46 protein-coding genes and 1 riboswitch are annotated in these 43,932 nt (G+C 72.2%); of the genes, 21 read left to right on the forward strand and 25 right to left on the reverse strand.

The window, feature by feature from the left end:
- On the forward strand, positions 1-126 hold a 126-nt coding region (locus ACFP2E_RS08085), incomplete at its 5' end, for an integrase core domain-containing protein (protein ID WP_378522057.1).
- Here ACFP2E_RS08085 and ACFP2E_RS08090 read toward each other — a convergent pair.
- From ACFP2E_RS08090 to ACFP2E_RS08105, 4 genes are all read right to left on the reverse strand, one after another.
- A complete protein-coding gene (locus tag ACFP2E_RS08090; protein WP_378522055.1) occupies positions 123-755 on the reverse strand; it encodes a hypothetical protein in 633 nt (210 codons plus the stop codon). The genes ACFP2E_RS08085 and ACFP2E_RS08090 overlap by 4 nt on opposite strands.
- Positions 752-2,191, reverse strand: coding sequence for a DUF2142 domain-containing protein (locus ACFP2E_RS08095; RefSeq protein WP_378522054.1), 1,440 nt, complete (start codon positions 2,189-2,191; stop codon positions 752-754). Before ACFP2E_RS08095 ends, ACFP2E_RS08090 begins: the two co-directional genes overlap by 4 nt.
- A 68-nt stretch (positions 2,192-2,259) precedes the next feature.
- On the reverse strand, positions 2,260-2,619 hold the full coding sequence (locus tag ACFP2E_RS08100; protein ID WP_378522053.1) for a DUF2304 domain-containing protein: 360 nt from the start codon (positions 2,617-2,619) through the stop codon (positions 2,260-2,262).
- Complete coding sequence (locus tag ACFP2E_RS08105) at positions 2,616-3,308, reverse strand: glycosyltransferase family 2 protein (protein WP_378522052.1); 693 nt, start codon at positions 3,306-3,308, stop codon at positions 2,616-2,618. Before ACFP2E_RS08105 ends, ACFP2E_RS08100 begins: the two co-directional genes overlap by 4 nt.
- Before the next feature lie 216 nt (positions 3,309-3,524).
- On the opposite strand from ACFP2E_RS08105, the gene ACFP2E_RS08110 reads away from it, so the two are divergent.
- On the forward strand, positions 3,525-4,370 hold the full coding sequence (locus ACFP2E_RS08110; protein WP_378522051.1) for a glycosyltransferase: 846 nt from the start codon (positions 3,525-3,527) through the stop codon (positions 4,368-4,370).
- Complete coding sequence (locus tag ACFP2E_RS08115; RefSeq protein ID WP_378522050.1) at positions 4,367-5,245, forward strand: FkbM family methyltransferase; 879 nt, start codon at positions 4,367-4,369, stop codon at positions 5,243-5,245. Before ACFP2E_RS08110 ends, ACFP2E_RS08115 begins: the two co-directional genes overlap by 4 nt.
- Here ACFP2E_RS08115 and ACFP2E_RS08120 read toward each other — a convergent pair.
- Together ACFP2E_RS08120 and ACFP2E_RS08125 are read right to left on the reverse strand one after the other, a co-directional pair.
- Positions 5,228-5,506: an Lrp/AsnC family transcriptional regulator gene (locus ACFP2E_RS08120; RefSeq protein WP_378522049.1), complete on the reverse strand. Its 279-nt coding sequence runs from the start codon at positions 5,504-5,506 to the stop codon at positions 5,228-5,230. The genes ACFP2E_RS08115 and ACFP2E_RS08120 overlap by 18 nt on opposite strands.
- Positions 5,507-5,527: 21 nt before the next feature.
- Complete coding sequence (locus tag ACFP2E_RS08125) at positions 5,528-7,321, reverse strand: DEDD exonuclease domain-containing protein (RefSeq protein ID WP_378522048.1); 1,794 nt, start codon at positions 7,319-7,321, stop codon at positions 5,528-5,530.
- 118 nt (positions 7,322-7,439) lie between these two features.
- Between ACFP2E_RS08125 and ACFP2E_RS08130 the strand changes: the two genes are divergently transcribed.
- From ACFP2E_RS08130 to ACFP2E_RS08155, 6 genes are all read left to right on the forward strand, one after another.
- Positions 7,440-7,745 (forward strand): hypothetical protein, encoded by a 306-nt coding sequence (locus tag ACFP2E_RS08130; protein ID WP_378522047.1) that lies wholly within the window; start codon positions 7,440-7,442, stop codon positions 7,743-7,745.
- An 11-nt stretch (positions 7,746-7,756) separates the two neighbouring features.
- On the forward strand, positions 7,757-9,061 hold the full coding sequence (locus ACFP2E_RS08135) for an NYN domain-containing protein (protein WP_378522046.1): 1,305 nt from the start codon (positions 7,757-7,759) through the stop codon (positions 9,059-9,061).
- A gap of 84 nt (positions 9,062-9,145) precedes the next feature.
- The gene (locus ACFP2E_RS08140; protein WP_378522045.1) at positions 9,146-9,352 is read left to right on the forward strand and encodes a hypothetical protein; all 207 of its coding nucleotides are present in this window, start codon (positions 9,146-9,148) and stop codon (positions 9,350-9,352) included.
- Between the two features lie 158 nt (positions 9,353-9,510).
- A riboswitch (cyclic di-AMP (ydaO/yuaA leader) is annotated at positions 9,511-9,664 on the forward strand.
- Positions 9,665-9,689: 25 nt separating this feature from the next.
- Entirely contained in the window at positions 9,690-10,673 is a 984-nt protein-coding gene (locus ACFP2E_RS08145) for an NlpC/P60 family protein (RefSeq protein WP_378522044.1), read from the forward strand.
- A gap of 37 nt (positions 10,674-10,710) precedes the next feature.
- Positions 10,711-11,955: a hypothetical protein gene (locus ACFP2E_RS08150; RefSeq protein ID WP_378522043.1), complete on the forward strand. Its 1,245-nt coding sequence runs from the start codon at positions 10,711-10,713 to the stop codon at positions 11,953-11,955.
- Positions 11,955-13,205, forward strand: a complete 1,251-nt coding sequence (locus ACFP2E_RS08155) for a M48 family metallopeptidase (protein WP_378522042.1) — start codon at positions 11,955-11,957, stop codon at positions 13,203-13,205. Before ACFP2E_RS08150 ends, ACFP2E_RS08155 begins: the two co-directional genes overlap by 1 nt.
- Here ACFP2E_RS08155 and ACFP2E_RS08160 read toward each other — a convergent pair.
- From ACFP2E_RS08160 to ACFP2E_RS08210, 11 genes are all read right to left on the reverse strand, one after another.
- Positions 13,202-13,414, reverse strand: a complete 213-nt coding sequence (locus ACFP2E_RS08160; protein WP_378522041.1) for a Flp family type IVb pilin — start codon at positions 13,412-13,414, stop codon at positions 13,202-13,204. The two genes, ACFP2E_RS08155 and ACFP2E_RS08160, sit on opposite strands and share 4 nt — an antisense overlap.
- Before the next feature lie 230 nt (positions 13,415-13,644).
- Positions 13,645-13,836, reverse strand: coding sequence for a Flp family type IVb pilin (locus ACFP2E_RS08165; RefSeq protein ID WP_378522040.1), 192 nt, complete (start codon positions 13,834-13,836; stop codon positions 13,645-13,647).
- A gap of 214 nt (positions 13,837-14,050) precedes the next feature.
- The gene (locus ACFP2E_RS08170) at positions 14,051-14,248 is read right to left on the reverse strand and encodes a Flp family type IVb pilin (protein ID WP_378522039.1); all 198 of its coding nucleotides are present in this window, start codon (positions 14,246-14,248) and stop codon (positions 14,051-14,053) included.
- A gap of 410 nt (positions 14,249-14,658) precedes the next feature.
- Positions 14,659-15,309, reverse strand: coding sequence for a response regulator (locus tag ACFP2E_RS08175; protein WP_378522038.1), 651 nt, complete (start codon positions 15,307-15,309; stop codon positions 14,659-14,661).
- On the reverse strand, positions 15,306-16,886 hold the full coding sequence (locus ACFP2E_RS08180) for a sensor histidine kinase (protein WP_378522037.1): 1,581 nt from the start codon (positions 16,884-16,886) through the stop codon (positions 15,306-15,308). The genes ACFP2E_RS08175 and ACFP2E_RS08180 overlap by 4 nt, the downstream gene beginning before the upstream one ends.
- Positions 16,887-16,893: 7 nt before the next feature.
- Positions 16,894-17,817: a type II secretion system F family protein gene (locus ACFP2E_RS08185; protein ID WP_378522036.1), complete on the reverse strand. Its 924-nt coding sequence runs from the start codon at positions 17,815-17,817 to the stop codon at positions 16,894-16,896.
- A 1-nt stretch (position 17,818) separates the two neighbouring features.
- Positions 17,819-19,762: a type II secretion system F family protein gene (locus ACFP2E_RS08190; protein ID WP_378522035.1), complete on the reverse strand. Its 1,944-nt coding sequence runs from the start codon at positions 19,760-19,762 to the stop codon at positions 17,819-17,821.
- On the reverse strand, positions 19,762-21,387 hold the full coding sequence (locus ACFP2E_RS08195) for a CpaF family protein (RefSeq protein ID WP_378522034.1): 1,626 nt from the start codon (positions 21,385-21,387) through the stop codon (positions 19,762-19,764). The genes ACFP2E_RS08190 and ACFP2E_RS08195 overlap by 1 nt, the downstream gene beginning before the upstream one ends.
- A 4-nt stretch (positions 21,388-21,391) precedes the next feature.
- Entirely contained in the window at positions 21,392-22,594 is a 1,203-nt protein-coding gene (locus tag ACFP2E_RS08200; RefSeq protein ID WP_378522033.1) for a CpaE family protein, read from the reverse strand.
- An 11-nt stretch (positions 22,595-22,605) separates the two neighbouring features.
- Entirely contained in the window at positions 22,606-23,337 is a 732-nt protein-coding gene (cpaB, locus tag ACFP2E_RS08205; RefSeq protein WP_378522032.1) for a Flp pilus assembly protein CpaB, read from the reverse strand.
- Between the two features lie 263 nt (positions 23,338-23,600).
- Complete coding sequence (locus ACFP2E_RS08210; RefSeq protein WP_378522031.1) at positions 23,601-25,391, reverse strand: AMP-dependent synthetase/ligase; 1,791 nt, start codon at positions 25,389-25,391, stop codon at positions 23,601-23,603.
- Positions 25,392-25,549: 158 nt separating this feature from the next.
- On the opposite strand from ACFP2E_RS08210, the gene ACFP2E_RS08215 reads away from it, so the two are divergent.
- The 5 genes from ACFP2E_RS08215 to ACFP2E_RS08235 are packed head-to-tail and all read left to right on the forward strand — an operon-like array spanning position 25,550 to position 29,599.
- Positions 25,550-25,990 (forward strand): SRPBCC family protein, encoded by a 441-nt coding sequence (locus tag ACFP2E_RS08215; protein WP_378522030.1) that lies wholly within the window; start codon positions 25,550-25,552, stop codon positions 25,988-25,990.
- A 14-nt stretch (positions 25,991-26,004) separates the two neighbouring features.
- Positions 26,005-27,174, forward strand: coding sequence for an ArsA family ATPase (locus ACFP2E_RS08220; protein WP_378522029.1), 1,170 nt, complete (start codon positions 26,005-26,007; stop codon positions 27,172-27,174).
- Positions 27,171-27,617, forward strand: a complete 447-nt coding sequence (locus ACFP2E_RS08225; RefSeq protein ID WP_378522028.1) for a hypothetical protein — start codon at positions 27,171-27,173, stop codon at positions 27,615-27,617. The genes ACFP2E_RS08220 and ACFP2E_RS08225 overlap by 4 nt, the downstream gene beginning before the upstream one ends.
- Positions 27,614-28,555, forward strand: a complete 942-nt coding sequence (locus ACFP2E_RS08230) for an ROK family glucokinase (protein WP_378522027.1) — start codon at positions 27,614-27,616, stop codon at positions 28,553-28,555. Before ACFP2E_RS08225 ends, ACFP2E_RS08230 begins: the two co-directional genes overlap by 4 nt.
- A 12-nt stretch (positions 28,556-28,567) precedes the next feature.
- On the forward strand, positions 28,568-29,599 hold the full coding sequence (locus ACFP2E_RS08235) for an ROK family protein (RefSeq protein WP_378522026.1): 1,032 nt from the start codon (positions 28,568-28,570) through the stop codon (positions 29,597-29,599).
- Here ACFP2E_RS08235 and ACFP2E_RS08240 read toward each other — a convergent pair.
- From ACFP2E_RS08240 to ACFP2E_RS08250, 3 genes are all read right to left on the reverse strand, one after another.
- Positions 29,532-30,776 (reverse strand): TIGR00300 family protein, encoded by a 1,245-nt coding sequence (locus tag ACFP2E_RS08240; RefSeq protein ID WP_378522025.1) that lies wholly within the window; start codon positions 30,774-30,776, stop codon positions 29,532-29,534. The genes ACFP2E_RS08235 and ACFP2E_RS08240 overlap by 68 nt on opposite strands.
- 20 nt (positions 30,777-30,796) lie before the next feature.
- Positions 30,797-31,186, reverse strand: coding sequence for a hypothetical protein (locus tag ACFP2E_RS08245; protein WP_378522024.1), 390 nt, complete (start codon positions 31,184-31,186; stop codon positions 30,797-30,799).
- 72 nt (positions 31,187-31,258) lie between these two features.
- Positions 31,259-32,026, reverse strand: coding sequence for an alpha/beta hydrolase (locus ACFP2E_RS08250; RefSeq protein WP_378522023.1), 768 nt, complete (start codon positions 32,024-32,026; stop codon positions 31,259-31,261).
- A gap of 109 nt (positions 32,027-32,135) precedes the next feature.
- Here ACFP2E_RS08250 and ACFP2E_RS08255 point away from each other — a divergent pair, with 109 nt between their 5' ends.
- Genes ACFP2E_RS08255 through ACFP2E_RS08275 form a run of 5 tightly spaced genes read left to right on the forward strand, consistent with a single transcriptional unit; the run spans position 32,136 to position 36,125 of the window.
- Positions 32,136-32,867, forward strand: coding sequence for a lysophospholipid acyltransferase family protein (locus ACFP2E_RS08255; protein ID WP_378522022.1), 732 nt, complete (start codon positions 32,136-32,138; stop codon positions 32,865-32,867).
- Entirely contained in the window at positions 32,864-34,024 is a 1,161-nt protein-coding gene (gene macS, locus ACFP2E_RS08260) for a MacS family sensor histidine kinase (protein WP_378522056.1), read from the forward strand. The genes ACFP2E_RS08255 and macS overlap by 4 nt, the downstream gene beginning before the upstream one ends.
- A 9-nt stretch (positions 34,025-34,033) precedes the next feature.
- A complete protein-coding gene (locus ACFP2E_RS08265) occupies positions 34,034-34,558 on the forward strand; it encodes a flavin reductase family protein (RefSeq protein ID WP_378522021.1) in 525 nt (174 codons plus the stop codon).
- Between the two features lie 9 nt (positions 34,559-34,567).
- A complete protein-coding gene (locus ACFP2E_RS08270; RefSeq protein WP_378522020.1) occupies positions 34,568-35,227 on the forward strand; it encodes a response regulator in 660 nt (219 codons plus the stop codon).
- Positions 35,217-36,125, forward strand: coding sequence for a hypothetical protein (locus ACFP2E_RS08275; RefSeq protein ID WP_378522019.1), 909 nt, complete (start codon positions 35,217-35,219; stop codon positions 36,123-36,125). The genes ACFP2E_RS08270 and ACFP2E_RS08275 overlap by 11 nt, the downstream gene beginning before the upstream one ends.
- 7 nt (positions 36,126-36,132) lie before the next feature.
- Here the strand turns inward: ACFP2E_RS08275 and glpK are convergent, their stop codons facing one another.
- The gene (gene glpK, locus ACFP2E_RS08280; protein WP_378522018.1) at positions 36,133-37,611 is read right to left on the reverse strand and encodes a glycerol kinase GlpK; all 1,479 of its coding nucleotides are present in this window, start codon (positions 37,609-37,611) and stop codon (positions 36,133-36,135) included.
- Entirely contained in the window at positions 37,608-38,504 is an 897-nt protein-coding gene (locus tag ACFP2E_RS08285; protein WP_378522017.1) for a DUF1028 domain-containing protein, read from the reverse strand. The genes glpK and ACFP2E_RS08285 overlap by 4 nt, the downstream gene beginning before the upstream one ends.
- Positions 38,505-38,571: 67 nt before the next feature.
- Between ACFP2E_RS08285 and ACFP2E_RS08290 the strand changes: the two genes are divergently transcribed.
- Positions 38,572-39,819 (forward strand): MFS transporter, encoded by a 1,248-nt coding sequence (locus ACFP2E_RS08290; RefSeq protein ID WP_378522016.1) that lies wholly within the window; start codon positions 38,572-38,574, stop codon positions 39,817-39,819.
- A gap of 4 nt (positions 39,820-39,823) precedes the next feature.
- Positions 39,824-41,197: a pyridoxal phosphate-dependent decarboxylase family protein gene (locus tag ACFP2E_RS08295; protein ID WP_378522015.1), complete on the forward strand. Its 1,374-nt coding sequence runs from the start codon at positions 39,824-39,826 to the stop codon at positions 41,195-41,197.
- Here the strand turns inward: ACFP2E_RS08295 and ACFP2E_RS08300 are convergent.
- The 3 genes from ACFP2E_RS08300 to ACFP2E_RS08310 are packed head-to-tail and all read right to left on the reverse strand — an operon-like array spanning position 41,159 to position 43,725.
- Positions 41,159-41,995: a class I SAM-dependent methyltransferase gene (locus ACFP2E_RS08300; RefSeq protein WP_378522014.1), complete on the reverse strand. Its 837-nt coding sequence runs from the start codon at positions 41,993-41,995 to the stop codon at positions 41,159-41,161. The two genes, ACFP2E_RS08295 and ACFP2E_RS08300, sit on opposite strands and share 39 nt — an antisense overlap.
- Positions 41,992-42,414, reverse strand: coding sequence for a hypothetical protein (locus tag ACFP2E_RS08305; protein ID WP_378522013.1), 423 nt, complete (start codon positions 42,412-42,414; stop codon positions 41,992-41,994). The genes ACFP2E_RS08300 and ACFP2E_RS08305 overlap by 4 nt, the downstream gene beginning before the upstream one ends.
- Before the next feature lie 27 nt (positions 42,415-42,441).
- Positions 42,442-43,725 (reverse strand): HNH endonuclease, encoded by a 1,284-nt coding sequence (locus ACFP2E_RS08310; RefSeq protein ID WP_378522012.1) that lies wholly within the window; start codon positions 43,723-43,725, stop codon positions 42,442-42,444.
- Between the last annotated feature and the right edge of the window lie 207 nt (positions 43,726-43,932).

The raw sequence follows: 43,932 nt of genomic DNA on the forward strand, positions 1-43,932 counted from the left end.
GAGGCAGCCAGGCTCGCGGCCCTGCCAGCATGGATCCACGAGTACAACCACCACCGGCCCCACTCGGCCATCGGGAAGCGCTCACCCATCGCCAGGTTGGACAACCTGGCTGGGCATCACAGCTAGATGTCGAGCACGTACGACGGGCCCTCGCGGCGGAAGCCGTGGGGGAGCCGGTCGTAGTAGGGGTTGAGCATGTCCGGCGGGGTGACCACCTTGCGGAAGCCCCGGGCGCGCAGGCGGGGGACCCGGTTCCACACGAACTCGCCGGGGGAGAAGTCCCGGAACCGCGGCGTCACGTAGTCGAGCAGCACCCGTGCCACGTCCCCGTCGCGGCGGATCAGGACCACGCCGACGGTCTCGGCGCCCTTCTCCACCTGGAACGCGAGGTCCTCCTCGGTGAGCGCGGCGGCGTCGAAGCCGGGCTGGTGCCGGGCGATGTCGTCGCCGTAGCTGGAGAGGAAGTGCTGCAGGTAGGCGTCGCGCGGACCGACGCGCAGCACCTCGAAGACCGCGTCGTCGTGCCGCTCGCGCAGGAGCTTCCAGATGAAGTAGAGGTTGATCGTCGCGGTAGCGGTGTTCATGCCGACCATCGGCCACACGCTGACGAGCGCGTTGAAGATGATCAGGCTCACCGACGCGGCGAGGTTGAGGAAGCGGAACCGCAGGATGCGGGTCTGCAGCAGCGAGAAGATGAGGAGCGCGCTGCCGAACCATCCGAAGATGTCCAGCCAGTTGTCAGCCAGCCAGGTCACGGGCGCAGGCTATCGGCCGCCGCTGGACGTCTGGGGAGCAGGGCGACGGCGAGCAGCCCGAACCCCACGACGTTCAGCGCCACGACGAGGACGACCGGTGGAGCCCACCAGGCGTCGGTGCCGGCAAGGGGACTGCTGGCGAGCTGGTTCCTCAGAACCGCCAGCTGCCCGATCGTGTTCGCCGCAGCCACCACTGCTGCGGCAGCCCAGATCGGCCACACGCTCGTGACGAACCGACCCCGCGCGGCCCTGTCGACCACCAGGCCGCAGATCAGCACGAAGCCGATGGTGAACGGGTACGCGTAGCGCCCCTGCCACACGGTGCCGATGCGCTCGTAGGTGGCGACTGTCGCAGCGACGGGGACTGCCGTGCCGAGCAGGGCCACGGCGACGAGCGCCCAACGCTCCCGCCTTGCGCCCAGGCGCCAGGCGTAGGCGACGAGGCACCACAGGGCGGTCAGCACGAGCGCGTAGAGCGGAAGCGGTGCGAGTTCGTCCCGCGCGGGGAAGGCCGCGATGCTCTGGAAGACCCAGAGAACCGACAGCTCGGGCACTACTGCCCACGGGGAGTCGGTGTACTCGGCAGGGCCGGCCGAGGAAACCGCCTTCGCGGTGAGCGTCCAGGACACGCCCACCGCGACGGCGAGCGCGGCGACCGATGCACTGAGTCTCGCCGTGCGGTCGCGGGCCAGGCGGCGCAGGTCCTCACCCCTGGCCAGCAACGCTGAGACGAGCAGGATCAACGCCAGCCAGAGGGGGCCCAAGCCGCGCACGACGGCGAGAGGTATCGCGGCGGCGGCGGCGATCAGGAGCAGTGAGCGGTGCACCCGCAACGACCCGGTGCGCCACAGAGACAGCAGTGCGCACCACGCGAGAGCCCCCGCGGCCACCTCGACTCCGTTCGGTGCCGCGATCGACGTGGTGTAGAGCATCATGGGAGTCAGCGAGAGCAGCAGCGCGACGGCACGCCAGGCCGTGCGGGAGTGCCGGACCGTGGTCCACGCCGCGGCGGCCAGCAGCGCCGCACAGAGCAGTGACGCGGCGAGCCTCATGGCGAGGACAGCCGTCGTACCTTCGACGGGTCGTGCCGCGTGTCCGATCGCCGCGTAGAAGAACGGGTTGTACCTCGCCGCGGAACTGGCCACTCGAACCAGCCCGTTGCCCTCGTCCGACACAGGTGTGCAGTTGTGCGGTGTCGTGTAGGGCAGCGACTCGCAGACGGGGGTGGCCGCCACCACCAGCGAGCGCGGGACGACCACGAACTCACCCCAACCCTGCGGGCTGGTCTCGTGCTGGGACCCCCAGTCGCCCAGAGCCACCGCGGCAGCCTTGTAGGCATGGTCGTGCTCGTCCATCCCGCGGAAGGGCGGGGTGACCATCGTCCAGGCCGCCTGGACGAGCAGCAGGCCCGCCACCGCGAGGCCCAGCACCCTCATCGGGGCCCACCGGGTGCGCACCTCGGGTCGGGACGCCCGCGCCGACAGGTCGGGCGACTGTGGCTTCGTCACCGCTCCGACTCGTGCTCGGGCTGGGCGTTGCGGACCTCGTGGGCCAGCAGGGCGTGGGAGCGCGTCAGTTCGGCAATGGAGTCGTTGAGACGGCGTACGTGCTGGTGGAGCGCGGCGCTGGTGAACATGAAAGCGACGACGAGAACGTAGAGGAGGAGGTCCGCACCTCGTCCGACGCCGACCACGTTGGCCATGCGGGTCACGCTGTCGGGAGCTATCACGGCGATGACCCAGCCCGCGGCGAACGTCAGCCCCGCGAGCCTGCTGATCGCGAGTCGCCCGCCTCTGCGGCTCCCACGCAGCAGCCACACTGCCGTGACGGCAACGCTGGCGATGAGGAGGATCTTGACGATCATGCCGGGGTGTTCAGTCTCGCTGCGACGAGGTCGTAGACGATGTTGACGGCGTTCAGGCTGCTCTGTCCCTTGGAGCGGGAGTAGTCCGTGTAGGCGATCGACACGGGGTGCTCGCCCCAGGTGAGCTGATGGCGGGAGATGAGCATCTCGATCTCGCTCGCATGGGCCATGCCGCGCTGGCGAGGCGCGAGAAGCGTCAAGACGTCCCTACGAATCACGCGCAGGCCGTTGTGGGTGTCCGTCAGCTCGAGACCGCTGGTCCGACGGGAGTACCAGAGGCCGGCTCGCAACGTCAGCCGACTGAGGAGGGGCTGGTCCGTGGTGCCGCCCTTCGCACGCGTGCCGAGGACGACCTGGACGCCGGTCTCTCGTGCATGAGCGACCATGGCCTTCGCATCCTCGACGCGATGCTGCCCGTCGGCGTCGAAAGTGACGACGTGCTCGAGGTCGCGGCGAGTGGCGAGCAGGTCGAATCCCGTGCGTAGCGCCGCGCCCTGCCCGAGGTTAACGGAGTGCCGCACCACGGTCGCGCCAGCAGACTCGGCGGCACGAGCGGAGTCGTCGGAGCTGCCGTCGTCGACGCACACCACCAAGTCGAAGCCACAGCGCACCTTGGCAACGACCTCATGGATCATCGCGGCCTCGTTGAACACAGGAATCAGGACCGCAGCACTTGAGATCCCCACCACTTCGCCTCCTCCGTTCTCCCCGAGGCTAGGTGCGGAGCGGCGGTCGCAGGACCAGATTGCGCGACTCTGCCCTTCTGTCCCGTCGACCCTGGTCATTTTGGACCAACATCAATGGTCCGATCGGAGGATGCACCAAAGGCTCGGGGCTGAACTGCCGCGTGAAGCGATGTCGATGTCTAGTGTGGCGGTGCGAATCGGTGCGACCAGGAGATGTCGATGGACACCAGCAACAGCGATGTCGCCGCCATCATGGCGGTGTACGACCAGGTTGACCCAGACCATCTCGATCAAGCCCTGGGAGGCCTCTGCGATCAGACCCTCCGCCCGAAGGAGGTGATCGTGGCGGAGGACGGGGCGCTCACCCGCCAGCTCTACGACGTCCTTGAGAAGTATGCGTCTCCCATGCTGCCGCTGCGTCGAATCGCACTGCCGGCCAAATCGGGATCCGGCCCCGCCCGCCAGGCGGCACTCATGTCGACGGACTGCGCGCTCGTAGCGATCGCGGACGCGGACGACATCTCGCTGTCGCGTCGTTTTGCCCGTCAGCGCGAGGCCTTGGAGGCGGGGTCATTCGATGTGGTGGGAGCGGCCATGCTCGAGTTCTCGGATTGCTGGCCGGGGGAGAGCATCAGGTTGTTGCCGGAGACGCACGACCAGATACTTCGTCGTGCGGCTTTCAACAACCCCGTGAACCACCCCACCATGTTCATTCGGCGGCAAGCTGCGGTGGCGGTGGGCGGGTACCGCGACCTGCCCTTCCTGGAGGACTACGACCTGGTGGCCCGCATGCTGGCGGCCGGCGCTCGAGCGCACAACCTCGCTGAGCCCCTCGTCAGGTTCCGGGTCGGCGACCTGACCCTGGATCGGCGTAGCTCCCGGGCGGCTCGCCGGGCGGAACTAGCTCTGCAGCGCAACCTGCACAGCTACGGGCTTGTCACCCGCCGCCGGATGGTGGCCAATCTGGCGGTGAGGAACGGCTACCGGAAGCTACCCCGGCCGATGCAGCGCTGGGCGCATCAAAGGCTGCTTTCCAGTCCGTTACCCGAAGGAGCGACCAAGTGACCGACCGCCTGATCGTCGATGTCGGGATGCATCGCGGCGATGACACCGATTTCTACCTCCGCAAAGGGTTCCGAGTCGTGGCCATCGAGGCGGACCCGCGGCTGACCGCGGAGGCCGAGCTACGGTTCTCGGCGGCCATCGCCGAGGGGAGACTCGTCGTGCTCAACGTTGCCGTTGCCGAGGAACCCGGTGAGGTCGACTTCTACGCCAGCTCCATCGAGGGCTGGGGCTCCATCCGGGCCGAGCGTGCCGGATCTGCCCTGGGCGCGGACGTCGAGCGGTTGCGGGTCCCGAGCGACACCTTCGCAGGTTTGCTCTCGCCCTTTCCTGTGCCCTACTACGTGAAGGTCGACATCGAGGGAGCAGATCGGCTGTGCATCGAAAGCCTGTGCGGCATGGAGCACCGGCCCGAGCTCGTGTCCTTCGAGGCGGATGTCTCTGACCCCACCGGTACGGAAGACCTCATCGAGCTCCTCTCGCAGAGTGGGTACCGCGACTTCAAGTTGGTGAACCAAGCACTGAACCCGTCCGTCCGCTGTCCTTTCCCGGCGCTCGAGGGAAGGTACGTGGACGCCCGGTTCACCCACGAGATGTCGGGCCCGTTCGGTCGGGAGGCTCCCGGCGAGTGGCAGAGAGCAGAAGCCATCTCCCAGCGGCTGATCGAGATCGGTCGGCAACAGCGGGCACGGGCGACATACGCCGAGTCCGGCAGGATCCTGGGGCTTCCACTGGGCCGCTTTCACCGGCAGGTCAAGGCGGTCTACAACCTGCCGCCCGTGGTTGCGGTGCGTCAGCGGTACGCGCAGGCCCGCGGCCGGGACATGGGGGGATGGTTCGACGTGCACGCACGCCTGGGGTCAGTCGAGACCGAGTGAGAACGCCGACTCGAGGTCGTGCTGGCTGTAGGCGCGGAAGGCGATGTGGGTCTCGGTCGAGGTCACGCCCGGCACCTTGTTGAGCTTGTCGGCGATCACGGCCGCCACGTCGTCGTGGTCGCGCACCCGCACCAGGGTGATGAGGTCGATCTGGCCGGTCACCGAGTAGACCTCGCTGACACCGTCGAGGGCCGCGATCTGCTCGGCGACCTCGGGGATGCGGGCGACGTCGGCCTTGACGAACACGATGGCGGTGATCATGGGCGGAGCCTAACGCCAGCCCTAGCGTGCGGGCTGGTGCACGGTGGCCACGTTGCGCCGGTCGTCGAAGGGCACCAGGGTCAGCCGCGACTGGTTGACCGCGTCGTGGAGCGCCAGGTGGCGGGTGGCGCCGCCGACGGGGCAGGTCCACTCGCCCTCGACCTCGACGAGCCGGATCCCGGGGGACTCGAGCCAGCGCAGTACCTTCTCGGTCTCCTCGGCGCTGGCCGCGGGCACCGGGCCGGGCGCGCTCCGGACGGTCTCGGCGCCGGCCTTGAGCTCGGCGACGAACTGGTGGGCGTCGGCGCCGGGCGGGATGCAGCCCGCCGCGGCGAGCCGGCCGAACCGGATGACGTGGACCGCCCAGCGGCCGTCGTCCTCGCGGCGGGCGGCGACCACCTCGGGGCAGCGCGTGAGTGCGCTCAGCCGCTGCGTCCTCGCTGCGGCGCGCACGAACGCGGCAAGCCGGTCGCGGTGGCTCCCGGCCTCCTCGAACCGCTCCTCGGCCGCCAGCGCGGCCATCCGCTCGTTGATGGTCTCCACGACGTCGTCGGGGTTGCGCAGCAGTGCGTCGCGCAGCCTGCGCACCAGGGCGGCGTACGCCGCGGGGTCGGCGGACCCGTCACAGGGCGAGAGGCAGCGGTCCATGTCCGCCAGCGCGCACGGCGAGCGCGACGGCTCCCGGCCGAGCCGGTCGGAGCACTGCCGGACGGGGAACGTGTCGTGGAGCGCCGCGAGGCACCGGTCGGCGGCCTTCCGCGAGGAGAACGGCCCGAGGTAGTCGGCGTCGTCGTCGAGCACCCGCCGGACGAGCGAGAGCCGCGGCCAGGGCTCGCGCGTCAGCTTGAGGAAGTGGACCTTCTCGGGGAAGCGCGACCGGCGGTTGTAGCGTGGCTTGTGCTCGGCGATGAGCCGGAGCTCGCGGACCTGCGCCTCGAGCGGCGTCGCGCACTCGATGCCGGTGACGGTCGCCGCGATCCCCACCATCTCGCCCATGCGCGAGCGGGTCTCGGATGCGGTGAAGTAGGAGCGCACCCGCGTCCGCAGGTCGCGGGAGGTGCCGACGTAGAGCACCCGCGAGCGGTCGTCACGGAAGAGGTAGACGCCGGGGGCGTGGGGGAGCACCTCGGCGAGGTGGCGCTTCTTGCGCTGCGCGGTGGTCACCCGGGAGGAGAACGTCTGCAGCTCCTCCAGGGTCTGGACGCCGAGGCCCCCGAGCCTCTCCATCAGCCCGTGCAGCACGTCGACGGTGGCCCGCGCGTCCGACAGGGCCCGGTGGTTCGGGGTCGTGGTCGAGTTGAAGACCCGCGCCAGTGACGACAGCTTGCAGTTGGGCGCGTCGTCGCGGGTCACCACCCGTCGGGCCAGCTTGGCGGTGTCGAGCACCTCGAACCGCGGCCACGGCCGGCCCTGCTGCTCGCAGAAGTACTTCAGGAAGCCGATGTCGAAGGGCGCGTTGTGGGCCACCAGCACGCAGCCCTCGGCGAACTCGAGGAACGCCGGCAGCGCCGACTCGATCGCGGGCGCGTCGGCGACCATCGCGTTGCTGATGCCGGTGAGGACGGCAATGAAGGCCGGGATCTCGGTGTGCGGGTTGACCAGGGTCTGGAACTCGCCGAGCACCTCGCCGCCGCGCACCTTGACCGCGCCGATCTCGGTGATCCGCGACCCGCCCTGGGCGGAGCCGCCGGTGGTCTCGAGGTCGACCACGCAGAACGTGAGGTCCCGCAGGGGGCGGCCCAGCTCGTCGAAGGAGCGTTGCGACTCCCACCGGGACGTCGTGTCCGGGACCAGGACGGGTACTGCGCTGCTCACGTCCACCGACGCTAGATGTGCGCGCCGACAATGCCCGTGAGGGCGCGCGGAATAGGGTGGATCCGACAGCCCGAGGGCCCGACGACCAGGAAAGGCCACCGTGAGCCCAGTGAGCCCCATGAGCCCAGTGATCCCCGAGGCCGACCAGCGCTGGCGCTGCGGCGCGTGCGGGAACCTCACCCGCTTCGACGTCACCCGGACCCGCCGGACTACCGAGTTCTGGCACTTCGACCTCGCCGGCGACCACGAGGTCGAGGACACCGAGCTCCGCGAGGAGTCGGTCGAGCAGGTGACCTGCCGCTGGTGCGGTCGCAGTGACGCCGTCGAGGTCGTCGCGCGGACCGACGTGGCCGACGGAGCCGACCCGACCGACGGAGCCGCCGGATCAGTGGGCGCGAGTCCGGGCCAGGGCCCGTCGGCCTGAGGCGCGACGACGTGTCCGGCGAGACCACCGGTGCTCCCGGCGTACCACTGGCGCAGCTTCCCGGAGCCGTCACGGCCCGCGTGGTGGCGCTGACGGCGGAGGCGCTGCCCGGCGTCGCGCGGCTGCCGGTCCCCTTGCGCAAGGTGGCGGAGTTCGCCCCTGCGCGCCGCGCCCGGCTCGGCGCGTCTGCGATCTCCGCCGCCCTCGAGGACGACGACTTCCGGGAACGCGTCGCACTCCAGGTCGGGGCCACGCAGGCGACCCCGCCCGCCGACCTCGCGGCGGCCCCGGACGACGCCGACCCGGTCGAGCTCGCGGCCCTCGCGTGGCTGTTGCGACCCGAGGGCTGGGAGTCCCTCCTCGAGGCGTCCGTCGAGCGGCTGGTGGCGAGCAGCACCTCCGCGCCCGACGCCGAGGTCGAGCGGTGGCGCAGCCGCGCGGAGACGGCCGAGCGCGCGCTGCGCGACGCGCGGACCCGGCATCGCGAGGGCCTCGCCGACCTCAAGGCGGAGAACGCCTCGCTCCGCCGCAAGCTCGGCGAGGCGCGCTCGGTGCTGCGGGAGAGCGCGGTCACCGCCGAGGACCTCGACGTCCGGGTGGCGGAGGCCCGGGCGGAGGTCGAGAGCGCGCTCGCGGACCGCGACCGGGAGGTCCGGCAGCTCCGCGCGCAGCTCGAGCGGCTGCAGGCCGAGGCCCAGCAGGCGCGCCGGAGCGCCCGCGCCGACCGTGAGGAGGTCACCATCCGGGCCAGGCTGCTCCTCGACACCCTGGTCGAGGCCGCCGGAGGTCTCCGGCGCGAGCTCTCCCTTCCTGCTGTCCCCGGTGCCCCGGCCGACCGGGTCGAGGCGGAGCTCGAGCGCGCGGACACGGCCGGCGGTGCCGGCGACCGCACGATCCTGAGCCCGGCGATGCTCGAGCAGACCCTCGCACTTCCCCGGGCCCGCCTCGTCGTCGACGGGTACAACGTGAGCAAGACGGCGTTCCCGTCCGCCTCCCTCGAGGCGCAGCGCAACCGTCTGGTCAACGGCCTCGCTCCGTTGGTGGCGCGCACCGGCGCCGACACGACGGTGATCTTCGACGCAGCCGCCACGACAACAGCCCGGCCTGTCGTGGCGGCCCCGCGCGGGGTCCGGGTGCGCTTCAGCCCGGAGGGCGTGATCGCCGACGACGTGATCCGCGACCTCGTCGCCGCCGAGCCCGAGGGGCGGGTGCTGGTGGTCGTGACCACCGACGCCGCGCTGGGTCGGGACGTGGCGCGCGCGGGGGCACGCGTGGTGCCGGCGTCGGTGCTGGCCGACCTGCTCGCGGGCGGCTGACGCGCAGGCCCGACTCGGGCGCGACACGCCGGCCAGGGGTCGTGGCGGCCCGGCGTGTCGGTGGTCGCTGGCAGCGTCCCCCGCATGACGACACGAATCGACTGCGACACGTGCGTGGTGCGGGGCCTGGCCTGCCACGACTGCGTGGTGACGGTGCTGCTGGGGCCCCCGCCCGAGCTGACCCTCGACGACGAGGAGCGGCGCGCCCTCGACGCCCTGGCCGCGGGCGGCCTGGTGCCACCGTTGCGGCTCGTCCAGCCGCTCGACGGCCCCGAGGTCGAGTCCGCCTGACCACGGGACGAGCCGTCGCTGCACCGCAAGGGCGCGACGTGGGGAAGGCCACTTCGCGTGGTCCGGTGGGGGGACTTGGAGACCTCCCGGCGGCCCGACTAGGGTGTGGGACTCAGGTGCCCGTGGCAGTGGATCAGACCGGATCCGCGCGGGCGCCGCGCCGAGTCTGGGGCCACTTCGGGGTGGCCCGAGAGCCGGGGACCCACTTCCCCCTGGGGTGAATCGCCCGCGAGGCGGGGGCGCTCACGCGCCACCGAGGAGCAGGCGTAGGGCCGGTCGTGCCCGAACCCGTCAGCTCACCCGGTAGGCGTACGACGTCGAAGGAGACCGCCCGCTCGTGCCCAACGGACGGAAGCGACTCATCACTGCCGTGTCCGCGCTGACCCTGGCCGCCGGCGTGGGACTGGTCCCCGGGACCGCCCAGGCCGAGCCCGACATCGACGACGTCCGCGCGACCGTCGACCGGCTCTACCACGAGGCCGAGGTCGCCCAGGAGCGCTACAACGACGCCAGGCTCGAGCTCACGGACCTGCGCCAGGACCTGCGCACCCTCAAGGCCGACGAGCGCCGCCAGGGAAAGCAGCTCGAGGGCGTGCGCGAGCAGGTGCTCGAGTCGGTCCTGCGCCAGTACCAGGGCGAGGGCCTGTCGACGGTGGGCCAGGTCGTGGTCTCCGACGACCCGAAGACGTTCCTCGCCCAGCTCTCCACCGTGTCGGCCTACCAGGACCTGCAGGGCCAGCTGTTCGACGACTACAGCCGCGAGAGCACCGCGCTCGGCCTGCGCCAGGACGCCACCGAGAAGCGCCTCGACAGCGTCGAGAGCGTCGAGACCCAGCTCGCCCGCGAGAAGGCCACCGTCGAGGAGAAGCTCGCCGAGGCCGAGGCGCTCCTCGACCGGCTCGAGGCGGAGGAGCGGGAGCGGATGCTCGCCTCCCGGAGCAGCGAGCGGATGCCGGAGAGCGTCCCCGTCTCGGGTCGCGCGGCCGCGGCCGTCAACTACGCCCGCGCCCAGGTCGGCGATCGCTACGTCTACGGCGCCGCCGGTCCGGACGCCTTCGACTGCTCGGGCCTCACGATGATGGCCTGGCGCCAGGCCGGCGTCTCGCTGCCCCACTCCTCGAGCGCCCAGTACAGCTCCGGCCCGCGCGTTGCCGCGAGCCAGCTGCAGCCCGGTGACCTCGTCTTCTACTACAACCCGATCAGCCACGTCGGCATCTACATCGGCAACGGCATGATCGTCCACGCGGCCAACCCGAGCACGGGCGTCGAGGTCGCGGGGCTCTACTCGATGCCGTACACCGGGGCCGTGCGCCCTGGCTGATCCGGCTCGCGCAAAGGCCGGTCGCCCACGCTGGTGGGTGGCCGGCCTTTCGCTGTCCCTGGCGCTGGTCGCGGGGCTGGTGGTCTGGCGCGTCGTCGACGACCCGTACGTCGCCACGCCACCCGAGACGGCACCTGCGGGTGCCCCCGCCGGCGAGGCGTCCGCCGTCCTGCAGTCTCTGGAGGAGGCCGTCCGGACCGGAGACACCCGCGCGGCCGCCGACCTGGCACCGGCCGGGGACCGCAGGGCCCGCCGGCTGCTCACCGGGCTCGTGACCACGGCACGCGAGGCCGGGGTCGAGGGCTTCTCGCTGCGCTACGTGGACGAGCTCGGCGGTGTCGACGCCGAGGGGGCCTGGTCCGCGGCGGTGGCGACGACCTGGGCGTTCGCCGGCTTCGACGCCCGGCCGGCGCGCACCGAGGTGAGCTTCCGCTTCACCGGCGACACTGGCGACACGGACGGTGCGGGGGACACAACGGACACGGTCGCGATCAGTGGCATCGGCGGGAGCCGGGCAGGCGAGGGCAGATCACCCGTCTGGATGTCCCCGGGCGTGGAGGTGCGCCGGTCCGCGGACCACCTGCTGCTCGTCGACGGGGGCAGGGCGCAGGCCGACCGGCTCGATCGCCGCGTGCGCACGGCCGTGCCCGCGGTGCGGGCCGTGCTCGGCGAATGGGAAGGCGGGCTCGTGGTCGAGGTGCCGTCGAGCTCCGGGGCCCTGCACCGGTCCCTGGCGGCCGACCCGGGCACCTACGACCGCATCGCCGCGGTGACCACGAGCGTCGACGGCTCGCTGACGGGGGACGCACCCGTCCACGTGTTCGTGAACCCCGAGGTCTACGGCCGGCTCCAGCCGCGCGGCGCCCAGGTGGTGATGAGCCACGAGGCCGTCCACGTCGCGACCGACGCCGCCCTGTCCACGATGCCGCTCTGGCTGCTCGAGGGCTTCGCCGACTACGTGGCGCTGCGGGACGTCCGGCTGCCGTTGTCCGTGACGGCCGGCCAGGTGATCCGGCAGGTGCGTCGGGACGGGCCGCCCGAGGCACTGCCCGGCCAGACCGAGTTCGACACCGCCGAGACCCACCTCGGAGCGTCCTACGAGGCGGCCTGGCTGGCGTGCCGCCTGCTCGCCGACCTCGGGGGAGAGGCGGAACTGGTCGGCCTCTACCGCGACGTGCAGTCCGGTGACCCGGTCGAGGAGGCGCTCCGGGCGCGCTTCGGGCTCGGGGAGGCCGAGCTCACGCGGCGCTGGCGGGCCTTCCTGACAGACTTGTCCGGGTGATGCCCGACCGACGCACCGCCCTCCTCGTGGTCGCGGCCTCGGGCGTCGCGTTCGTCCTGCTGGCCGCGCTGCTCGTCCCGTGGTCGCCGGTGGCCGGCGGCACTCCCGAACCCGCCTCCGCGGCGAGCGTGTTCTCGGCCGACCAGGTCGCACGGGCGGAGGAGTTCTCCCGCTGGGCCCGTACCTGGTCGTGGAGCTCCTACCTGCTGGCGTCGGCCGTGGCCTGCTGGCTGGGCTTCACCTCGACGGGTCGGCGGCTCGTGCAGCGGCTGCCGGGGAGGTGGTGGGTGCAGGTCTTGCTCGCCGTCGTCGCTCTGACGCTGCTCGGCCGGGTCGTCACCCTTCCTTTCGGGCTGCTGATGCACCGCCATCTCGTCGCCAACGGGCTGTCCACGCAGGACGTGCCTGCCTGGCTCCTCGACGTGGCACGGGGACAGGCCGTCGAGATCGCGATGGTGTCCGTGGTGCTGCTGGTCCTCGTCGGCTCGGCGCGACGGTGGCGTCGCGGCTGGCCGGCGGTCGCCGGGGGAGTCCTCGCGGGGCTCGTGCTGGCAGGCTCGTACGCCTACCCGGTGGTCGTGGAGCCGCTCTTCAACGACTTCGAGCCGCTCGCCGAGGGCTCGCTGCGGACGCAGATCCTCGAGCTCGCGGAGCGCGAGCAGGTCGACGTCGACGAGGTCCTCGTGGCCGATGCGTCACGCCGGACGACCACGCTCAACGCCTACGTCTCGGGACTGGGGGACACCCGTCGGGTGGTGGTCTACGACAACCTCGTGGACGACCTGCCCCAGGAGCAGGCGCTCTCCGTCGTCGCCCACGAGCTCGCGCACGCCCGCCACCGCGACGTGCTGGTCGGCTCGACGCTCGGGGCCCTTGGTGTTGCCCTCGCCGTGGGCCTCGGCGCCCTGGTCGTCGGCGCGTGGGGGCGTCGCCGGGGCCTGACCATGGCGGATCCCGCGGTCGTGCCGTTCGTGCTGGCGCTGGCCGTGGTCGCAGGCTTCGTCGCGAGCCCGGTCCAGAGCAGCCTCAGCCGTCAGGTGGAGCTGCGCGCCGACGTCGTCGCGCTGGAGGTGACCGGGGACCCCGGCGCGTTCATCGAGATGCAGCGGCAGCTGGCGATCCGGTCGCTGTCGGACCCGACGCCGCCGCCGTGGTCGCACTTCTGGTTCGGGAGCCACCCGACGTCGCTGCAGCGGATTGGCCTGGCCCGGTCGTACGAAGGCCTGCCGCAGGAGCTGCCCGCGAGCTAGCAGCTGCCACCGTTGGCATGCGAAACCACGCTGTCGCAGGTGTCGTCGTACATCCCGAGGAGAGTGTCTCCGAAGGCGAAGACCACGAGCACGATGACCGCCGCGATGCCGCTGACCAGGAGCGCGTACTCGGTGGCGCTGGCGCCACGCTCGGTCCGCCGGCGGGTCTCCCCGCCCCCGGGGGCAGACTGGGGTCCTGGGTCAGTCATGGCGTCTCCTCGATCCGAACGCCCACTTTCGTGGTGTTCTCCCATCGTCCGGCGCGGCGGCGTGCCGGGGCTACGGACGTTCGTGGGGAGTCGCCTAGCCACTCCGTGCTATGCCTCGTGCTGCGGTCGTACAGCGCCGGTCATGCCGGGTGGCGCGGCTCGTTGCCGAAGAAGCGGAGAGCGGCGGCGCCGAGGAGGAACCCTCGAGCGCCGCCGCTCCTGCTCGCACATCAGCAGGTGGTTGAAGAGGCGACGCTCTTGCAGGTGTCGCTGAAGACGCTCTCGAGCTGCGTGCCGAAGGCGAAGACGACGATGACGATCAGGGCCGCGATGCCGGCGATCAGCAGGCCGTACTCCACGGCCGAGGCGCCGCGCTCGTCACGGAGGCGAGAGGCAAGCATGATGCGGAGGTAGTCGAGCACTGGGGTCTCCTTGTCCCGAGGGAGGCGGCGCCCGTGGGGAGCGCGGCCGAGGTCCGGCGGACCTCACGGGGCCACACTCTGCTGCACCCGGTGCCAGGGCGGGATCCGCTGCTCGGCCCGACTCCTCTAGTCCGATCGGACTAGGAGAGATGGGTAGACAGCGCCACGGGAGGCGGGACCCGCTGGTCCCGCCTCCCGTGGCGCGTTGCCGCAATCAGCAGGTCGTCGACTGGGCGACGCTCTTGCAGGTGTCCTCGAAGACGCCTTCGAGCTGGCCGCCGAAGGCGAACACGACGACCACGATCAGCGCCGCGATGCCGGCGATGAGCAGACCGTACTCCACGGCGGAGGCGCCGCGCTCGTCGCGGTCAGCAGTACGAGCGGCCAGAACAATACGCAGGTAGTCAAGCATTTCCTTCTCCTTTGTGTCCCCACTACAGTTCGGGAGCGGGACCCGTCTGGCCCCTCTGCGTTCAATTCTGGGCCAGGTCGAGAATCCATGCGATCAGGCATCCGTGCACACGTCTCTAGCCCGAACTGACTACGGCCAGCTACCGGTTGAGTGAGGGCATTCCTGCAGGTCAAAAGCACTTTGCAGAACCCGGGCGGCCTGTCATCACCCAGATTGGGTAAGTGTTTGCCGATGATGCGAGGAATTGCGCTCGCGATATCAAATGATCTGCTTGCGCAGAAGAATGCGAAAAGCGCGACCCAGTAATTCAGAATAGGCAGGGCGCGAAGAATGCTGAGGCATTCTCGCTCGCTCCGCGCGTCGCTCCGCGCGTCGCTCCACCGGCCGATGTGCGTCAGAGGGTGGGCGTGTCAGCCCAGGCTCGACAGCAGCCCGATCCGCATGGCCGTGACGAGCGCCTGGGCCCGGTTGGTGGCCCCGAGCTTCTGGTAGATGTGCCCGACGTGCGACTTCACCGTCGACTCCGACAGGTGCAGCCGGGTGCCGATCTCCGCGGCGCTCAGGCCGTCGGCGAGCAGCACCAGCACGTCGTGCTCGCGGTCCGTCAGCCGCGTGGAGTCGAGGTTGGTACGGCGGATCACGGCCTCGGCGAGCCCGGCGCACAGGAAGCTCCGGGGGCACACCGCGGCGTGCCGGGCGGCCTTGACCACCTCGGTCGAGGGCGCGTCCTTGCCGACGAACGCCGAGGCGCCGGCCTCCATCGCCGCGAAGATCTGCTCGTCGCCGGAGTGCATCGTGAGGACGACCACCCCGGCGGCGGCGCTGGTGCGGCGCACCGCCCGGACGATGTCGAGGCCGGTGCCGTCCTGGAGCTGGAGGTCGGTGACCACCACGTCGGGGGAGGTCTCGGCGTGGAGCGCCATTGCCTCCTGCACGGTCTTGGCCGCCCCCACCACCTCCATCGAGGGCTCGCGGCCGAAGACGCCCACGAGGCCGTCCCGGATCAGGTCGTGGTCGTCGACGACCAGGACCCGGGTGGTGCTGCTCTGCGCGTCGCTCATGCCGAGACTCCTGTCGTGGAGGAGGGTGCGGAGGGTCTTGCGGTCGACGGTGCCAGCCGGACCGACACGAGGGTGCCGTGCGGGCGGGCCCGCTCGATCTCGAGCTCGGCGCCGACCAGCCGGGCGCGCTCGCGCATGATCTCGAGCCCGAAGGAGTCCTTGCGGCCCGGTCGGAGCCCGGCACCGTCGTCGCGCACGCTGATCTCGGCGGTCGGAGCGTCCACCCGGCAGGTCACCTCGATGCGTGTGGCGTCGGAGTGCCGGACCGCGTTGGTCATCGCCTCCTGGGCGATGCGCAGCAGCTCCGCCTCGACCTCGGCACGCAGCCGGGTCGGGCGTTCGTCCGCGGTCACGATGATGGGGATCCCGGAGCTGTCGCTGAGGTGCCGGCCCAGCGAGCCGATCGCCGCGCCCAGGCTGGGGCTGCCTCCCATGTCGGTGCGCAGCGTCTGCACGGACCGACGCACCTCGGCGACCACATCGGTGATGCGGCGGCGCAGGGCCTGGAGCTCGTCGCGCTGTCTGCCGTCGGCCGCCGTGGCGGCCAGGCCGTCGACGGCGTACCCGAGGGACGCGATCTCCTGGGCGACGCCGTCGTGCATCTCGCGGGCCAGCCGGTGCCGCTCGTGGCGGGTGGCCGTGTCGCGCAGCGCTGCGAAGAGGAGCGCCGTGTCGAGGTGGACCGCCGCCGGCTCCAGGCGTTCCGAGAGCGTGGCGAGCCGTTCGGCGGCAGCCGCCTGGTCGAGATCCAGGGTGTCGGGGGTCAGTCCGGACACGACGGCGACGGGCCCGGCGTCGGTCATCAGCGGGAACGCGAACGTCCGGCCGCTGACCACGGGCCGACCGCTCGCCAGGGCCGTCTCGCCCAGCCCGAGGAGGGTCTCGATCTCACCCGGGGTCCCACCAGGTTCCGTCAGGAGGGGTGCCAGTCCCTTCTCCCGAGGAACGTGGATGGCGGCGAAGGCGACCGGCAGCTCGTCCTTCACCGCGCCGACCACCGAGGTCGCCACGGTCTCGGCGTCGAGCCCGGAGGACAGGTCGCCGGACAGCCCGATCAGCCTGCGGATGAGCGACTGCGCCAGGCGGTACGGCGCGAGCGGGTCAGCCGTGGACTGGCCGGTGGTGCGGACGAAGCTGCCGATGAGGCCGAGTCCGAGTCCGGTCACTGCCCAGGTGACGGCGCCGGTGCCCTCCAGCTCCGAGAGTCCGCCGCGCAGCCACAGGGCCAGCGCCACCAGCGTGGTCAGCTCGGCGGACAGGGCCAGCAGCATTCCGCGCGGTCCCCGCCGCAGGGCAGCCGTGAAGGGCGGGATGGCGAGCGCGCCCAGCACCGCGATCGTGGCGTCCAGCGCCAGCGCGGCCACCGTGCCGATGGCGGCGGCGTCGGCTACCAGCAACGGCGTACGCCGCACGCCGAGCCACTCGGCGGCCGAGGTTGCCAGCCACACTGCAGCGACCGCCAGCAGCGCCAGCGCGGCCATCGCGTCGCGCGACCACAGCAGCGGCGTCGTGAGCAGCAGCAGTCCGAAGACGCGGCCGCCCACGACGAGGTGCGGCAGGTGCGGGTGCGGCGTCACGAAGTCCCTATCCGCTGAAGCTGTCCATGATGTTGATGACCGCCGGCCCCATCACCGCGATGAAGAGGCAGGGCAGGATGCAGAAGATCAGCGGGATGGTGATCTTGACCGGCACCTGCTGGGCCTTCTCCTCCGCGCGCTGGCGGCGCTTGACGCGGATCTCCGACGACTGGACCCGCAGCACCTGGCCGATCGGGATGCCGAACGAGTCCGCCTGCACCATCGCGCTGACGAAGGTGCGGACGTCCTGGACGTTGGTCCGGTCGGCCAGGGCGCGCAGCGCCTCGGCGCGGCCCTGTCCGATCTGCATCTCCTTGAGGACCCGGGAGAACTCGTCGGCGAGCGGCCCCTCGGTGTTGCGCGCGACCTGTTGGATCGCCGCGTCGAAGCCGAGGCCCGACTCGACGCTGATGGTCAGCAGGTCGATCGCGTCCGGCAGCTCGCGCTGCATCTTCTCCGCGCGCTCGTAGGCCTGCTGGTAGAGGTACAGATTGGGCCCGAGGTAACCGAGGGCCAGGCCACCGGCGACGGCGACGACTCGCATGCTGGGGGACAGATCCATCAGGAACCCCACCGCACCGCCGGCCATGAGGCCGATGCCCGCAGCGAGGACCTTGGCCGTCACCATGCCGTCCGGCGTCCAGCCGGCAGGGTTGCCGGCCAGGTCGAGCTTGTGTCGCAGCCGCGCGTCCGTGTCGGCGCCCGTGAGGCGTCGCCCGATCCGAAGGGCCCGAGCTCTGAGCGGCGCGAGGACGCGCTCGCCGAACGGCTGGTCGAGCTCGCGGGTCAGCTCCTTCGGCACGTCGGTCATCTGCTGCAGGACCGCCAACGACCGGTGCAGTCCCTGCTTCTCGGGGACCGGCATGGCCGTGGCCAGCAGCACGATCGAGGCGAACACGAGCCCGACCCCCATGATGAACAACAGGGTCATGTCAGACCTCCACCTTCACCAGGCGGCTCATCCAGAAGCCACCGACTCCGAGCATCACCGCCGCGCCGCCCAGCATCATCCAGCCGAGCGGGTCGGTGAACATGACCATCACGTAGTCACGCTTCGCGGCCAGCAGGTAGAGCATGAACGCGGGCGGCAGGCCCGCGAGGACGTACGCCGAGAGCTTGCCCTCGGCGGCGAGCGCGGCGACCTGTCGGCGCATGTACTCCCGCTCGCGCATGGTCGCAGCGACGGTGTCCAGCAGCTCGGCGAGGTTGCCGCCGACCTGGCGCTGGATCTTGATCGCCATGACGACCCACGCGAAGTCCTTGCTCTCGAACCGCTCGGCCAGTCCCTCCAGGGCATCCTCGAGCGAAACTCCGAGCCGCGTCTCGATGAGCACACGCTTGAACTCCGAGGACACCGGCTCGCCGCCCTCGCGGACGATCGTGTCGACCGACTGCGCGAGCGAGAGGCCGGCTGCGAGCGATCCGGACATGAGCTGCAGGGTGTCGGGCAGCGCGGACTCGAACTTCTTGCGCCTACGGCTGCGACGGAAGCCGAGGTAGAGCCAGGGCCCGATCGCGCCGAAGATCATGAAGAGCACACCGGTGATGAGGCTGCCGCCGCCGAGCAGGATGCCGAGGGTGCCGGCCGCGATGAAGACGCCGATGTGCAGCAGCAGCCACTCGGCGGGCTTGAGCGCGCTGCCGGCGCCCTCCAGCCGGTTCATGATCTTCGTCTCGAGCGACGTGCTGTGCTTGAGGACCTTCTCGACCTGCTTCTTGGCCTGGTCGAGGGCCTGCTCCTGCTCGGCCAGGCCGCCCACGTGGGTGGGCGTCCGGCCGGACACCTTGTCGGTGTAGAGCGCGGCACGCTCGGCCGGCGAGAGCTTCCTGACCGGGAGCGGGACCAGCAGCGCCAGCATCGCGAGCAGTCCGAAGCCGAGGGCGCCGAGACCGACGTAGAGCCAGATCGCTCCGGGCACGAGGTTGTCGAGGACTCCGCCCGACTCCTCGAGGGTGCCCTCGGGGGGAGGCGCCGCGCCCACCTCGGCGAAGGCCTCGGCAGTGAGCGTCCCGCTCGCGGTGGGCAGAGTCACGGCGAGCGTGGCCTCCGCGGTCGTGATGGAGTCGGGGACCTCGGCGGTGACCAGGATCTGGCTCGCGAGGTCGGCGGCCTTGCGGTCGAAGGCTGCGGCCAGGGCGCCGGCGTCGGCGTCGATGACCTGGCCGTTGCCGGCGTCGGTGAGCCGCTGGAGCGCGGCGCGTGCCTTGCCCGACTGGTCGAGCGCGACGACGTCGAGCAGGACGCCGGACTCGGCCAGCGTGCTCTCGACCTCGGCGAGCTCGGTGTCGCTCGTGTCGGCGCCGTCGGAGAGGACGAGCATGGTGCGCTGGCCCTCGGAGCCGGCCGCCTCGATGCCGGCCAGGAGGCCGTCGTACAGCCTGGTCTGCTTGGTGAGCTCGAGCTGGAAGACCACGTCGCGAGCGGCGTCGCGGTCGGTCGTGGGCGCCAGCTCCTCGGTGACCTCGCCGGCGAACGAGACGATGCCGACCTCGACGTCGTCGGGGACGGTCTGGAGGAAGGTCAGCGCCGCAGACTTGGCCGCGTCGAAGCGGGTGCCCTGCATCGACTGGCTGGTGTCGATGGTGAGGATCGTGGTCCGCTGGACCTCGGCCTCGCCCGCCGGCTCGGCCGTGGCCTCCGCCTCGGCGCCGTCGACCGTGACGGTGACGCCGTCGAGGTCGACCTCCGAGCCCGGCGGCACGGTGACGAGCACCTGCAGCGTGCCGTCCTCGGCCTCGACGTAGCTGATGGACGCCTCGCCGTCCGCCTTGTCCGCCGCCACGGCGACGGCAGGGGCCATCGCCACCGCGGCGCCGGCCAGGACTGCCGCCGCGGCCCGCATCGCGGTGCTGGCCCGTCGCCCCGTCGTGCGCATCAGATCTTGTCCTTGACGAAGACCATCGGGTCGACGGTGACGTTGGCGTAGTTCATCTTCTCGAGGAACTTCGGTCGAAGCCCGGTGGGCCGCATCCGGCCCATCGCCTTGCCGTCGCCGTCGAAGCCCGCGGAGTGGTCGTAGACGAACACGTCCTGGAGGGTGATCACGTCGCCCTCCATCCGCTCCACCTCGGTGATGTGGGTGATGCGGCGGGTGCCGTCCTTGAAGCGTGTCTGGTGGACGATCAGGTCGACCGCGGAGGCCACCTGCTCACGGATCGCGCGCACCGGGAGGTCCATGCCGGCCATCAGCACCATGGTCTCCATGCGGGCCAGGGTGTCGCGGGGGCCGTTCGAGTGGAGCGTGCAGATGGAGCCGTCGTGACCGGTGTTCATCGCCTGCAGCATGTCGAGCGCCGAGGCGTCACGGACCTCACCGACGATGATGCGGTCGGGACGCATGCGCAGACAGTTCTTGACGAGGTCACGGATGGTGACCGCGCCCTTGCCCTCGATGTTGGCCGGGCGGGACTCGAGCCGGACCACGTGCTCCTGCTTGAGCTGGAGCTCCGCGGCGTCCTCGACGGTGACGATGCGCTCGTCGCCGGGAATGAAGGACGACAGCACGTTCAGCGTCGTGGTCTTACCGGCACCGGTGCTTCCGGAGACGATGATGTTGAGCCGGCCGCGCACGCACGCGTCGAGGAACGCCGCGGTCTCGGGGCTCAGCGAGCCGAAGCGGATCAGGTCGTCCACCGTCAGTGGGTCGGCGGCGAACTTGCGGATCGTGAGGGCCGAGCCGTCGACGGCGAGCGGCGGGATGACCGCGTTCACACGGCTGCCGTCGGGGAGGCGGGCGTCCACCATCGGGCTCGACTCGTCGACGCGGCGGCCGATGCGGGAGACGATCTTGTCGATCGTCCGCCGCAGGTGAGCCTCGTCGCTGAAGGTCGCGGGGGCCGGCATCAGCCGGCCACCCTTCTCCAGCCAGACGCTGTCGTGGCCGTTGACCATGACCTCGGACACGTCGGGGTCGCGGAGGTACGGCTCGATCGGGCCGTAGCCGAGGATGTCGTCGCTGATCTCCTGGGTGATGCGGTTGCGGTCGCTGTTGCTGACCGGGCGCTCCTGCGACGCGAGCACGTCGCCGAGGACGCCGCGCACCCGCTGCTCGAGCTCCATCTGGTCCATGTCGGACTCGTAGAGCTGGGGGCCGAGCTGCCGCAGCAGCTCGGAGTGCACCCGCGCCTTGAGGTCCTCGACCTTGTCGTTCTGCGCGCCCAGCGGGCGACGGTGCCCGCCGGCGGCGGGGTCGGCCTGGGGGCCGCGTCGCATCGCGTCCGTCAGCGGCGACGCGGGCGCCTTGGCGGGCGGTGTGGGTGCTCCGCTCGAGGTGGGGGGCGTCGGCGGCGGGCTGGCCGCCGGCTCGGCGATGCGGCGCCCGCCTCCGGGCGCCACGTCCTGGTCCGTTGCGTGGTCGGCCGGGGGCGCCTGGTCGTACGACGGCGCGGCGGCCTCCGGGGCGGCCGAGCCCTCCCCGTCGACCGGGGTCGTGCCCTCCGCCGCGGCGGCCTCCTCGTAGGCCTTGCGGGCAGCGGCGAGTCGGTCGGACAGGCTGCTCATGGCTTCACCTCCGGATCCGGAACCTGCGTCCGGACTTGTCGGTCTCGGGCTCTGGGGTGGCGCGACGGCGGCCACCGCCGTTGACGGCGCCGGGGGGCGCCTCGGGCTCACCGGTCAGCTTCGACGCGAGCTCGCGCAGCACCGCGGTGGCGGGGTGGTCCGGCTGGCCGACCACGAACGGGCGGCCGGCGTTGGTGCCGGCGGCGATGTCCATGGACGAGGCGACCTGGGCGGCGACGGCCCGGCCGAGGATCTCCTCCACCTTGGCCGGCCCGAGGCCGACGGCGTCGTCGGCACGGTTCAGCAGGATGTGGAGGTGGCCGCGGGCGATGTTGAGCATCTCGAGCGTCTCGAGCGCGACCTTGACGTTCTTGAGCGTCGGCACGTCGAGCGTGGCCACGACCACGCACTCGTCGGTCTCGTCGAGCGCGGTGAGCGTCTGCTCGTCGAACGCCGGGGCGGTGTCGACGACGACGATGTCGAAGATCTCCCGGAGGCCGCGCAGCATCCGCGACACCAGGACCGGCGACACCCGGTCGCGGACGTCTGGGTGGCTCGGCGCCGCCAGGACCATCAGCGAGTCGGGGTGGCGGGTCAGCAGCGACTCGATGAGCTGGGCGTCGAGGGCGTCCTCGGACCCGATGGCGTGCTCGATGCTGTGGTTGGGAAAGAGCTGCAACGTGATCGACACGTCCCCGAAGGCGAGGTCGAGGTCGACCAGGCACACCTTGCGCGTCCCCTTGTCGGCCAGCGCCAGGGCGAGGTTGCACGCCATCGTCGTCTTGCCCACGCCGCCCTTGGGCGAGAAGACCGTGACGAGGCGACCGGAGTGGATGGCCCCGCCGGGGCCCCGCAGCGCGACGTAGAGCTCGTACGCGCGGCTCAGCGCGCTGGTGATGGCCGCGACGTCGTCGGCCGGGACGACGTCGCGGACGCCGGCCTGCATCGCCTCGCGCAGCGTGCCGGTGTCCACGACGTCCCGCACGAGGACCACGCTGGTCGACGGGCGGGTGAGCCGCATGGAGTCGGCCAGCTTGAGCGCGACCGCGCTGTCGACGTTGGGTCCCAGGAGGGCGACGTACTCGTCGGGACGGTTGGCGAGCCAGGCCTCCAGCGTCGAGTAGTCCTCGACGCCGTGGGCGCCGGACGGCACCATCGCGAGCAGCTTCTCGAGGGTCGCGCTGTCGGGGTCAACGACGACTGGCATCTCAGATCAACTCACTGGAAGAGTTCTCCGGCGGTGACGCCGGAATCGGGCTTGACGGTGCTGTCGGCGGTGAGGAGGCCGAACGCCAGCTCGCCGTTGCTCGTCCCGAACAGCACCTTCTGGGCGTCCTTCTGCTCCACGGCCAGGGTCAGCAGGGTGCGAGGCAGCTCTTCGACCGTCTGCTCACCGTCCTCGGTCGTGGTGGTCGTGGTGGTGGGCGTCGTGGAGCCGACACCGAGGACCGTCACCCGCGGCAGCAGCATCCGGGTGAACGGCTGGCCGTCCTGGGCCGTGCCGTTGAGGAAGACCGCGACCTCCGAGCCCGGGTTGACGAAGCCCGCCACCCGCGCCGGGTCGGTGAGGTTCACCGAGATCGCCATCATTCCCTTGGGGATCTGCAGCGGGGAGTCCGCCTGGGCCTCGCCGCCGAACTTGTCGGCGATGATCTGCTCGCCCGGGTAGATCCGTGTGGTGGCCACCAGACCCCGCAACGGGTCGATGCTCGTCTGGTGGTTGGGCAGCACGTCGGCCTGGGCGACCGGCTGCATCGCCAGCTTCCCGGCCCTGGCCGCCTCGTCGATCGACTCGCCGGGCTCGATGGGAGCCACGGCCTGGAGCACCTCGACGGTGTCGTACTGCTGCTGGGCGCGCTCGTCCGCCTTCTGCACGTACAGGAAGACGAGCGTCGTGCCCATGACGGCAACCAGCACCGCCGCGATGAGTAGAGCCCTGCGCCGGTTCATCCGTCCGCACCCCTTCGTCGGGCAACAGCCGGGCAGACCCCTTCAATGCACTGTCCGCTGCTGCAGTCCTGTCCCACGGGTCACATCAGTATCGCTGACCTGACCCTCTGGCAACGGGGAAACAGTAGGACGGGGCCACATCCCCGCGTGGGGCTTTCGGCAGGTGTCCTACCGCCTATTGGGTACCGGGACCGCCCTCAGGGGTCCCGCCGGGACGTTGGTCCTGGGCCCGGCGGGGGGTGCGATGGGGGAGAAGGGGACTGTCAGGGCAGGTAGAGCGCGGCCACGTCGTCGCGGAACTCGCGCATCACGACGCTCCGCTTGAGCTTCAGGCTGGGGGTCAGCTGGCCGCTCTCCTCCGTCCAGTCCTCGGGGAGGATCGTGAACTTGCGGATGGACTCGGCCTTGGACACCGCCTTGTTGGCCTCCTCGACGGCCGCCCCGATCGCGGCGCGCAGGTCGGGGTCGTCCACCAGGTCGGCCACCCGCGTCGACTTGCCGTGGGCCTCGGCCCAGGCAGGGACCGCGTCGGGGTCCAGCGTCACGAGGGCCGCGATGAACGGCTGGCCGTCCCCGACGACCATGCACTGGCTCACGAGGTGGTGCGACCGGAGCCGGTCCTCGAGCACCGCCGGCGCGACGTTCTTGCCGCCGGCCGTCACCAGGATCTCCTTCTTGCGGCCGGTGATCCGGACGAAGCCTTCGTCGTCGAGCTCGCCGACGTCGCCGGTGTGGAACCAGCTGTCTCGGTCGAGCGCCTCGGCCGTGGCGTCCTCGTTCTCCCAGTAGCCGGCAAACACCTGGCCCCCGCGGAAGAGCAGCTCGCCGTCGTCGGCCACCCGCACGGTGGTGCCGGGGAGTGGGCGGCCGACGGTGCCGACCTTGGTGGCCTCGGGGGTGTTCACCGTGACGGCGGCGGTCGTCTCGGTGAGCCCGTAGCCCTCGAGCACCGTGACGCCGATGCCTCGGTAGAAGTGGCCGAGTCGCTCGCCGAGGGGGGCGCCGCCGGAGACGGCGTAGCGGCACCGACCGCCGAGGGCGTCGCGCAGCTTGCCGTAGACCAGTCTGGAGAAGAGGGCGTGCCGGGCGCGCAGCAGCGGTGAGCGGCGGCCCCGGTCACCGGCGCGGGACCAGGCGATCGCGGTCTCGGCGGCCCGGTCGAAGATCGCGCCACGGCCGTCGGCCGTGGCCTTCTGCGAAGCGGTGTTGAAGACCTTCTCGAAGACGCGGGGCACCGCGAGGATGAAGGTCGGCTGGAACTCGGCCAGGTCGGGCAGCAGGTTCTTGATGTCGGCGTTGTGGCCCAGCCGGACCCGCTTCTTGACCGCGCCGATCTGGATGATTCGCGCGAAGACGTGGGCGAGGGGGAGGAACAGCAGCGTCGCCGCACCGTCCTCGTCGAAGAGCTCCGCCAGCTCGTCCACGGCCACGCCCAGCTCGAACATGAAGTTGCCGTGGGTGAGCATGCAGCCCTTGGGGTTGCCGGTGGTGCCCGACGTGTAGATCAGCGTCGCCAGATCGACCGGGGTGGCAGCCGTACGTCGCTTCTCGAGCTCGGCGTCGGCCACGTCCGCCCCCAGGCTGGTCAGCACGGAGACCGCGTTGTCCTCCAGCGACCAGACGTGTTCGAGGTGGTCGAGCCCGGCTCGGACCTCGTTGACTCGGGCGAGGTGCTCGGCCGTCTCGGCCACGACCGCGCGGGCGCCGGAGTCCTCGAGGATCCAGCCGACCTGCTCCGCCGAGGAGGTCTCGTAGACCGGCACCGTGACCGCGCCGGCGAACCAGATCGCGTAGTCGAGCAGGGTCCACTCGTAGCGGGTCTTGGAGATCAGGGCGACCCGGTCGCCCGGCGCGATGCCGGCGGCGACGAGGCCCTTCGCCACGGCGGTGACCTCGGCCAGGAACTGCGCCGCGGTGACGTCGACCCAGGCCCCGTCCGACCGGCGGCTGAAGACCACCGCATCACCCGCCTCGTGGGCGTTGGTGACGACGTCGTCGGTCAGGTTCCCGGTCCGGGGAACCTCGACGGACAGGGGCGTGGCGAACTCGCGCAACGGTTCCTCCTGGGGGTCCTGGGGTCGCCGTCGACTTTCTCGCACCACGGCGCACATGGGCTCGGCGGCAGGTTACCGCTGTCGGGACGCCGCCCCCGATCCGGTACGCTCGCAGCCCGGATCCAGCACCGTCTCACTCACCCGCAGGGGGTTCCTTCGTGGCCGAGCAGACCACCTCCTCGATCGTCGTCGACGCCGATCCGGCGTCGGTGATGGAGGTCATCGGCGACTTCGAGTCGTACCCCGAGTGGGCCAAGGGCGTGAAGCGCGCCGACGTCCTCGAGGAGGGCCCGGAGGGCTGGGCCGAGCGGGTGTACTTCGAGCTCGACGTGTCGCCGATCAAGGACGAGTACACCCTCGCCTACACGTGGGACGGCTACGACGAGGTCACCTGGACCCTCGTGGAGGGGAAGATGCTGCGGGCGCTCGACGGCGCCTACACGCTGCGCGACCTCGGCAACGGCAGCACCGAGGTGACCTATCGCCTCGCGCTGGACGTCTCCATCCCGCTCATCGGCATGCTCAAGCGCAAGGGCGAGAAGATTCTCATCGACACCGCGCTCAAGGGCCTGAAGAAGCGCGTCGAGTCGCGGGCCTGAGCCCGGCACCGCACGTGCGCATCCTGCTCTTCACCGGCAAGGGGGGCGTCGGCAAGTCGACCGTCGCGGCCGGAACCGCCGCGCTCGCAGCGGCGGCCGGGCACCGGACCCTCGTCCTGTCGACCGACCCTGCGCACTCGCTGGCCGACGCCTTCGGGGTGGAGGTCGGCGCCGAGCCCACCGGTGTCGCGCCGGGGCTCTACGTGCAGCAGGTGGACGCCCAGCTGCGCTTCGAGCAGTCGTGGGCCGACATCCAGCGCTACCTGCTCTCGGTGCTCGACGTGGCCGGTGTGGACCCGGTCGCGGCCGAGGAGCTCACGGTGCTCCCCGGTGCGGAGGAGGTGCTCGCACTCCTGGAGCTGCGACTCCATGCGCTCTCCGGCGAGTGGGACGTCGTCGTGGTCGACTGCGCGCCCACCGCGGAGACGTTGCGGCTGCTGGCACTGCCCGAGGCGCTCGGCTGGTACATGCAGCGTGTGTTCCCGGCGCAGCGTCGCATGGTGAGGGCGTTCAAGCCGGTGCTGTCGCGCGCGGCCGGGGTGCCGATGCCCGAGGACACCATCTTCGACGCCGTGCAGCGGCTCCACCAGGAGCTCGACGAGGTGCGCGGCCTGCTCGCCGGCCCCGGCGCCAGCGTCCGCCTCGTGCTGACCCCGGAGAACGTCGTCGTCGCGGAGGCGCGCCGGTCCTACACCACCCTGTCGCTGTACGGCTACCGCGTCGACGGGGTGGTGGCCAACCGGGTCTTCCCCGCCGACGACGCGGACGAATGGCGTGCCGGGTGGGTGAAGGCGCAGGGCGTCGTCCTCGAAGAGGTGGAGCAGTCGTTCGCCGGGCTGCCGGTCTGGCGCTCGCCGTACCGCCCGGAGGAGCCGGTCGGCGTGACCACGCTGCGCGACCTCGCCGCCGGGGTGTACGACGGCGACGACCCGCTGCGTCCGCCCGCAGGGGAAGGGCCCTTCCGCCTCACCCGCTCCGGGTCCGGCGCGGTCGTCCACCTGGCGCTTCCGTTCGTCTCGCGCGAGGAGGTCCATCTCGCGCGCAACGGCGACGAGCTCGTCGTGACCGTGGGGCCGTATCGTCGTCTCCTCGCACTGCCCCCCGGGCTCGCGCGCCACCGCGTGCTGGGCGCGCGGGTGGAGCAGGGGGAGCTGCAGGTCAGGTTCGAGGAGAAGGACGCGTGAATCACGAGAACGCCGGTGACGGGCCCGGCGGGAACGCCGGCGACGGTCACGAGGCGCACGAGGACGTCGGCAGCGTCGCCGAGGAGGCGGCCAAGCTCTTCGGAGCACTGTCGGACTGGGCCAAGGACCACGGCAGCGACCTGGGGCACGGCCTGGCCGGCGCCGCCGAGCACGCCGCCCGCGCTGCCCACGACGTCGACGAGCACCTCGCCACGGGCAGCGCCGAGTGCACCTGGTGCCCGGTCTGCCGCACGATCCACGCCGTGCGCCAGACCAGCCCGGAGGTGCGTGCGCACCTCACCGTCGCGGCCGCGTCCCTGATGCAGGCCGCCGCCGGGCTGCTGGCGACCGTGGTGCCGGACGAGGAGCGCGCCGCAGCGGCGCGAGGAGAGCACGTCGAGCACATCGACCTCGACGACGAGTGGCCGGAGGACAAGAAGTGAGCCTGGCATGCGGGATCGACGTGGGCGGCACCAAGATCGCCGGCGGTGTCGTCGATGACGACGGGACGGTCCTCCAGAAGCTGAGGGTCGACTCCCCGGCGGCCGACGTCGAGGCGATCGAGGACGCGATCGCCGACCTGGTGGCCCGGCTGCGCGCCGACCACGACATCACGGCGGTGGGCGTGGGCGCGGCCGGCTACGTCGACAAGGCACGCTCGACGGTCCTGATCGCACCCAACCTCGCGTGGCGCGACGTCAACCTCAAGAAGGAGCTCGAGCCGCGGGTCGGCCTCCCCGTGGTCGTCGAGAACGACGCCAACGCCGCGGCGTGGGGCGAGTTCGCGTTCGGCGCCGGGCACGACGTCGACGACCTGCTGCTCGTCACCGTCGGCACCGGCGTCGGGGGCGGGCTGGTCCTCGACGGCGAGCTCCACCGGGGCGCCTTCGGCGTGGCCGCCGAGATCGGGCACCTGCGGGTCGTGCCGCAGGGGCGTCGCTGCGGCTGCGGCAAGCTCGGCTGCTTCGAGCAGTACGCCAGCGGGTCGGCACTCGTGCGCAACGCCCGCGAGGCCGCTGCGTCGGGGGACCCGGAGGCCGGGCCGCTGCTCGACCGTGTCGGCGGCGACGTGGACGGGATCACCGGCCCGCTGGTGACGGCCGCGGCACAGGAGGGCGACCCCTTCGCCGTCCGGCAGCTCGCCGAGCTCGGTCGCTGGCTGGGCGAGGGCATCGCGTCGCTGACCGCGGTCCTCGACCCCGCCGTGGTGGCGATCGGCGGTGGCGTGGCCGACGCCGACGACCTGCTGCTCTCGCCCCTGCAGGAGGCCTTCGAGGACTCCCTCTCGGGATACGGCCACCGGCCGCTGCTGGAGATCCGCAAGGCCTCGCTCGGCAACGACGCCGGCCTGATCGGCGCCGCGGACCTGGCCAGGCGCTGACGGGGTCCTGACGTGGGAGTGGTGATCGGCGTCGACGTCGGCGGCACGAAGGTGCTGGCGCTGGTGGTCGACGACCGGGGTCAGGTCCTGCGTCGGGGACGGGCGACCACGCCCGGTCGCCTCGTCGACGCGTCCCTCGTCGAGGACGCCCTGACGGCCGCGGTCGAGGAGGCCGCGGCGGGGGAGGCGGTCGACGCGGTCGGCGTCGCGGCTGCGGGCTTCGTCGACGCCGCCGGGGAACGGGTGGTCTTCGCCCCCCATCTGCCGTGGCGGGGCGAGCCGCTGCGCAAGCGGCTCACCGAGCGGTGGGGAACCTCGGTGCTGCTCGACAACGACGCCAACTGCGCAGCGCACGCCGAGGCGACGTACGGCGCGGCCCGTGGCTCGCGGACCTCGCTGCTGCTGACGCTGGGCACCGGCATCGGCGGGGCCCTCGTCGTCGACGGCGTGGTGCTCCGCGGTGCCAACGGCATGGCCGGCGAGTTCGGCCACATGCAGGTGGTGCCTGACGGCCTGGCCTGCGAGTGCGGGCGCCGCGGCTGCTGGGAGCAGTACTCCAGCGGCAACGCCCTCGTCCGGCTGGCCCGCGAGGGACTGGCGGGCGCGGGGCCGCTGCTGGCCGCCTCCGGGGGTGACCCGGACCGGGTGACCGGGCCGATGGTGACCGAGGCCGCCCAGGCCGGTGACCCGGTGGCGCTGGCGGCGTTCGGCGAGGTCGGCGACTGGCTCGGGGTCGGGCTGGCCGACCTCGTGGCGGCGTTCGACCCCGACGTCGCGGTGGTGGGCGGGGGTGTCGCCGCCGCGGGCGAGCTGCTGCTCGCGCCCGCCCGGGCGGCCCTGGACCGGTCGCTCGTGGGCGCCGGGCACCGCGTCACACCGCCGGTGGTGGCGGCGCGGCTGGGCCCCGAGGCGGGGGCCATCGGCGCCGCCGACCTCGCGCGCCGCAGCCTGGCGCTGCGGCCCCACGCGCGGTGGTTCAGGCGCGCCGGTACTCCGGCACCAGCTCGACCGCGAGCTGCTCGAGGAAGAGCCCCACGTCGGTGACGATGCCGCGGGCCTGCGAGGAGCCGCGGTCGGCGAGCTTGGTCACGGTGGCGGGGTTGATGTCGACGCACACCAGCGGGATGGACGCCGGCAGGATGTTGCCGGTCGCGACCGAGTGGAGCATGGTCGCCACCATCAGGCAGAACCCGACGTCCTGGAGCTGCGCCCGCATCGCCCGCTGCCCCTCGATGACGTCGGTGTAGACGTCCGGCAGCGGGCCGTCGTCGCGGACCGACCCGACAAGGACGAACTCCTTGCCCTGCGAGACCAGCGCGTGCATGATCCCTCCGGTCAGGACGCCGTTGTCGACGGCGGCCTTGATGGAGCCCTCCTTGCGGATGGTGTTGAGCGCCCGGATGTGGTGCTCGTGGCCGTGCTCCACGCCGTGGCCCATCGCGAGGTCGATGCCGAGCGAGGTGCCGTAGAGCGAGGACTCGATGTCGTGGGTCGCCAGCGCGTTGCCGGCGAAGAGGACGTCGACGAAGCCGGCGTTCACCATCGCGACCATGGCCGGGGCCGCGCCGGTGTGGACCACGCCCGGGCCGCCCACCCACAGCACCTTCTTGCCGTTGGCCTTGGCCTCGCGCATGCCGTCGGCGACCTGGCGGACCAGCACCGCCTGCGGCTTCTCGGAGGAGACGTCGGACTCCATGAAGCCGAACGCCTCGTCGCTCTTGCTCGTCACCGGGATCTGCACCCGGATGCCGGAGGCTCCGCACACGACCTGCATGCCGACGCGGACGTCGGACATCGGCAGCGTGATCACCCGGGTCGGCGTGCCGGACTCGTCGCTCTCCACGACGAGGCCGCAGTCCATCTCGGGGTTCGCGACGTCGAGCCAGCGACCGCCGATGCGCACCTTGGTGGCGAGGTTGGTCGTGGAGTAGAAGCCGTCGGGGAAGACGCCGTCCTGCTCGGCGGGGCTGGTGTGCGCCTCGCCCGGGTCGACCTGGTTGACGCCGCGGGTCTGCAGGCGCATCAGCAGCCGCTGCAGCGCCTCGTCGTCCTCGGCCGTGACCGTGATGACGGCCCGGGAGAGGTCGTGGGTGTCGTGCCCGACCTCGAACTTGTCGATGACGTAGTCACCGCCGTACTCGCGGATGTCGTCGAGGATGCGGCTCAGGATGCCGCTGTCCATCAGGTGGCCGGTGACTTCGACGGTCTCGCTCTCGCTCACGAGCGAAACCCTAACGCCCGTCAGACGACGGCGCCGTCGTCCCCCGGGTCCCGTGGACCGCGCTCCATGTTGGCCACGAGGTAGAGGAAGCCGCCGATGAAGGCGCCGACCAGGAGGTAGCCCACGAGCGAGGGCAGCTGGACGTCGAGCACCAGGGCGACCAGGAGCACGGCGGGGGAGCCGAACAGCCCGCTCCACGCGGCCAGCCGGGCCGGTGGCGGGTGGGGGAGCGGAGGCGGGGGCGGAGGGACGTAGCGGTCCTCGTCGGCCCGGTCGACCGGGCCCTCGACGTACGCCGCGAAGGGCTCCGGAGCCGGCTCGGGCTCCTGCGGAAGGGGGTCGACCTCCGGGCGCTCGCCGTAGTTCTCGACGATGGCGCGCCAGGCCTCCTCCTCGCTCTGTCCGCTCACGGGTCCACCGTAGGACGTCCCGGCAAGCCGGTCATCGCCGGTCCGGGGGAGGCCCTCCGGGGTGGGGAGGGATCAGCTCGTGACGCGCTCGATGAACGCGGTGGACGCCTCGAGGATCTTCGGGGCGTCGTGGTCGAGCGTGGCCACGTGGTAGCTGTTGGGGAGGGCAACCTCCTCGAGGTCGCGGGAGGAGACCCGCGCCATGATCAGCTGGATCGAGGCGTCGTCGACGACGTGGTCCTCGGTGGAGTGGAATGCCAGCAGCGGCGAGGTGACCTCCGGGAGGTCGTCGGCGAGCCGGCGGCCGGCGCGGACCAGCGAGTGGAGGGCGCGGAGCGGCACCTTGGAGTAGCCGTGCTCGTCCTCGCCGGGCTTGTTGATGTCGTTGATGATGCCGGGGAACGACGGGACCGCCCACTTCATGACCGGCAGCGCCAGGAAGTCCTTGCGGCGCGAGACGACGAAGGGGTTCACCACCACGACTCCGGCCACCTCGTCCGGCCGGTCCGCGGCCAGTCGCAGCACCTGGGCGCCGCCCATGGAGAGTCCCGCGACGACGACGGCGTCGCAGGTGGACCGCAGCAGCTCGAAGTAGCGCACCACGGCGCCGTGCCAGTCGTCGAAGGTGGTGCGGTTGCAGTCCTGCCAGGTGGTGCCGTGGCCCGGCAGCAGCGGCATCTCGACGGCGTACCCCTGCGCGGCGAGGTGCTCGGCCCACGGCCTGATCGAGGCCGGCGACCCCGTGAACCCGTGACTCAGCAGCACGCCGACCCGGCGGCCGCCGGTGAGCTCGGGGCGGGCCGGGGTGGACATCGGGGCGAGCGGGGAGGCCTTCGTCATGGCGGCATCATGCACCACGGCGCCGAACGGTCTAGGCTTCCGACCGCGAGGTCGATTCGGGCGGCTGCGCGATCCGGCGTCATGGTCCGGGAGGGTTGGAGGAGGCACGGTGTTCTACTGGTTCCTGAAGTGGATCGCCCTCGGGCCGCTGCTCCGCGTCATCTTCCGGCCGCAGGTGGAGGGTGCCGAGAACGTCCCCGCCGAGGGTCCGGCGATCCTGGCCAGCAATCACCTCTCGTACGCCGACTGGCTCTTCATGCCGCTCACGTTGCAGCGCCGCGTCACGTTCGTGGCCAAGGCGGAGTACTTCACGACCCCCGGGATCAAGGGCTGGTTCCAGAGGAAGTTCTTCGCAGGTTCCGGCCAGGTGCCGATCGACCGGTCGGGGGCCACCGCCGCCGAGGGTGCGCTGCGAGCCGCCAAGAAGATCCTCGGCCAGGGCGAGCTGTTCGGCATCTACCCCGAAGGCACCCGCTCCCACGACGGCAAGCTCTACCGGGGCAAGACCGGCGTCGCCCGGCTCGCCCTCGAGACCGGAGTCCCGGTGATCCCGGTCGCCGTCCTCGGCACCGACGTGGTGGCCCCGCCCGGCAAGAAGTTCGGCACGTTCACCCGCCCCGGCGTCCGCTTCGGCAAGCCGCTCGACTTCTCCCGCTACGAGGGCATGGAGAACGACCGCTACATCCTGCGGTCGATCACCGACGAGATCATGTACGAGATCATGCGGCTCTCCGACCAGGAGTACGTCGACATGTACGCCACGCGCGCCAAGGAGGAGTCCAAGCGGGCCGCCGACGAGGCCAGGGCGCAGCCGAAGAACGAGCACAAGAAGGCGTCCTGACCCCGCCGCCGGCTCCCGCGGCCGTCGCCGTCGAGGACCGGCTCTTCCGCGCCCTCGCGGTGCTGCGGGTCGTGCTGCTCGTCAATGCCGTCGCCCTCAACCTCTACCGCGCCGGCAACTTCGACCGGCCGGCAGTCGGGGTGGCGATGGTCGTCGCGATGGCCGCGTGGACCGGCTTCGTCGTCTGGGCGTACGCCGACCACCGGCGCCGTACGCCGGTTCTGCTGGCCGCCGACCTCGCGGTGGCGGTGGCACTCCTCGCTGCCTCGCCGTGGGCCAAGGGCCCCGAGTGGCAGAGCACGGTCCCGGGCTTCTGGGTGATGGGGGCGCTGCTCGCCTGGTCGCTGCACTGGCGGTGGGCCGGCGGGCTCGCCGCCGCCGTGCTGCTGGCCGGGACCGACCTGCTGATCCGCGATGAGGTCACGCAGACCAACTACGGCAACGTGTTCCTGCTCCTCATCGGCGGGCCCATCGTGGGGTTCATGGCCGGCTCGCTGCAGGCGATGGCGACCGAGCGCGACGCCGCCGAGCGGGCCGCCGCCGCGGCGGAGGAACGGGCGCGGCTCGCGCGGGCGGTGCACGACGGCGTGCTTCAGGTGCTTGCGCTGGTGCAGCGGCGCGGCGCCGACCTCGGGCCCGACGGCGCGGAGCTCGGCCGGCTGGCCGGCGAGCAGGAGTCGGCGCTGCGGGCGCTCGTCAGCCGGCAGTCGCCCGCAGACCTGCGGCCGCTGCCGCCGCCCTCGACCGCCCCGAGCGGGTTGCCCGACATCGACCTCGCCGCGGCGCTGACCGGCCTCGGCTCCGCGCGGGTGAGCGTCGCCGTGCCCGGCGACCCGGTCCTGCTGCCGGCCGATCGCGCCGCCGAGGTGGTGGCGGTGGTCGAGGCCTGTCTCGACAACGTCGAGCGCCACGTCGGCCCCGGAGCACCGGCCTGGGTGCTGCTCGAGGCCTACGCCGACCGCGTCGAGGTGTCCGTCCGCGACGAGGGGCCCGGTATCCCCGAGGGTCGGCTCGAGGCGGCCGAGGTCGAGGGGCGGCTCGGTGTCTCGGAGTCGATCCGGGGCCGGGTCCGTGACCTGGGCGGCACCGCCGCGCTCTCGACCGGCCAGTCCGGCACCGAGTGGGAGCTGACCGTCCCGCGGGCCGACCGCCCGTAGGCTCGCGCCGTGACGATCCACAGCGACCACCCGTTCCTGGAGCCGGAGCACGAGCGCGACCCGCTGCGGCGGTTCCGCGGCCGGCTCGGCGGTCCGGTGTCGCTGTGGACGGCCGGCGGCAACGGCGGCGCCGAGCGGGCGGGGCTCACCGTGTCCTCGCTGATGGTGGCCGCCGGGGAGCCGGGTCGGGTGCTCGGCCTGCTCGACCCCGACTCCGACCTCTGCGAGCGGCTCCGGGAGACCGGGCGCGCCGTCGTCGCACTGCTGGGGTGGGAGCACCGTGACCTCGCCGACGCGTTCGCCGGGGTCGCCCCGGCTCCGGGCGGACCGTTCCGCACCGGCTCGTTCACGGCCACCCCGTGGGGACCGCGCCTCGACACGGCGCTGGCGTGGGTGCACGTGACGCTGGAGTCGGAGCACGACGCCGGCTGGTCGTCGCTGGTGACCTGCACCGTCGACGAGGTCGGGATCGGCGACGACGCGCCGCCGCTGGTGCACCGCCGGGGCCGCTACCAACGGCCCGCAACCGACTAGGGTCCCGGCATGGGAATCCGGGTCATGGTCGTCGACGATCACCCGATGTGGCGCGACGCGGTGGAGCGCGACCTCCAGGCCGCCGGGTTCGACGTCGTGGCGGTCGCCGCGACCGGACGCGAGGCGGTCGCCCGGTTCGCCGCGGCCCGGCCGCAGGTCGTCGTGCTCGACCTGCAGATCCCCGAGCCCACCGGCGTCGAGGTGACGGGAGAGGTGCTGCGCCACGACCCGTCGGCCCGGGTGCTCGTGCTGTCGGCGTCGGGCGAGCAGGCCGACGTGCTGGCCGCGGTCAAGGCCGGCGCGACCGGCTACCTCGTCAAGTCCGCCTCCCGCGACGAGCTCCTCGACGCCGTACGCCGGGTGGCGGCGGGCGACACCGTCTTCACGCCCGGGCTGGCCGGCCTGGTCCTGGGCGAGTTCCGGCGGCTCGCCGATCCGGCTGCCGGCAACGGTGCCGGCGACCACGGCGAGCCGCGGCTGACCGAGCGCGAGACCGAGGTGCTCCGCATGGTCGCGAAGGGGCTCTCCTACAAGCAGATCGCCGAGCGCCTCGTGCTCTCGCACCGCACCGTGCAGAACCACGTCCAGAACACGCTGCGCAAGTTGCAGATGCACAACCGGGTCGAGCTGACCCGCTGGGCGATCGAGCGGGGACTCGATGACGAGTGAGCCGGGGACCGACCCGCTGCTCTCGGAGGCCGACGAGCTCTACGGCCTGCGGCTGGCCGACTTCACCCCGGCACGCGACGCACGCGCGAAGGAGCTGAAGCCGCGGGACGCCGACCTGGCGGCGCGGGTCAGAGCGCTGCGGAAGCCGTCGCTGGCTGCTTGGCTCGCCAACGTGCTGGTGCGGCACGACACCGAGCAGGTCGAGCAGGTGCTGGCCGTGGGAGAGGCGTTGCGGGAGGCGCAGGCCGCGATGTCCGGCGAGGAGCTGCGGGCGCTGACCCGGCAGCGCCGCCAGCTGACGGCCGCGGTGACCACCCGCGCCCGGGGCGTGGCCGCCGAGCTCGGGCAGCGGGTGACCCAGGCGGTCGCCGACCAGGTGGAGGCGACGCTCACGGCGGCCATGCTCGACGCGGGCTGCGCCGGGGCGCTGCGCAGCGGTCTGCTGGTCCAGCCGCTGGCGGCCACGGGCGTCGACGAGGTCGACCTCGGTGCGGCGGTCGCCGTGCCGGAGGCGCTCGGCTTCCGCGCGAGCCCGCGGGAGGTGGAGCCGCCGCCACGCCCCGACCTCCACGTCGTCCCCGACCCGGACGCGGACGCCAAGGTGCTGCAGGAGGCCGAGGGGGCGCTCGCCGAGCTGGAGGAGGCACTGGCGGAGGCCCGGGAGGCGCTCGAGGCCGCCACGACGGACGTCTCGGCCCTCCAGGCCCGTGAGCTGCAGGTGCAGGCCGAGCTCGACGAGCTTCGCAACCGGATCGCGGCTCTGGAGGCGACCATGGAGGAGGTCGAGGACGAGCTCGCCGACGCCGAGGACGTGCGGGCCGAGGCCGAGGGCGCCGTGCTCGCCGCCACGAAGGAGCGTGACGAGGCCGCCGCGCGGGTGGCCCGGCTCCGGGGCTGACCGGCTGCTACGCCCAGCCCTTCGAGCGCTCGACGGCGTCGGTCCAGCGGGCGTGGGCCGCGTCCGCAGCGGTCCGGTCACCCGAGGGCTCGAACCGCCGGTCGAGCTGCCAGGTGTCGCGCAGCTCGTCGGTCGACGACCACACGCCGGTGCCGAGGCCGGCGAGGAACGCCGCGCCCAGCGCCGTGGTCTCGACGATCTTCGGTCGCTCGACGGGTACGCCGATCTGGTCCGCCTGGATGCCCAGCAGCACGTCGTTGGCGCAGGCGCCGCCGTCGACTCGGAGCGAGGTGACCTCGTCACCCCAGCCGGGCATGGTCTCCAGCACGTCGCGCACCTCGAAGGCGATCGCCTCGAGGGTGGCGCGGACGATGTGGCCGCGGCCGGTGCCGCGGGTGATGCCGATGATCATGCCGCGCGCGTGGGGGTCCCAGTGGGGGGCGCCGAGGCCCGTGAGCGCGGGCACGAACACGACGCCCTCGCTGTCCTCGACGGTCGACGCGAGCGCCGCGGTCTCGGCCGCCGAGCCGACGATCTGGAGCCCGTCGCGCAGCCACTGGACGGCCGCGCCCGTCACGAAGATGGCGCCTTCCAGCGCGTAGGTCAGCTCGCCGTCGGGGGACTTCCACGCGGCGGTCGACAGCAGGCCGGCGTCGGAGCGCTCCAGGCTCGTCCCGGTGTTGGTGAGGATGAACGAGCCCGTGCCGTAGGTGCACTTGGAGTCGCCGACGTCGAAGCAGGTCTGGCCGAACAGCGCGGACTGCTGGTCGCCGGCGATGCCGGCGATCGGGAGCTCGAGGCCGAGGAACGACTGGGCGTCGGTGGTGGCGATCTCGCCCCAGTTGGGGACCAGGTCGGGAAGCGCGTCGCGGGGCACCCCGAACAGCTCGCAGAGCTCGTCGGACCAGTCGCCGCGCTCGAGGTCGAGCAGCAGGGTGCGGCAGGCGTTGGAGACGTCGGTGACGTGCCAGGTGCCGCGGGTCATCCGCGCGATCAGGTAGGAGTCGACGGTGCCGATCGCGTAGCGGCCGGATTCCACGTGGGTCCAGGTGTGGGGCTCGTGCTCGGCCAGCCAGGACAGCTTCGTGCCGGAGAAGTACGGGTCGAGCCGGAGGCCCGTCAGCTCGGCGACGCGGTCCTCGTGGCCGGCCTCGCGCAGGCGGGTGCAGATGTCGGCGGTCCGACGGTCCTGCCACACGATGGCGCGCCGCGGGGAGCCGAGCGTCTCGCGGTCCCAGAGCATGATCGTCTCGCGCTGGTTGGTGATGCCGACGCCCTTGAGCTCGGAGGCGTCGCAGGACGTGAGGACCTCGCGCACCGCCTCGAGCGTGGCCTGCCAGATCTCCTCGGGGGAGTGCTCGACCCAGCCGGGCTTGGGGAAGTGCTGCTTGAATTCCTGGTAGCCGCGGGCCGTGATCGTGCCCTCCGGGCTGACGACGACCGCGGTGACACCGGTGGTGCCGGCGTCGATGGCGAGGACGCTCACGACCGGCTCCCTTCCGGGGCAGTGCCGGTTCCGGTGCCGGTTCCGGTGCCGGTTCCGGTGCTGGTTCCGGTGCCGGGCGCCTGGCCACGGACGACGGCCAGGACCTTCTCGTCGATCCACTCGAGGTCCGGGGAGACCCGCATCTCGTAGTTCTCCGTGCCGACCCAGGCGTGGAAGTCGCGGTGGCCGCGCGCCCGGGCGAACTCCTCGAGCTCGTCGGCGAGCTCCGGGGTCACCGGCACCTTCTCCTCGTCGGTGGAGGCGGTGAGGTAGAGGTCGTTGAGGTCCAGCAGCCGGGCGAGCTCGCCGACGGGCGCCGGGTGGTCGTCGACCCGCAGGTCGACGGCGATGTCGTCGAGACCGCCGTACCCCGCTCCGTCGCGGACGACGAGCAGCGCGGCGGACTGCCGGCCGCGCCGGTCGCCGCCGGCCTCGTCGCCGGCCGCGAGCGCGTCGAGCAGGCGGCGGGCGAGCGGCGCTTCCGGGTCGGACTTCTCGAACGCCTCGCGCATCGCGACGACCACTTCCTCGCCGGCCAGCACGTTGCCCTGGATGGCGAACCCGTCGCCGGTCGCCGACCCCGCCCACTCCAGGCACGCCGGACCGGTGTGCGAGGCGGCGCCGCCGTCGGAGTCGACGATGCCGACCTGGCGGTGGTCGCGGCCCTCGTCCTCCTCGAGCAGCCGCTGCAGTGCCACCGACGCGGTGGCGCCCTCGTCGAGGTGGGCCAGCGCGAGGCCCTTGTACGCGACGTTGGCGTCGGCCTGGGTGGCCACGGCACCGACCTGCGCGACGGCCGCCGGGACGGCGGAGCCGACGGCGAGGAACTTCGAGGCGACGGCGACTCCCCAGGACTCTCCGTCGGCGGACCTGGCGACGATCGAGAAGGTCATGGCCGGGACCCTACCGAGGTCGATATCCGCTTGCCCTCAACCGCACTCGAAGTTCGAGAATCCTCTGGTGCTCTCACGTCTCGGGTTCCCGTCCCTCGGCCACCACCGCCGCTTCGTCACCGCCATCGCCGTCGACGCCGTCGGCAGCGGCGTCTTCATGCCGGTCACGATGCTCTACTTCCTGGCGGTCACGCCGCTGACGCTGGTCGAGGTCGGGGCCGCCGTCTCGATCGCCTCGCTGGTGGCGCTGCCGGCCGGGCCGTTGCTCGGGGCGCTGGTCGACCGGGTCAGTGCGAAGCGGGTGCTGCTCACCGGCAACGCGCTGCAGGGGCTGGGCTTCGCGGCGTACCTCGTCTCCGAGTCGTTCGGCGCGGTGCTGCTCTGGACGATCGTGGTGACGGTCGGTCGCACCGCGTTCTGGGGCTCCTACGGCAACATCGTCACCGTGATCTCGCTGCCGGGGGAGCGGGAGCGGTGGTTCGGCTTCCTCGGCGCCCTGCGCAACGTCGGTTTCGCGGTCGGCGGCCTGGCCGCCGGCGTGGCGGTCTCGGTCGGCACCGACCTCGCCTTCCACACCGTCGTGGCGCTCAACGCCGCGTCGTACGCCGTCGCCTGGTGGCTGCTGCTGGCCGTGCCCGACCCGCGGCCGGCGGCCACCCACGAGGCTCTGCCCGGGACCTGGCTCGACGTGCTGGCCGACCGCCCCTACCGGCTGCTGGTGGTCGCCCAGGTCGGCTACTCGCTGCCGATGATGATCCTGAACTTCGCGCTTCCGGTGTACGCCGTGACCGTGCTGGGCCTGCCCGGGTGGATTACCGGCGTCGTGTTCACCGTCAACTGCCTGATGGTGGGGGTGGGCCAGGGCCTGGTCGTCAACGCGATGACCGGCCGGGTGCGCTTCCGGATCCTGCTGCTGACGCAGGCCTTCTTCGCGGCGTCGTACGTCGTGTGGCTGGGCGCGAGCGTCGTCCCGGTGGCCGCCGCCGTCGTGGTGATGGTGCTCGGCGGGATGGTCTACACGATGGCCGAGTTGATGGGCGGGCCGGTGCTCGCGGCGCTCGGCGCGGAGGCGGCGGCCGACCACCTGCGGGGGCGCTACCTCTCGCTGCTCCAGGTGGCGTGGAACCTGTCGAGCACCGTGGCGCCCGTGACGTTCGCCTGGCTGCTCGACCGGGGGCCCTCGCCGCTGTGGCTGGTGATGCTCGGCTTCTCCGCCGTCTCGGCGCTGGTCGTGCACCGGCTGGGCCGGGTCCTGCCGCACGCGGGAGAGCGGGTCACGAACCGTGTCGCGGAGCCCTCGGAGGCCCTAGCCTGAGCGGATGGATCGTGGCGAGCAGGCGCTGAAGCGGGCGTACGACCACGCGGTCGACTGGCTGGGGTCGCTCGACGACCGACCGGTCCCGCCCCAGGCCTCGGTCGGCGAGCTCGTCGAGCGGCTCGGCACGGAGCTGCCGGCCGGGCCGACCGCGCCGGACACCGTCGTCGACCTCCTTGCCGAGGCGCTCGCGCCGGGGCTGGCCGCGATGCCGTCGGGCCGGTTCTACGGCTTCGTCGTCGGCGGGACCCACCCGGCCGCGCTGGCCGCGGACTGGCTGGTCAGCGCCTGGGACCAGAACGCCATGCTCCGGGCGGCGGCGCCCGGGGCGGCGGCCGTCGAGGACGTCACGCGGCGGTGGTTGCTCGAGCTGCTGGGTCTGCCGGCGGAGTCCGCGGTCGGCTTCGTCACCGGCGCCACGACCTCGCTGTTCACCTGCCTCGCGGCCGCGCGCGACGACGTGCTGCGGCGGGCCGGCTGGGACCAGGCCCACGACGGGCTGACGGGGGCACCGAGGGTGCGGGTGCTGGTGGGGGAGGAGCGGCACGACACGGTCGACCTCGCGCTGCGGTACCTCGGGCTGGGAGCACCCGAACGGGTCGCCGCCGACTCCGAGGGCCGGGTACTCCCCTCCGCGCTCGAGGCGGCGCTGGAGGCTGGTCAGGCGGGGCCGACGATCGTGGTGCTGCAGGCCGGCAACGTGCACTCCGGCGGCTACGACCCGTTCCCGGAGGCCATCGCGGCCGCCCGGCGCCACGACGCCTGGGTCCACGTCGACGGCGCGTTCGGCCTCTTCGCTGCGGCCTCGCCATCGCTGCGTCACCTGGTTGCCGGCGTCGAGGGTGCCGACTCCTGGACGTCTGACGCGCACAAGACGCTCAACGTGCCCTACGACTGCGGGCTGGCGATCGTGCGCGACCGATCAGCGCTGCGCGCGGCCATGGGCATGCACGGCGACTACCTGATCCACGACGACGAGGACGCGGGGGAGCCCCTCGACACGGTCCCGGAGATCTCCCGGCGGGCGCGGGCGATCCCGGTGTGGGCGGTGCTGCGCTCGCTCGGCCGGCGCGGGGTGGCCCACCTGGTCGACGGGCTGCACCGGCAGGCGGTCGACTTCGCGGACGGCGTACGTCGCCTCGACGGCGCCGAGGTCCTCAACGACGTGGTGTTCACCCAGGTGTGCGCCTCGTTCGGGTCGGACGAGCGGACCCGGTCCGTGGTCGAGGCCGTTCTCGCCGACGGCGAGACGTGGATGTCGGGGTCGCGGTGGCACGAGCGGGCGGTGCTGCGGATCGCGGTGAGCAACTGGTCGACGACGGACGCCGACGTCGGCCGGTCACTCGCCGCGCTGGAGCGTGCCCTCGGCCGGGTCTGACGGGCGCTCGGCCACCACCTGCCACAGCGCTCCGAGCCGGATGAACGGCTCCCGGTCGCAGAGCGCGAGCTCGAGCCGCTCGAGGGAGGCGTAGTAGTCGGGGTCCGCCTTGAGGGTGTCGTCGGGGACGTAGTCGTTGACGACGCGCGCCGCGTAGCGGCCGACGGGGGCCATCCCCAGCCGGGTCAGCGTCGCCTCCGTCTCCTCGGCCGTGATGCTTCGGCCGGTCGTGGCGAAGGTCGTCGACTCGAACGCGGCCGAGTCCAGCTCGGCCAGGGCGGCGTCGGGACCCTCGCGCGTCAGTCGCATGATCACGCGGGCGTGGGCGTTGGGCGCCATGACCGAGAGCCGGCCGCCGGGGCGGAGGGTGGCGGCGAGCCGCTCGAGGTCGCCGGCGTCGGCCTCGGCCGGGCGGTAGTGGAGGACGAAGTGGCACAGCACGAGGTCGTAGTTGTCGCCCGCCGCCGAGAGGTCGTCGATCGACCCCTCGATGGTGGTGAGCCGGTCGGCCACCCTGGCCGCGGCGGCGCGGCGCCGGGCCTCGGCCAGCCAGGAAGGCGCGGGGTCGAGGACGGTGACGTGGTGGCCGGCCTCGGCGAGCGGGACGGCGTCGCGGCCGTCGCCCCCGCCGACGTCGAGTACGCGGAGGCCGCCGTTGCTCGCACCCAGCGCCTCGGTCTGGCGGCGGAGGGTCTCCTGCACGACGGCGAAGCGGAGGCGGCCCCACGGCGCCTCGCACCACGCCCGCCACTGGGCCAGCCTCTGGTCGAACGTGTCGTCGGTCCGGTGGGCGGTCACCGGCCCACCCTCTCGTCAGGGGTGCGCAGGGTCGCGAGCCACTCATGGACAGTTGGCACGCGGCGAACAGCGGGGTGGAAGAAGAAGACGCTCTCGTGGCGGATGGGACCGACCACGCCCACGTGCTCCAGTTCGCCCCTGCTGGCCAGCGCCAGGGCAGCACCAAGCTCGGCGAACATGCCGCGGCCCTCGTGTTCCGACGCCAGGACGAGGACCGCGTCGGCCGCGAGGACGGCCTCGAGGTCATGAGCAGCGATCCGCCCGGAGTGCTCCGGGTGAGACCCGTAGTCTCCCTCCAACGTCGCATCCGGACCCCGCGTCCAATCGAGCGTGAGCTCGTGGCCGGCGGCCATGACCGCCGCTTGCGCTGCCCGGACGTTCTCGACATCGGCGAGTGCCCCCGCCACGTAGACCTTCACCGCGTGACGATCTCATGGAGAGCCGGCTCAGGCGGCGAGGGTGAGGTCGGCCCAGCCGATCTCGACGCGCGGTGCCTCGGTAGGTCTGTCGAGACCTGGCAGCGGTGGCGCGTGGGACTGGTGCTGGTGGCCGGTGGGGGTGGTCACCTCGATGCGGTGTGGTTCGCCTGGTCTTGATCGTGGTCGGGCGCGCCAGCCGGGTGCTTCTTTGGCGTGGTTGCAGGCCTCGCAGCGTCCGGTCAGATTCAGCTCTGACGTCTCGCCGTCGGCGTGGGCGGGGGTGGTGTGGTCGGTGTGCCGGATCGGTGCGTCGCACCACGGGGTGCGGCAGGTGCCGCCGTCGCGGAGCCGGACCAGGGCCGCGAGGCCGGCGGGCACCTTGCGCTGGCGGGAGTCCATGGCGACCAGCGCACCGGTGGCGGGGTGGGTGAACAGCCGCCGCAGCCAGACCCCGGCACCCGTGTCGGTGCCGGTGTCGAGGGCCTGGGCGACCAGGTCGCGGGCACACGCGGCGGGCACGGGACCGTGGCCGTCGAGGTGCGCCGGTGTCGGGTCGCCGTCCAGCAGGCTGGTGTCGCTGATGACGAGGTTGACCGCGACCGGCACCTGGTCGGCTTCGGTCTGTCCGGTGCAGCGTTCGACGAGGGTGTCGGCCATGACCTGTCCGCGGCCGCGGTCGTCGTCGCCGGCGGCTCGGGTTTGGTCGGCGGCCTTGGTGAGGGCGGCGTAGACGGCGACGCCCTGCTCGACCGGGAGCAGCGCCGTCAAGTAAGTCATCGTGTCCGGCGCCGGCCGCAGCGAGACCCGCCGCTCGTTCTGTGCCTTGGCGCGGCGGCGGACCACCGCTTCCTGGTCGAGCCGGATCGCGAGCTTCTGCGCGGCCGCTGCTACCGCCCGGTCGCCGAGCCCGTCCAGGGTGGCGGGGTCGGCGCAGAGGGCTTGGTCGACGTACTCCCGGTGCTCGCGGGTCAGGCATCCGGTCTCTCGGGCCAGCAGCGTGGCCTGCCACTCGGTCAGGTCTCCGGCGGCAAGCCGGTCGAGAGTGTGGGGCATCTCGTGCACGAGCACCTTGGCCAGCCCGAGGTGCTGCGCACCCCGGTTGGGCGACTCCCGCCGCGCCAGTCCGACCTGGGCGGCGATCCCGACCCCGACCCGGCGGGCCGGCAGCCCCGCCGCCTCCTGCGCTGCGCGCTGGGAGGCGTCGAGGTCCGCGGTCAGCTTGGCCTGCGCTGCCGCGGCGGCGGCCTTGAGCCGCTCGAGCTCGGTGATCAGGTCGACCCGCTCGGCGTCGCTGATCCGGTCGCGGGACACTTCGGCCAGCTGGGCGGTCCACCCGGAGACCTGATCGGTGGGCAGCGCGACGGCGGTGGCGGCCTGGCCGGCCCCGCTGCCCTGTCATGTCGCAGGACTTCGGTGACAGTTCTGCATCAGGACATCGGTGACACTTCCGTACGCCTTGGTGGTGACACTTCGGCCGCGAGGCTGCGGCGGTGGCAGCCAGTGAACCCATCGATCCCC

The sequence above is a fragment of the Nocardioides sp. GCM10027114 genome (assembly GCF_042659625.1).
Lineage (GTDB): Bacteria > Actinomycetota > Actinomycetes > Propionibacteriales > Nocardioidaceae > Nocardioides.

Bases quoted from the DNA above. Each gene is read 5' to 3' on its own strand.
- ACFP2E_RS08095 (WP_378522054.1), bottom strand. From the start codon at position 2,191: ATGAGGGTGCTGGGCCTCGCGGTGGCGGGCCTGCTGCTCGTCCAGGCG.
- ACFP2E_RS08100 (WP_378522053.1), bottom strand. From the start codon at position 2,619: ATGATCGTCAAGATCCTCCTCATCGCCAGCGTTGCCGTCACGGCAGTG.
- ACFP2E_RS08110 (WP_378522051.1), top strand. From the start codon at position 3,525: ATGGACACCAGCAACAGCGATGTCGCCGCCATCATGGCGGTGTACGAC.
- ACFP2E_RS08120 (WP_378522049.1), bottom strand. From the start codon at position 5,506: ATGATCACCGCCATCGTGTTCGTCAAGGCCGACGTCGCCCGCATCCCC.
- ACFP2E_RS08130 (WP_378522047.1), top strand. From the start codon at position 7,440: ATGAGCCCAGTGATCCCCGAGGCCGACCAGCGCTGGCGCTGCGGCGCG.
- ACFP2E_RS08140 (WP_378522045.1), top strand. From the start codon at position 9,146: ATGACGACACGAATCGACTGCGACACGTGCGTGGTGCGGGGCCTGGCC.
- ACFP2E_RS08155 (WP_378522042.1), top strand. From the start codon at position 11,955: ATGCCCGACCGACGCACCGCCCTCCTCGTGGTCGCGGCCTCGGGCGTC.
- ACFP2E_RS08160 (WP_378522041.1), bottom strand. From the start codon at position 13,414: ATGACTGACCCAGGACCCCAGTCTGCCCCCGGGGGCGGGGAGACCCGC.
- ACFP2E_RS08170 (WP_378522039.1), bottom strand. From the start codon at position 14,248: ATGCTTGACTACCTGCGTATTGTTCTGGCCGCTCGTACTGCTGACCGC.
- ACFP2E_RS08175 (WP_378522038.1), bottom strand. From the start codon at position 15,309: ATGAGCGACGCGCAGAGCAGCACCACCCGGGTCCTGGTCGTCGACGAC.
- ACFP2E_RS08185 (WP_378522036.1), bottom strand. From the start codon at position 17,817: ATGACCCTGTTGTTCATCATGGGGGTCGGGCTCGTGTTCGCCTCGATC.
- ACFP2E_RS08190 (WP_378522035.1), bottom strand. From the start codon at position 19,762: ATGCGCACGACGGGGCGACGGGCCAGCACCGCGATGCGGGCCGCGGCG.
- ACFP2E_RS08195 (WP_378522034.1), bottom strand. From the start codon at position 21,387: ATGAGCAGCCTGTCCGACCGACTCGCCGCTGCCCGCAAGGCCTACGAG.
- ACFP2E_RS08200 (WP_378522033.1), bottom strand. From the start codon at position 22,594: ATGCCAGTCGTCGTTGACCCCGACAGCGCGACCCTCGAGAAGCTGCTC.
- cpaB (WP_378522032.1), bottom strand. From the start codon at position 23,337: ATGAACCGGCGCAGGGCTCTACTCATCGCGGCGGTGCTGGTTGCCGTC.
- ACFP2E_RS08250 (WP_378522023.1), bottom strand. From the start codon at position 32,026: ATGACGAAGGCCTCCCCGCTCGCCCCGATGTCCACCCCGGCCCGCCCC.
- ACFP2E_RS08270 (WP_378522020.1), top strand. From the start codon at position 34,568: ATGGGAATCCGGGTCATGGTCGTCGACGATCACCCGATGTGGCGCGAC.
- ACFP2E_RS08275 (WP_378522019.1), top strand. From the start codon at position 35,217: ATGACGAGTGAGCCGGGGACCGACCCGCTGCTCTCGGAGGCCGACGAG.
- ACFP2E_RS08285 (WP_378522017.1), bottom strand. From the start codon at position 38,504: ATGACCTTCTCGATCGTCGCCAGGTCCGCCGACGGAGAGTCCTGGGGA.
- ACFP2E_RS08295 (WP_378522015.1), top strand. From the start codon at position 39,824: ATGGATCGTGGCGAGCAGGCGCTGAAGCGGGCGTACGACCACGCGGTC.